Here is a 55,573-nt window from a genome sequence, read left to right as displayed (position 1 = left end):
CCCGATGGGTTAAGCCAAAACCATCTAAGTATCCCCATAAAAAGAAAAATGCCAGTCAGCTTAACTGACTGGCATTAGGCTATTTAGCCCACTTTTTTATTGGGCAGCTTATTTAAAGTTAGCAATACTTGTTTTTGTAGCAGTAACTGTGCGAATTGCATGCGCTTGGTTTGTAATACCAAATGCAATACCGTTTACGCTCCAGCCAGGGTTAGAGAAGTAATCGTACTGAGTAGCGCTACCGTAAACGTGCGGGTAAGCCATTATACTTGCAAACTCGTTTTGTACGCCGTGACCCATGCCATCTACATATACACCGCCAGACGTATCACCTTGTTTGCGTGAATGCGCTAAACCTTGGTTATGACCAAGTTCGTGTACAAATGTCGTTGCACCACAATCAATTGCAGTGATTGAGTACATACGGCTGCTCATTGAGCTGTATAGATTGCCATTAGTGCCTTGGCCAACCCATGCTAAACCACATGAAATAAGCCCATTGCCAGCACTTTGACCAGTACCTAATACGGCAATCATGTCGGCTTTCCAATCGCTGCGTAAACCATCTACGTAGCTGCTATTTGTAACCGAATCTAACCAATCCTCAGACGGCGTTACTGCATAGTCACCTAAGTTTTGTTTGCCAGCTAAGCGTAGTGTTATATCAACGCCATTTTGGCTATATACCTGATTACTAAAAGCAATTAGTTGATTTATTTTAGTGTCAATATTGCTAGTTGCAGCAGCTGATTGGTCGGTATATAAAATACCGATATCGATTGTTTCTGCTTGTGCAACACTTGCTGCACATAATGCCGCAGCCAGTGCGGTTGTTGTGATTACTTTTTTCATTATTGTATTTCCTTACTCTTGTTGTGGTTGGAACTTGTTTTTAACTTGGTTGATCTCATAAAAAGCAGACACACTAAAGCTGCCCTATAGTGCGGCTTTAGTTGTTTTTTATATTTTGATTATTGGTTAGCCATCAATTTTTGGTGCAAATATATCGATGCTTTTATCTGATTTGGGTTTTGGTGCGGTTACATCATGCTCTATGTGGCTTTTATATAAATCGCGTTTTGCTGCAATCCATCCGTACTTACCTTTACTTTCGAATACATAATTGCCAGAAGGCGCAGTAAATTGACCATATACGGCATCTTTACCTACCGTTAAAACGGTATTATGCATGCGGCCATCAACACCCACTATTTTGCCAAATATGCTCTTATCGCCATTTTCAGACTCAACCACATTAGTCACTTCTGCGGTGAATGTTTCGGCTGTTTGCGGAATAGCTAAATCAAAATTTTCGCCAGTCTCTAACGCCTGTAAAGAATTTAAATCAAACTCAATATAGGCCTCGTTATGTAAGTCGGTAGGTAAAACTTTTGCGTTTATAAGCACTTGCTTTGCTTTGTCGGATAGGCGATTTACGGCATCAAATTCTTCAAACGGTAAGCTGTTGTCAGGGGCAATAATAGGTTTAACGGTAATTGGATCTTTACTCATATCAATAGGTGCAGGGGGATGTGTATTGCGCGTTTTTTGTAAATCAATAGGAACAAAATCAATAGCAACAGGCGCGATAGGTTCGCCCGTTTCATCTGCATTAAAAAATAGCCCATAAACTGCAAATGCCGATAATGGTATAGCAATTAGTAAGACGACAGATCTCTTCATTTGTTTCTCTTTTAGTGTTTTTAGTTAACTGTTTGTTATGTTTTATATTATTAAATGGATTAGATCAAGATAATAAATGTAACCGAAAAGAATTAATTCTAAATTTCATAATTCCTTATAAAATATAAGGATATTTATTTTTGGTATGTTTTTCACTCTTTTTAGTGTTGGTTTTTTATAGGGTTTATGCGGCCTTTGGCGCGTTTGTGGGTACTTGTTTGTTTAGTTAAATACAATGGTTAAAAGTGACTTTTTGACGTTAATTACAATGAAAAATAAAAAGTGAATTTTTTTCACTCTTTGTAAACTAATCGCTAATTGCAATGCATTTATCGGGCACGTATGTTGTGTGCTGCATAAATGGCATTACGAGGGATTTATGAAGGTGTCTGATCAGTTGCTTAACCGAATTACAGCAGGGCTTGTGGCTGTAATTATTGGTTTTTCGAGTTCCATTGCATTGATTTATCAGGTGGTGATAACCCTTGGAGGCACGCCTGATTTAGTAGCTAGTTGGATTTTAATGCTTGGTTTAGTGATGGGCACAACGTCAATAGGTTTGTCGTACTATTACAAAGTGCCTGTTTTAATTGCGTGGTCTACCACGGGGGCTGCATTACTGATTTCAAGTGCACAAGGGTATAACTTAAACGAGGCTATTGGCGCGTTTATGCTCAGTGCATTGCTCGTTTTTTTGTCGGGGGTGACGGGCTGGTTTGAAAAAATAATGAACCGTATTCCAAGTGAGCTTGCGTGCGCCATGTTGGCCGGCGTACTTGTTACCTTTGGTATCGATGTGTTTAATTTTATGAACGACATGCCTTTAGTGATTGGCTTAATGGTTGTTATGTACTTTATTGGTAAACGCTTTTTTGCCCGTTTTGCTATGTTAAGTGTGCTTATTATAGGTGTACTACTCGCTTGGCAAATGGGCCATATTGATACCAGCGCACTGCACTGGAAAATGAGCGAATTTGCTTATATTGAACCCGTTTTTCACTTGCAAGCATGCATTAGCATAGGTTTACCACTTTATATAGTTACCATGACCTCGCAAAATTTACCGGGTATTGCTGTTTTAAAAGCGCATAAATATAAAGCGCCTATATCTGCATCTCTTAATGTGACTGGTTTTGTAAATATACTTACCGCCCCGTTTGGAGCTTATTCTATTAATTTAGCCGCTATTACTGCTGCTATTTGTATGAGTGATGAAGCGGATGAAAATCATGATAAACGTTATTGGGCGAGTATAGCGGCGGGCGCATTTTATATTTTAATGGCGCTGTGCGCGGCTACATTAGTTGGGTTGGTAGCAAGTTTACCGCAGGCACTTATTTTAGCTTTGGCGGGCATTGCGCTATTTGGCACCATTGCTAATAGTTTGCAGCAAGCCCTTAGTAGTACTAAATATACGGAGGCCGCAATTGTTACTTTTTTAGTAACTGCATCTAACTTAACATTACTCTCAGTGGGGTCTGCTTTTTGGGGAATTATAGCAGGTGTGCTTACGCTTCTTATCACCCAAAAAGACTAAAAGCTTTATTGTGTACAAAGAGCCGTTGGTGAGTATTTAAAACAAAATTATAGTTTATTTATATCATTAAAATAACTTAACTAAGCTTATAAAAAAGGCTGCAATTGCAGCCTTTAGTTTTATAAAACAAGATTTACCTAATCAAAAGTATGATGGCGAGTTACACTAAACCGATTAAGTATATGGTGCATAATATACACAACGCACAGACTTAATATTATAGCCACCGATACCGAGCTAAACCGGTACATTGCGCTATAAACAAGATCTTGGCCTGGTCCGAGTGAGTTCCCAAATAAAATACCAAACGTAGTCAACACACCAAAACCAATACCAGGTATGCCTCCGCCTAAAATATGAAAACGCGCAAAAAGAAACGAAAGTATCCATAAAATAGCCATCGGAAAAAGTAAAAAATCAGAGTGACTATACAAAAATAGTTGCGATAGTAACGCTGCATTACACCCTATAAGCGTTCCAATTGCTCGCTGCCAACCAGCCATACCTGCGGCTTTCCAGCATAATGAAAACAGAATAAGCACAGAAGCTGCCTGCGCAGATATTGAGTCTTGTAAATCAAGAACCTGAAAAACCACAAAAGAGAGCGTAGCCACGGTTGAGCATAACAATACCTCATGGCGAATACTTTCTTTTGCTTTAGCTGGCATTACTCGCCCGGGCCTTGCGGTTACATCAGGAAATAGGCCATGCATTAATGCTCCAATAACAACGGTTAAAAATATAGCCAAACCATTAGTTAAAATTAACGGATAAATACTACTTCCTTCATCAACATAGCTCGAAAAATGCAGCTGAATAGAAAGGCTTATCACGCCTAAAGCGCCAAATAAAAAGGCACTACCGCTACTCATTTGGTAAAATAAAAAGCAAAAAACACCAAACACTAATAATGTCATAACGACTGGTAAGTGAGAAAACAATCCCTGCATTATCAGCACTATAAGCGCGCTAAATGCAGCAGATGCTATAAATTGATTTATAAGCCCACGACTTAACGTAGGTACCATGCCCAATATCAACATAGGATAAACGGTAAAAAATATACCATTAGGCCAGTTCATTAATTTACTAATAGTAAAGCCAAGGGTGCATCCACCTGCAATGCGTAGTGCTTGGCGAAGGCCATTAGAGTCTAATTGTGGGCCTTGGCTAACAATTTGAGTCATAAAGTCTCCATTAATAAATGTAGTGTAACCAGCTAATAAACCTAATTTGTGCAGAGCCAAACCATTGCCCAATTGTCGATTCTGGTAATAATTGTACTGTTGCACGTGACCCGCTCGGCATGTTTGCTATTAAGTCTTGATGATTTACGAGCTTTAAATGAATGCGTTGACGCTGTGCATCGCGTACCCAACGATTGCTGGTTTCTGTTGTACTTAGTAAACCATTTGCACTAAGTTGACCGTTGCTAACACCTGCTTCAAATGTTTCTAGTATTGCGTCGTAAACTTCACCTGGGCGGCTATCAAATACTACGCGCGCTTGAGTGCCTTGCTTCATATTTGAGAGTGACTTTTCTCTAAAGTCGGCAACTAAATCGGCTTTTTTAGCGACAATAGCTAATAATGGGCTACCTGCAACAGCATACGCGCCGTCTAATAACTGTAAGTTAGCAACTACGCCGTCACTTAGTGCACGTACTTGCGTGTAGGATAAATTTAACTCAGCCTGCGCTAACTGGTTAGCAGCATGACGCATAGCTAAGTTTTTATTACCTGAGTCACCTCTAGCTAAAACTGCTTCAGCTAACTGCGCTTCTAGAGCCGCAACATTTGCTTTACTGGCTTCAAAGTTAGCACGAATGCTTTCAAGCTCTTGCTCCGATATAGACTTTTGAGTATAGAGTTTTTCGCCTCTGCTTTTTAATAGCTTTTGCTCATGCTGCTTAGCATTTGCAGCACTAATTTGTGCTTCAAGGGCTTTAACATTGGTATCAAGACGCTTATTTTGTAATTTGGCATCATCAAGCGCGAGTTGAGCTTGCTCTTTGGCTAAATTATATGGGCCTTCATCGATACTAAATAATATATCGCCCGCTTTAACTGGTTGGTTATTATTAACTTGCACACTAGTGACTCGGCCACTAATTTGCGGTGATATTTGCACAACAGGGTGGTATACACGTGCCTGTGGTGTCACAGGTAAAACCATATCGGCCACTAAATAGTAAATAAATACTAAGATAAACCCTATGAGAGAAAACCTTACATAGCGTGCAAACTTTTGATCCGGTGTCATTTTTAGCCTTACTTATTAACTTGAATACATTTAAGGGCGTTTTGCTCTATTTTGATCAAACCAAATGCAATGGCATCTAGCTGCTCAACAGATAAACCGCTGTATAACTGATTTTTTATATCGGAAATGGTCTCTTGCAATGAATGTAAAATGGCATCACTTTGCTCAGTAAAATAGAGTCTTTTACTGCGCTTATCATGTTTGTCTACACGGCGAACGATTAACGATTGCTCCTCTAATTGCTTAAGCGTGCGAGTCAGTGAAGGCATTTCTATCCCTAAGCTATTAGCAAGTTCAAGTTGTGTTAGTCCCTCACCACGCATATTTATATGCATTAGTGCAGTCCAGCGCGACTGAGTAAGCCCCAAAGGCTCAACAGCAATGGTTACTGCTTCGCGGCATAAGCGATGAACTCGGCCCATATTACCGATAACGGTTAAATCGAGCGTCTCGTGAAAAGGTTTTTGTGTAGGCATAGCCATCCCAACATAGTTAGCAAGCTAACTATTTTATCATTACTTAGCAAGCTAAGTAAATATGCGTAAGTGCGAGAAGTGGCAAAATATTTGCTAAACCTCACCTGTAAAAAAATGGTGAGGTTTAGGGAGTTTTAAAAGTTAAGTAAATTAGCTGGGGAGTATTGATCGGTAAGTACTTTTGTATCTGCAGGCCAATCTTGGCCGTCTTTAGTAAAGTGCATAAGTTGGCTAATCGCTTTTATATCTACACCGTATTTTACTAATTTAGGGGCGAGAGCATTAACACGCGTGTTAATTTGCGCTTCGCTCGGTATTGATTTAAGTCCCGCTAAAATAATACGGTTGCTGCGATTTTCGCGGCTTACATTTATAAAGTCGCCAAATACAGCGTGGTAAGTTGCCGACTCATGCTCATAAAGTTTACTACTTGAAAACGTATTTGCGGCAATAACGCCACCATCGGCTAATACGCTTTGTACTTCTTCAAAAAACTCTTTAGTGAGCAAATGCTCCGGAATATAGTCACCGTTAAACGCATCCAAAATAATCCAATCGTACTTTTGCTTTTTAATAGCGGCGCGCTTTATAAAAATACGGCCATCTTGCACGCTTGATGTCACTAAGTCGTTTTCTATAAAGTTAAAGTAATCGCGTGCAACTTTAGTTACTGCAGGATCTATTTCAACATTATGAATATTTGCAGTGGGGTATAGCTCATGAATAACATTAGAAAGCGTACCGCCACCTAATCCTATAATAAGTACACTTTTAGGGTTGTCGGTTACTAAAAGGCTCGCAAACGTCAATTTTGTGTAATTAAAAACAAGTTTGTCGGGATTGCTTTTATACATGCAACTTTGGCTTGTTTGGCTACTTTTAGTATTAAATTTAAGGCAACGTAAGTCGCTCGTTTCTTCAACAATAATATTGCGATAAAGCGAGCGTTCTTCATGAATAACCTTACTAAACGCAGAACCTGAAAACACAATTAATGGCAGTAGCAAATATTTAAGCATGAGCAAGCCCCTTATTATTAACCAAGGTATTAATAACAATCGCGACTAAACCCAGTGCCCCAAGTGTTAAAGCAAAGGCGCTAATAATTGTATTTACGTCAAACGCGAGCACAAAGTAAAACGAGGTAATAATAGTACCCAGGGCACTGCCAAGCGTACTTACAAAGTATAAACGCCCAGCCACTTGGCCGCTTTTATCGCTATCTGTTACCAGTAAGCGCACAGAGTAGGGCGAGATCATGCCTAAAATAACGGTAGGTATAAAAAATAAAGCAGTTGACGCTAAGAGTGAGCCGTAGCGGCTATCTTCAATATGGGTAAATATAAATTCCATTATAGGCTGCGAAAATAATGTAATAGGAACAACCATAATGCTGGCAATTAAAAATATTAAACCATATTTGGTAAGGGATGCATTTTTAGTGCTGAGTTTACCACCAAGTAAATACCCAAAAGATAAACTAAGCATAAACACAGTAATTATACTGCCCCAAATATGCACGCTACTGCCAAAAAAGGGGGCAAGAATCCTCCCACCTAAAAGCTCAATGCCCATTATGCAAAAGCCGCTGCAAAAAGCTAAAAAGTAAATTAACGCGTTTGTTTTTATGCTCATGTAATTATCGTTATGTAACTTAAGTAGAACACTATACTAACGTGATGCATACAAAGCTGCTAGGGTAATAATTAACCTAAGTTTAATTTAAAAAAGAAGTTTTGTTATAGCAATTTGTTAGTTAGTTGAATTCTGATCTATTTAGCTTGCCTAGGCCCTCGCGATTTAACACTTAAGACGCTTTTTCATTTAAATTAATTTTCTTAAGTTTTCTTTAAGTTTCACTCGTTAAGTTTAAACCCTGAAATATAAACAGGTTTAAATGAGCGAGCTTATGCAATTAGCCCACACTTCTACATCATTAGGTTTAACACAAAATAACAGTCAATTTATTAGTGCTCGTATTAATGATGTGCATCGAAAAAATCTCGAAAACACAGTGAAAGAAGGTTTTTTAGTTGCGTATAACGCTAAGCTTACCTCTTTTATGCCACTACTTTGCCAATACGTTACCGAGCAAGGAAAGTGCACGTTAGGGCTAAGGCAAGCAACTTCGCCATTGTTTATTGAGCAATATTTAGCATCACCCGTTGAAGATTTTTTAGATGAGAGCATTTCTCGCAATAAGATTTTTGAACTTGGTAATCTCTGCTCTACAAATCGAAGAGCAACACTTGCACATTTTATTATTGTTAACGAAGCTCTGCAAAGTGTGGGGGCAAAACATTTAGTGTTTTGTGCAACCAACAAAGTGCGTGCTTTATTGCGCTTACTTGGTGTTACGTGTACCGAAATTGCACTTGCGAGCAGTTTTGTAGTTGAGAACCCATTAAAGTGGGGCAGCTATTACGCCAACCAACCAACAGTATGCATTGTGAGCCTAGAGCAAGCTCACCAACAAGTATTAAATACCCCAATGCTTTATAGTTTGATGCAGCAAAACCACTCAAATATCAATTCTTTGGTAAACGCATTGGTGAATGTATGAACTACTATAATACTCATTCAGTATCGCCATTAATTATTGCCCATAATAAAGATCTAACACGTGAAATTAACGGTGATGAGTTTAACCAGCAAATACAAAAAGTAGTAAAAATACTACAAAGCTTTAACGGCAAATGTGTCGCTTATAAGCTCGATAATACGCCAGCTTGGCTTGTTATTGATGCCGCTACTGCGGTTTCTAATAAAGTGGCTGTGCCAATTGCTCACTTTTTTAGTGAACAACAAACTCAATATGTACTAGCGCAATGCGGCGCTAATGTATTTATGAGCGACACGCTAAACCCTTTATTTGGGGAGCCGACCGCATCAATCAATTTATTTGAGTGTTACACATTATATATTTACGAAATTGTTGCAGCTAAACCCGTCAGTTATTTTCCAGAAACTCAAAAAGTAACGTTTACATCAGGCTCTACTGGACAACCAAAAGGCGTGTGTTTATCTGCAAAGAGCCAAATGCAGGTAGCTCAATCTCTGTGCGATAAAATTAATATTAAAAAGCCTGTGCATTTATGTTTATTGCCGCTTGCTGTGTTACTTGAAAATATAGCCGGTGTATATGCGCCTTTAAAAAGTGGCGGTACAGTGCATTTAATGCCGTTAAATGAATTAGGCTTTATTGGAACTGCATTAAAACAGCCCGCACAACTTATTGCTGCTATTGATAAAGTTAAGCCAAATACGCTTATTTTAGTGCCAGAACTATTAGCATGCTTAGTTGCTTTTGCAGAAGATGGATGGCAACCGCCTAGTTCGTTACAGTTTCTTGCTGTGGGTGGTGCGCTTGTCAGCGAAATGCTAATAGTTAAAGCGCGTAGCTTAAACTTACCAGTGTACCAAGGTTATGGGCTTTCTGAGGCGGCATCTGTCGTTAGTTTAAATACACCCACAAACGATAACCTCCACAGTGCCGGCTCTGTGTTACCTCATATTCAAACTAAAATTGAAAATGGTCAGCTTTTTATAAAAGGCGATTTGTTTTTAGGTTACTTAAACCATCAACCTCACAACAAAAACCACTGGTATGCAACCGGCGATCTGGTCGATCAGCATCAAAACACCTTATTTATTAAAGGCCGATTAAAAAACCTAATTATTACCAGTATGGGGCGCAACATTAGTGCCGAGTGGCCTGAGTCACTATTACTAAGTCAAAGCGGTATTTTACAAGCGGTTGTATTTGGTGAGGGGCAACCTTTTCTGAGTGCCATTATTTACGCCGATACAAAGCTAAGTAACCCAGTGTTAGAGCAATACATTAACGCAATTAATAAACAACTACCCGACTATGCACGAATTCAAAAATGGCATCGTTTAACTGCCCCATTAAGTGTGCAACAAGGATTATTAACAACAAATAATCGTCCAAAACGAGATGCCATAAGTAAGCAGTACCATGCTGTGTTTGAGCAATTTTACCGACTTGGAGAAGTAATTAATGAGTGATTTTTTTAACACCCTTAAAGAGCAAACTAAACAAGAACAAAACTATCTGCTTGCAGCGCCTATTATCCAGCGTGTTTTTAAAGGCGAAGCATCACTTGAAGAATACGCCTCGTTTTTAGCACAAGCGTATCACCATGTTAAGCACACCGTGCCATTAATGATGTCAGTTGGTGCACGATTAACTGACGATCAAGAATGGCTGCGCGAAGCGGTCGCAGAATACATTGAAGAAGAAATAGGCCATCAAGAGTGGATACTTAACGATATTGCAGCCTGTAGTTTTAATAAAGAAGCAGTGAGGTGTAGCAAGCCGCAATACGCTACCGAAATGATGGTGTCGTATGCGTACGACTCCATTGCACGTAAAAATCCGTTGAGCTTTTTTGGCATGGTGCATGTGCTTGAAGGCACTTCTATAGCGCTTGCTGATGGCGCGGCTTCAAACATTGCAAATGCTGTGGACTTACCTAAAAAAGCATTTAGTTATTTAACCTCTCACGGCGCGCTTGATATAGAGCATGTAAAGTTTTTTGAAAACCTAATGAACCAAATAACAGATGAGGCGGATCAAGAAGCCATACTTCATGGTGCAAAGCGCTTTTATCGTTTATACGGCGATATATTTCGTGGACTCGATGATGAACCGTTTTTTAAAGCAAGTGCACAAGGCAAATCGGCATGAGCAGCTCTTTATGTGTGCTAACTGGTGCAACAGGCGGAATAGGGCAAGCAATTGCTAAAGCCCTATATGCAAAAGGGTGGACGTTACTGCTTGTAGGGCGTAATACGCAAGCTCTTGAAAAACTGAGCCGTGAATGCCCAGACAGTGAAACATTTACTGGCGATTTAACCGACGATACAACACGCATTAACTTAGCCATAAAAGCCAAGCAACTCGGTGGCGTTAAATTACTTATTAATAACGCTGGCGTAAATACGATGCAAAGCCTTGAGCACACAAGTAATGAGCAAATAGATAATATGCTGACTACTAATTTGTCGGTACCTATTAAATTATGCCAACTATTTTTAGGGCAGTTACAATATACCAAAGGCACCATTGTTAACGTGGGATCATCGTTTGGCAGTATTGGTTACCCGTTTCAAACACTTTATTGCGCCAGTAAATTTGGTTTACGTGGTTTTACAGAAGCGTTATCGCGTGAGTTGAATGGTTCAGGCGTTAAAGTGACCTATTTAGCACCAAGAGCAACAGATACCTCTATTAATAGCAGTAAAGCGCGGGCAATGAATAAAGAGCTCGGTAATAAAATGGACTCGCCAGAATTAGTTGCTCAAGAGTTATTAGCACTTATAAGTTCGAACCAAACAAGGCGCTTTATTGGTTTTCCTGAAAAATTATTTGCACGCATAAATGGCGCATTCCCAAGCGTTGTTGATAACGCTATTGCAAAACAACTTCCTAAAATCAAACGCTTTTTAAGTTAACAAACACATACAAGGGCAAAATTATGTATAAATTTACACTCGCATTATATTTAATATTAACGGCTGTATTTACGACCGCAGTACAGGCAGATGAAGCGCAAGACTTAACCTCAATTCAACAAAAGTGGGCAATTGCCAACTACGAACTTGAAGACGATGCGCAAATAGACGCGTTTACGCAACTAAGTGAGCAAAGCGCGTTATTTGTTAAAAACTACCCAAGCTCAGCACAAACACATATTTGGAATGGAATTGTGTTAGCTAGCTTTGCAGGTGCAAAAGGGGGCTTGGGTGCACTTGGTTTGGCAAAAGAGGCAAAAGTGTCACTTGAAAATGCACTCTCAATAGATGGCACTGCATTAAATGGCTCAGCTTACGCAAGCCTTGCAACGCTTTACAGTAAAGTACCTGGTTGGCCAATTGGTTTTGGTGATGACGACAAAGCTGAAAAATTATTTAAACAAGCGCTCGCTTTTAATCTCGAAGGCATTGATACTAATTACTTATACGGTGAATATTTGTATGACGAAGGCGATTATAAACAAGCTAAAGCACGACTACTTGTAGCACAAGCTGCGGGCATTCGTGATACTCGTGCAAAAGCAGATGAATATCGCCAACAAGCAATAAGCCAGCTATTGGTAAAAGTAGATAAAAAACTAAAAAGATAAACACATAATGCATTTATTACTCGTTGAGGATGATCATTTAGTGGCGCAAGGGCTTATTCGCTCTTTGCGTCAAGAGGGCTACAGTGTAGAGCATAGTGGCACAGTTAAGCATGCCTTAGAGTGCCTTTCTAGTGGTGAAATTGAGCTTGTTATTCTCGATTTAGGATTACCTGACGGCGATGGCTCGCAAGTTTTAAAGCATATTAAAGCGCAAAAAAAAGTAATACCGGTGGTTATTTTAACTGCTCGCAGCAGTATTGACGACAAAGTCCAAGGGCTTGACATGGGCGCTGACGATTACCTTGCAAAGCCGTTTGACCCCGCTGAGCTATTTGCCCGTTTACGTGTAGCAAGTCGGCGCATTAACCAAACACAATCAAGCTTATTGCGCTGTGGTGATGTAGTAATGGATACATCTGCTCATACAGTTACACAAAGTGGGCAGTCACTTACACTACCGCGGAAAGAATACATGCTTTTAAAAGCGCTGATGGAAAATCAGGGAAGGGTGCAATCAAAACAACAACTCGAAAATAAACTTTACCAATGGGGTGAAGAAGTTGGCTCTAATGCCATAGAGGTCCATATTCATCATCTTCGTAAAAAATTCCCTAGCGATTTTATTAAAACCTTACGTGGCATTGGCTACGTAGTTGGTAAGCGTTAGGGTGTGTTTATCTTTCGAGGTTGAAAATGTCTATTCGTAAACGCCTGACCTTAATTTTACTTTCAATGATGGTGCTAACTTGCTTTTTAGCATTAGTAAAAGGCTATCAAAAAAGCATGCACCACGGCGAAAACTTGCTTGATAATGAACTTAAAATAGTGGCTGGCGTTTTAATTGAGCAACCATTGGTACTAAGCACAGATGCAGTACAAGTAAGTAATAATAGCGCTCAGTTGTTGTATCAAATTTGGCAAAATAATAATTTACTTAGTGGCTCATCGAGTTTAACGAATAACCAAATTAGTTTTAGCGAGGGCTTTCAAACAGCCAATGTAGCAGGGCAGCGTATGCGGGTATTTGTGATGAGTAAAAACACCCGTAAAGTCATTGTTGCTGAACCTATGGCAAAGCGTTTTGAATTAGCTGAAGCCGTTATTTTATCTGCAATGTTACCTATGCTATGGGCAGTCCCTCTGCTTGCTATTTTTATTAGCTTTTTTGTTAAATACGCATTAGCCCCTCTTACCCGATTATCTAAGCAGTTGGCGTCTCGCCAAGCTAACGACTTTACGCCAATTAACTGGCAAGTAACTGACGAAGAAATTAAACCGGTTATTAATCGTTTAAACGACTTATTTAAACGCGTAGAAACCGCTTACTTACGAGAGCGCTTTTTTGCCTCAGATGCAGCTCACGAATTACGTACCCCGCTCAGTAGCTTAAAAATTAATGTACATAATTTGGCTAATAAACAAAGTAATCTGCAAGACCATCAAGAATTACAAGCCATGTCGCAGGGCATTAACCGCTTAAGTAATATTGTTGAACAAATGCTAATTTTAGGGCGCACCCAGCCTGAGCAATGGCAGAAGCAGTTTAGCGAGCAATCATTGCTAACCATTACCCAACAAGCCGTGTCGGAGCAATACGATAAAATAGACGAAAAAAACCAAACGATTAGCCTCGAAGGCGATGATTTTGTAATTAATGGTGATGAGTTTACATTAACGACCCTTATCTCTAACTTGCTCAGTAATGCGATTAAATACACACCTAGTAACGGTCAAATTATAATTAAATTAGCATCAAGTAATAATGACTATAGTTGGCAAATTGATGATTCTGGTGCGGGGATGACTGAAGAGCAAAAAGACCGAATATTTAATCGCTTTTATCGCGTAGGTGGCGATCAACATCCATCAGGCGAGCAAGGTGCCGGTTTAGGTATGGCGATTGTTCAACACATTATTGCTATTTATGACGCAAAAATTCATTTAGCGAATAGCTCTTTAGGTGGATTAACCGTTAAGGTTACTTTTACAGGAGTAAAAAGTGACTAAACGTTTATTCAATCAATGTCTTTGTTGTTTGCTATTTTTGTCGTTTAACGCGGCGAGTAAAGAGTACCTTATTATTTTAAAAGATCATTTGTTTTATCCCTCGCAAATAATTATTCCCGCAAATAAAAAAGTAAAACTATTGATAGAAAACCAAGACAGCACACCAGAAGAGTTTGATAGCTTTGATCTAAACAGAGAAAAAGTACTCTACCCAAATCGTAAAAGCATTATTTATATAGGACCGCTAAGTAAAGGGCATTACGAGTTTTTTGGTGAGTTTTCGCCAAATACAGCAAGGGGCGTTGTTATAGTTAGCGATGAAGGGGCGCAGCATGCTAATAACTAGTTTAGTCATGAGCCTTAACCAATTACTACCTGTGGCTATTTTATTAGTATTACTACAAGTAGTTAAAAAACAGAGCTCTTTGCGAATATATTCTGCTTTATTAATAGGCGCGGTAATGTCGTTTTTGTACATGCAAAGTGCGTCGTGGGTGAGCCAGTGGTTTGAACACCAAGGGTTAGAGTACTCACAAATAGGGCTATGTATCACTATATTTATTGCTGTATTGGTATTTGCACTAAAGCAAAAGTCAGCGGCATTTTATATCGCAGTTATAAGCACAATAACGCTCTATTTAAGCCATTATATTATTTACCTCACCAGTTTTTGGCAAAATAGTGATGCAGGGCAAAGCTTATTTATTGGCACTTTATTAGGTGTTGGAATTTGTTTAAGTTTTAGCGTATTGCTGTACTTTTTAATGAATGCAATTAAGCACCGTTTTGGTATGTACCCGCTTTTTACTTTGCTTGCTTTTAACAGCGCGGCTAAGTTATTAGTTGCATTGGATTTGGCAAGCCAAATAGATTTAATTACAAACACCTCAACAGTGTGGGATTTACGCTATGTATTAAGCGAAAACTCTGAGCTAGGCCGCGTACTGCGTGCTCTTGTTGGTTACGAGGCCACTCCTGATTTAATGAGTGTACTTATATATAGTACAAGCAGCGTGTTATTTTTATTACTTTGTTATGTTATTCCGGCTTCAATAACTAAGGAACGTGTATGAAAGCACTCAACCTATATTTAGCGCTTAGTTTTACCGCTCTTTGTTTGTTGGTATTCTCAATCCAAGCAAAGGCTGATGGTATTGTTGTTGATAAGGTATATCACCCCTATGTTTTGCCTTTTGAGCGTGAATTTGAGTGGCGATTAGTGTCGCACCAAACAGATAGTGGCAACATACTAGCGCAGCGTTTGGGTGGTGGCGGTGCTATTAACGATACAATGGCACTCGAAGGCTATTTAGTTGGTGAGCGAGACGATAACGGCGATTTTGGATTAGAAGCTTATGAGCTTGAGCTACGTTGGCAATTAATTGAACAAGGTAAATTATGGGCTGATTGGGGCGCGTTATTTGAGCTTGAAAAAAAACATAACGAAGATGTGTATGAGGCAACCTCGGGTTTTGTGATCGAAAAAGAATTTGGAAAAACAAGTCTTACGCTAAATGCTTTTTTGGTTTATGAGTGGGGGCAAGACATTAAAAACGAATGGGAAAGTGAGTTTAGAGCACAATATCGCTATCGATATCGCTCTGCTTTCCAGCCTTCTATAGAGGTTTACCTAGGTGAAGACTTTATTGGTATAGGGCCTGGCTTTATAGGTTTACAGCGCTTTGATGGGCAAAAGCAATTAAAATGGGAAGCGGGTTTCATCACTGAGATAAGCCAATCAGAAAAAAACCATAGTTTTAGGCTCGCATTAGAATTTGAATTTTAATAACCAATGATAGCTGTTTTGGTTGTTTATCATTCTGATTATAGATAGGTACTTGACATATTATTTAAACTCTATATAGTGGGCCGCAGCTAGAAAGAAAGCATGTAAGCTATAAATCTCCATTTCGATATAAGTAATACTTGTAGTACCGTCCTGAAGTTTTTAAAGTACCATCTCATTTTTTGCTACACCCGCTCTTATGAGCATATTTTTATTTTTATTTCAGGATATTACAATGTCTAACATCGTATCAGGTACAGTTAAGTGGTTTAACGAGTCTAAAGGTTTTGGTTTCATCGAGCAAGAAAATGGCCCAGACGTTTTCGCACATTTCTCAGCAATCAAAAGCGAAGGTTTCAAAACTTTAGCTGAAGGCCAACGTGTAGAGTTTACTCTTTCACAAGGTCAAAAAGGTCCACAAGCTGATAACATCACAGCTGTATAATTTTACTTTTTAAGTAAAATGAAAAAAAAGCGCTTAAGGCGCTTTTTTTGTGTCTGAAATTTGACTCAAACCAAGCAACGTCCATTATCAATGTAAATTAACTAAATGATATTGCTATTATTAAGCCCCTCCTAATATTTATTTTTCTATTCTTCTAAGTCATTGCGTGCGCTAATGCAAGTGAGTTTAAGCTTGTAATTTATACCGAACATTTCTCCCTTATAATTTCAAAACAACAAATTCAAAACGACAAAGACCAGCTTGTTAGTAGTACTTTCGATATTGTAAAAGATATTTGCACAGCTATTGATATAACCTGCGAGTTTAAATTGCTTCTTTGGAAGGGGGCTTATAACTTAGTTCATAAAGACCCTCACTTAGGCATTGTTTCAATAGCGAAAACACCGAACGTGAACCTCTATTTATTGGAATTGGTATTAGTATAAATAATCAAAAAGATGCAAAGCAGTTTTCTTTAAAATTGTAAGGGGTGATATATACGAATCATAGTAAATTAAATTGGTTTTAAAGCGGGTAAAAACTTACTAATGTTTGGAGGCGAAAACAATATATGGATTTGTTTTTAAAAAGAAAAATAGATCTAATTTTGGGCTCATAATGACAATAATGCATCAGCTGGAACCTTTGACTATAAAGTGGGGAAGGTGCTGAAAGGCTGTAAAAATTATATCTTTGTGCGCTTGCTAGCAATTGCATCGCATTTAATAAGTAAGTAGTTGTGCGTGTCATAAAGCGATTTAACAAAGAATATAAAAAGTTAAAAATGAAAGATGATTTTGCCGCCTATAAGCATACTTACCTTCAATGATTTATCTTTCATAAGGCAGCCCTTTATTTTGCTTTATTTTTAAAAATGCAGCTTGCAGTGCTTCTATTAAATGCATATCTGTTTTTTTATTCGCAGCTAAATAAGCATCAATTGTTAGCTCATCTATTTTATAAATAAACTTTAAGTGTGCTGGTTCAAGCTTTAAATAGTCGCTCATCTGCTGCATATATAATGGATCGTCTACTATTAAATCTACTTTTTTAGCTAATAGTAAAGAGTATGATTTTTGAATATCAGAGGTTAAAACAACTTCAAATCCAAGTTTCGTGAGGGTTTGTGTTGAAAAGTCATTGCGTTGCATTGCAATTTTATACACTTTTGCTTGTTCAGTATTATTTATAATAAGATCATCACGCTCTGATAGGCCGATAAAGCCTAGTTCAAAACGTCCGACAGGTCCTATCCAATAAAATTTATTTTCTCGCTCTACAGTGCGTGCAAGGCTGTATATAAAGGTGTTTTTTAACTCATCTGCAATTTTATAAGCACGTGCCCAAGGATACATTTGAATGTTAGGTGTGAGATCAGCCTCAGCAAATATATCTCTAATAAACTGAGTACCTTCACCTGCTACCTCGCCATTAATCAATACTTGGTTTGGTGGTGCTAACTCTGTAACAACAAGCAGGGCTTCCTTTGCTTGAACATACACAGAGCAAATTAAAAAAAGAGAATAAAGAATATATTTCACAATAGCGAATCGTCATTCGGTTAGCTTAAGTAATAATAAGTGTGGCTGAAAATATGAAAAACACAAAAATTATTTATGTGAACTTGTTACTAAGATATTGGTTTATTTGAGTTATGTATAACTATAAAGGGGGCTAGATAGATAAGTGGCTTGGGGTTTGAAGTAGTTGAGGCTAAAAATTAAGGCCTAAAACGATAAAAGGGCCTTGCGGCCCTTGGTGAAGTATCGTTCAAGTCAGATAGAGCTTTAACCCCTTAAAGCGCTATCCTCTTGTTTTGCAACACCGGTGTTCATCTCAATAAGTTTCTAAGCTAGCGAGAGGAAAAACCCAGCAATTGCTGCGCTCATAAGGTTAGCCATAGATCCTGCTAACACTGCTCTGAGCCCTAAGCGTGCGATATCCTTCCGCCGACTAGGCGCCATACCGCCTAACCCACCTAGTAAAATGGCTATCGATGATAAGTTAGCAAACCCACATAAAGCAAAAGTAACGATTGCTTGTGTGTGCGCGCTTAACGTATCGCGATAATTTATAAAGTCTAAGTAAGCAACAAACTCGTTTACTACTATCTTTTGACCAATAAAGCTGCCGGCTATAATCGCTTCATCCCATGGCACACCTAGTAACCATGCAACTGGAGCAAATACATAACCTAATATTTCTTGAAGCGTTAATGTTGGGTAATCAAACCACCCGCCAATACCGCCTAATAAACCGTTTAATAATGCAATTAGCGCTACAAAAGCAAGTAACATTGCACCTACATTAAGTGCTAAATGCATACCGTTTGCAGCACCTGATGCAGCTGCATCAATTACATTTACAGGTTTATCTTCGTCATCTAAATCTAAATCAGCTAAGTTATCTCTAGGCGTTTCAGTTTCTGGCACAATCATCTTGGCCATTAAGAAACCACCTGGTGCAGCCATAAAGCTCGCAGCAATAAGATACTTAAGATCTACGCCAATAATTACGTAACCGGCCATTACAGAGCCTGCTACAGTGGCTAAGCCACCTACCATTACTGCAAACAATTCCGATTTTGTCATCGTTGCTATAAATGGCTTAACTATTAACGGTGCTTCAGTTTGGCCTACAAAAATATTTGCAGTTGCTGAAAGCGATTCTGTGCGAGAGGTCTTCAATAATTTTTGTAAACCGCCGCCTAAAATCCTAATTATCCAATCCATAATGCCAAGGTGATATAACACAGCAACAAGCGCTGAGAAAAACACGATAACTGGCAAAACTTGAATTGCAAAAATAAAACCTAATGTGTCTTGTGAGGCGAGTGGACCAAATAAAAACCCAATACCATCATTAGCATAACCAATAACCGACGAGACGGCTGATGACATGCTAGTTAACACATTTTTTCCTGCTTCGAAAAACAGAACAAAACCGCCTATAACAATTTGCATCGCAAATGCTATACCAACGGTTCTTAAATTAATTGCCTTGCGATTAGTTGACGCAGCAAAGGCAATGCTTAGTAGCACACACATGCCTACTAAGCTCATAAATGTTGTCATACAAATGTTTCCCGTTGTTATTCTTGTAGTAAATATTTAATTTTACTTTTTATTATATCAATCGCAACGCGGTTCATGCCGCCTCGAGTCACAACTAAATCAGCATTATGCTTAGAAGGCTCAATGAATTGATAAAACATCGGTCTAACAGTTGCCTGATATTGCTCAACAACAGATTGTAATGTTCTGCCTCGTTGCTCCATATCACGTTGCATACGACGCATTAAACAAATATCTAAAGGTGTGTCTATAAACACCTTAATATCAAATTCTTTATTAAGCGCTTTATCACTCAATAGTAAAATACCTTCAACAATCAGTATTTTAGCAGCTGGCACTCGGCGTGTGGTTGCGCTACGCGTGTGCTGTGCATAATCATACGTTGGTACTTCTACTGAGTTACCACAACGAAGTTGCGTTAAATGCTCAAGCATTAATGCGTGTTCAAATGCATCTGGATGGTCGTAATTTGTTTGCGTACGATGAGCCATCGGCAAATGCGACTGATCCTTGTAATAAGCATCTTCTTCAATAATGGCGATAGCGCCTGGTTCAAGCTCATTAACCAATTCATTGTAAATTGTTTGGCTAAAAAGGGATTTTCCCGACGCTGATGCGCCTGCAATGGCTATAATAGTAGTTCGTGTCACTAAAGTTCTCATCCACACAGAAAGATATATTGTTGGTAGATCACAATAGCAAAAAAGACACGATTAATCTCTTTTGCTTCGCTCAAGGGTGCAAATTTATAATGTTTAGGTTTTATGAAACAGGACTTTTGTCCTGTACGGAAAATTCGATCAGCGGATAAAGTAACCACCTAGAATCAAAGTGAGGTCAAAATGGCAAGAGCAATTATTTTAATGGCAGATAGCCTAGGAATCGGTGCAGCACCAGATGCAGATAAATTCGGCGATCTTGGGGCTAATACATTCGCTCACTTACTAAAAGCATATTACGACGAAACAGGCAGTGCGCTGTCGCTTCCTAACCTATCAAAACTTGGGTTAGTGGATGCATGCGAAGCTGCCGGTGGCGAACCGTGTTTAATTTCAGACCGCCAAGCTCCTCAAGGTGCATGGGGTTACGCTAAAGAAATCTCTAGCGGAAAAGACACGCCATCAGGTCATTGGGAAATGGCAGGCGTACCGGTGTTATTTGATTGGGGATATTTCCCAAAAACACAGCCAAGTTTCCCACAAGAATTTATAGACGAGTTTATTGCTCGTACAGGTATTCCTGGTATTTTAGGCAATTGCCATGCATCAGGAACTACCATTTTAGAACAGCTAGGTGAAGAGCACGTAAAAACAGGTAAACCAATCTGTTACACCTCAGCTGATAGCGTGTTTCAAATAGCCGCGCATGAAGAGTCATTCGGCCTAGAGAAGCTTTATCAAGTTTGCGAAATCGCACGGGCGCTACTTGATGAAATGAATATAGGACGAGTGATTGCGCGGCCATTTTTGGGTTCAAATAGCCAAGACTTTGCTCGAACGGGTAATCGTCGTGACTATTCAGTACTTCCGCCTGCACCAACATTGCTAGATGTACTAGCAAAAGACGGCGGCGAAGTAATTAGTATTGGTAAAATTTCAGATATTTACGCGCATCAGGGCATAACCCAAAAGCATAAAGCACCTGGGCTTATGAACTTGCTAGAAAAAACCAGCGAAGTAATGGAAAGCGCGCCAGATCGTAGCTTAATCTTTACTAACCTAGTTGATTTTGATGAAAAATTTGGTCATCGTCGTAATCCAGTAGGATACGCAAAAGCATTAAAAGAATTTGATGACTATTTACCAACTATACTAAATCAGTTAAAAGCAGATGACGTATTAATGATCACTGCAGATCATGGCTGTGACCCAACCTTTCCAGGTTCTGAGCACACTCGTGAATACGTACCTGTTATTGCATACCAACCAGGTATGAGTAACACACCATTAGGTGAACGCAACAGCTTTGCAGATATAGGTCAAACACTGGCACAGTGGTTTAGCTTATCTGCGCTTGATTACGGCGACAGCTTTTTAAATGAGCTAAAAACGCCAAATAAAAAGGAAAACAATTAATGAGTACTCCGCATATCAGTGCAAACGTTGGTGATTTCGCCGAAACAGTATTAATGCCAGGCGATCCGCTACGTGCGCAATATATTGCTGAAAACTTTTTAGATGATGCAGTACAAGTTACAGGCGTTCGTAACATGTACGGTTTCACTGGTACTTACAAAGGTAAGCCAGTAAGTATCATGGGTTCAGGCATGGGCATTCCATCAATGTCTATTTATGCACGTGAGCTAATTGTAAGCTTTGGCGTTAAAAATATTATACGTATTGGTACGTGTGGCGGTATTGGCACAGATATCAAAATTCGTGACGTAATTTTTGCACAAGGTGCAAGCACAGATTCAAACGTAAACCGTGCACGCGTACGTGGCTACGATTTTGCTGCTATTGCTAACTTTGACCTACTTTTAAACGGCGTAAACGCTGCTAAAGAGCTAGGAATTAAAGCAAAAGTAGGTAACGTATTTACGACAGACACATTCTATCAAGCAGATGATTCGTTCTATAAAGACTTAGACAAGTTAGGCATGCTAGCAGTAGATATGGAAACAGCAGGCTTATACGGCGTTGCAGCTGAATACGGCGCAAACGCAATGGCATTATTTACAGTAAGTGACCACGTAATCACTGGCGAAGCAACACCTGCTGATGAGCGTCAAAGCACGTTTAACGAAATGGTTAAAATTGCATTAGAGTCAATAGCTTAAATAACACATAACAGTTCCTTGGTAACGTATTCACTAAGTTTTGGAGACACGCCCAAAGTGAAGTGAGACTAAACCTCCAAAGCCGCATTTTATGCGGCTTTTTTTATGCCTGAAGAAAATGGGTAGCAGCTTCTAATTACTTATACCAATTCGCTTAATTAAGTGATCTATTTTGAGGATGGAAAAACGTGTTGATAGCTAGGCAAAAAATTCGCTATTTAGTTGTTCTAAATGAGAATTTTTTAACGCAGGTAGCGACACGTTTAGCCCCTAAAAATGATTAAGTATTATTGCGGGTTGGTATTAATTCAACCATCTAAAAACTGCGTTTTTAAACGCCTGCAAGCAGCGCGTCTACAGGTAAATTAAACTGCTGAGTGTAAGTTTCTCAGGTAGGCGCTAAGCTTGCTCGCGCGACAAGCGAAGCTTCTAATTACTTAATCACCCATCCTAAAAACTACGTTTTTAAACGCCCGCAAGCAGCGCGTCTACAAGTGAATTTTAACCACCGCGTTAAGTTTTCCACGTAGGCGCTAAGCTTGCTCGCGCGCGAAGCACAGCTTCTAATTACTTAAGCTAACTACTCTAAAAGCGCAGCATCTCTAAACCTATTTGTGTATAACAGCCCTAAAAAAAATATGCACGCAGAGAAGAAAAAGAGGAGCAAATGAGAAGAGCAAAACCAATGCTGACTCGGCATTATAAAAGTACAAGCGTTGCTTTAAATGCTTGTAACCTGCGCGAATAGCAGTGTTTATACCAAGTTTAGAGTATGACTTGTTGCTCATGTTAGAAGCACAGTTTCTGATTGTTTTTATTATTTTAACTTCTAAGCTCTTCTCTAAAAGCGCAGCGTCTCTAAACCTCTTTGTGAATTAATCACTTTAGGTCTTAACTCTACGGTAGAGCAGAGTTTGTAGAGCGCAGTAAAGCTTCTAATTATACCAATCTGCTTATATATGGGGTCTATTTAACGTTAAGAAAATTAAGCTAGAACTAGGCAAAAACTTTTGTATCTAGTTGTTCTAAATAAAAAATTTTTAACGACGTTATAGTGCAATTTAATTCGTTAAATTGATCAAAAATTTATGCAGGTTGGTATTACCCAACAAACATAACCTTTAAAAACAAAAAAAGGGCCAAGGCCCTTTTTTATGATGTTGCGCCTAATCATACAGGCCAAATACTGAGTGCTTAAACAACTTCACCAGCTACTATCGTATTAAAGCTGTCGTTGTCATGTAAGCTTGCAAATGCGCTCTCATGTAATAGCTCATTACGTAAATTTGGAGAGTATTCAAGTGCCATTTTAATGTCGGCTAATGCATCAGCATGCTTATGTGTTAGCGCATAAGCACATGCTCGTTGCCAATAGGCATAACCATAGACACTATCTATATCAATGGCTTGATTACACAACTCAATGGCTTGTGCTGTTTCATTTATTTCTAATAACGCATCGGCCTTATAAGCAATGGCTTCAACATCCTCTGGTTTGCGTTTTAAAATCTCATCAAATATTTCAATTTTATTAGCAAAATCACTTTCTAAATTGGCGCGCATCCATAACGAATGAACCTCGTTGGTAACTGATATGCGCTCTTGGTTACTGAGTATTTCTTCTGAGCGTACGCGTAGTTTTTCTTCAAGAATTTTTAATCGGTCTTCATACTCGTCAGTAATTACACTTACACGTGTATTTACAATATCTTCTACTTTGTTTTTAACATCGCGTAGTGAGTTCCAGCCCACTAAAACCAAAATAGAAGCCGTAGCGGTAATTATAAAAAATACATTATTAATAGTATCGGTAGTGTATGTTAATGCGCGATCTGCAGTATCAAGCTGTGCATGAGTAACTTGCTTAGTTACATCCTCACGGAGTTTTTGTTGATCTTGCCTTACGGCTTTTAGCTCGTCGAGTATGTAGCGCTCCATTAGCGGTTTAAACATAGACTCTTTAAGTTGTTTGAGGGCTTGTTGCTCTTGTTGTGCTGTAGGGGCTGCTGGTTTTTGTTCAGCAGAATTTACTATGCCCGAAAAAAAAGTTAAACAAACAAAAAGTGTAGATAGGTAATAACGCATCGGTACGCCTAATTAAATTAATTACTGTAATAACTTTAACATGCAGGGCTGAATGGCACTAGGGCGCGTTGACTTTTCAGGATTAAAATTGACCTAATTTAGATAGGAGTAATAGTTGTAAGAATTTTTTAGCCTAGTGAGCTTAGCAATAACAGGTTAAAGCATGAGCATTTTGCTAATACTTAGTTGGTTTTAAGAAAAAATAGGCAAAAAAAACCAGCTCAATATGAGCTGGCAAAAACTGCTTAAAACAACAATATGTCGTAGGGATTCACAGGAGAACAACTTCATACTAACTGAATCTTTATGAACAAATACTTAATTCAATTCAATTAGTTAAAAATATAAGAATACTCAAAGTATTCGGTTTATAAAGTAAAGGTGCATTGGGCTTAAGTAATGCACCTTTATAATTATAACTATATAACTACAATTTCATGGTGAAGGGGGGTATTCCAATGTGCGCTTCAAATAAATTAAAGCCACTTTCAAACCCTTCACATACCATTACGCCGAAATTTTTCAATTCGATCACAGGTCTAGTAAAAAGGTTAAGGTTAATTCACTAATTTTTTTTATCTTACGTAATACCTTACACGAGCGTCATCAGATTTATTTTTACTATTATTTTGAATGTAATTACAAAGCTATTGTTAAATACATCATTAGCAAAAGGCCAATCAAAAATATAAATTGGAGCAATCGTTTTAAATAGTATGTTGAGGCTGGCGTAGCATAATTTATGCGCCTATATTAAGGATACGTAAGTGTTTAGGCAGGCACACTAAATAATAAGTAAGCCGATTAAATAAAAATAACCGTTACTTTTTAAAAAGTTATAAATACATAAACAACAATACTGATTGATTAAGTATTTTACTTTTCTATTATAAGGATTCCAGAATGAGCAACCCTAAAGCAGGCCAATGTCCGGTCATGCACGGCAGTAATACTAAAACGTCTAATCCCAATACTGATTGGTGGCCAAATGCCCTAAACTTAGACATTCTTCATCAGCACGACACCAAATCAAATCCATACAATAGCGACTTTAATTACGCTGAAGCATTTAAATCAATCGATCTTGACGCGCTAAAAACAGACGTAAAAAGCTTAATGACCGATAGCCAAGATTGGTGGCCAGCCGATTGGGGACATTACGGCGGTTTAATGATTCGTTTAGCATGGCACTCAGCGGGTTCATACCGTTTGGCCGATGGTAGAGGGGGCGGTGGTACAGGTAATCAACGTTTTGCGCCACTAAATTCATGGCCAGACAACGGTAACCTCGACAAAGCGCGCCGTTTACTTTGGCCAATAAAGAAAAAATACGGTAACAAGCTTTCATGGGCCGACTTAATTATTTTAGCGGGCAACATGGCATACGAATCAATGGGTTTAAAAACCTTTGGTTTTGCCGGCGGCCGAGAAGATATTTGGCACCCTGAAAAAGACGTTTACTGGGGAGCTGAAAAAGAATGGTTAGCGCCAAGTGACGGTCGTTACGAAAGTGTAGACAAACCAGATACCATGGAAAATCCATTAGCCGCAGTACAAATGGGCTTAATTTATGTAAACCCTGAAGGTGTAAATGGTATACCTGATCCGCTTAAAACAGCGGCCCAAATTCGCGAAACTTTTGCGCGTATGGCAATGGATGACGAAGAAACCGCTGCATTAACGGTAGGCGGGCACACAGTAGGTAAAGCACATGGTAATGGCAAAGCAGAAAACTTAGGCCCAGAGCCAGAAGCTGCTGACGTACACGAGCAAGGCCTTGGTTGGAATAACACTACAACCCGTGGTATTGGCCGCGATACAGTTACATCAGGTGTAGAGGGCGCATGGACTACGCACCCAACACAATGGGATAACGAATACTGTAAGCTTTTATTAACCTACGAATGGGAACTCACTAAAAGCCCAGCAGGCGCTCATCAGTGGGAGCCTATTAATATTAAAGAAGAAGACAAACCTGTCGATGTAGAAGATTCATCAATTCGTTTAAACCCAATGATGACAGATGCTGATATGGCCATGAAAGTGGACCCAACGTACCGTAAAATTATTGAGCGTTTTTATAACGACTTTGACTACTTTTCAGACGTGTTTGCACGTGCCTGGTTTAAACTAACTCACCGCGATTTAGGTCCTAAATCATGTTACTTAGGTGCTGACGTACCAAGCGAAGACTTAATTTGGCAAGATCCAATCCCAGCCGTTGATTACACATTAACAGACGACGAAATTAGCAATTTAAAAACGACATTATTAAATTGTGGTGTTAGTGCCGCTGATTTAATAAATACAGCTTGGGATAGCGCACGTACTTATCGTGGTTCTGATAAACGTGGCGGCGCAAATGGTGCACGCATTCGTTTAGCACCGCAAAAAGATTGGCAAGGTAATGAGCCAGAACGTTTAGCATCAGTACTTAGTGCGCTTGAAAAAGTGCAGGCTGGCTTGAGTAAACCTGTTAGCATCGCCGACTTAATTGTTTTAGGTGGTACAGCTGCTATCGAACAAGCAGCAAAACAAGCCGGTGTTGATGTAAACGTGCCGTTTGCTCCAGGACGTGGAGATGCAACAGATGAAATGACTGATGCAGAATCGTTTGATGTACTAGAACCAATCCACGATGGTTTTAGAAACTGGCTGAAAAAAGATTACGCAGTGTCAGCGGAGGAGTTATTACTAGAGCGCAGCCAACTAATGGGATTAAGTGCACCAGAAATGTCGGTACTTATTGGTGGGATGCGAGTACTAGGTACTAACTATGCTGGCAGCGAACACGGCGTATTTACAAATAGCGTAGGCTCATTAACCAACGACTTCTTTGTAAACTTAACTGACATGTCAAACCGTTGGGAGCCAACTCAAAAAGGTTTATACAATATAGTAGACCGTAAAAGTGGCACTACTAAATGGACTGCAACACGCGTTGATTTAGTATTTGGATCAAACTCTATATTGCGCGCACTTGCTGAGTTTTATGCACAAGACGACAACAAAGAGCGCTTTGTACATGACTTTGTAAACGCATGGGTAAAAGTAATGAACGCAGACAGATTCGATCTTAAATAATCTGTACGCTAAATAAAAACGGGGGAGTAATAATTTACTCCCCCGTTTTTGCATATAGTCCCGGTCAGTATTACTTATAAAATATTGTAATTTATCTAAGTCATATAAAAATTAGGCATTAAAAAAGGCGGCAAAAGCCACCTTTTTATAAAACAATAAAACTTATAGAAGTGCAAAAAGCTTTTGTAGTTGTGGCATGTATTCGCTCACAAGTTCAAGGTTGCTTTCGCTTACTAAAGACTCTGTAGACTCCTCAGCTGCGCTTGACGATTTACCAAACGAACCCATTAACGAACTAGCGCCTTTATCTTTAGCACTTTTCATGCTTTGAAAACCGCCCATTACTTTATTCGCTGTTTCTTGATTATCAGCAGATAAACCCGATTTAAGGTTTTCGATATAAGCCATTGATACTTCAGAACCTACAGTTACTAGTTGCTCTGGTGTAAAGCCGTAGCGGCCTGTAACACCCGCGAAGCTTTTGTATAGGTCTTGCTCTTTAATCATGCTTAGTGCGCTATTAGCTAGAGAGCTTTGTTCGTCAACACTTTGATCTGCAGAACCACCTAGCATACTTGCTAAGTCTAAGTCTTTTAAAGACTCTTGGCTGCTTGCCCAGCTCGTTACAGCTGGCAGTGCTTTCATATAGCTTTGAAGTTGACCTTCGTTAATATCTACTGCAAGGCTTGAGAAACTCATTGCTAATAAGCTAAGTGATACAAGTATTTTTTTCATTGAGCATTTCCTAGTATTAAAGTTGTGCCAATTAGAAACTAATAAGCAACACTTGCCAACACAAAATAATATATTGGCAGATTTTATAGTACAATTTATGAGAATTTATTTAAGTTCTAAGAATTTAGTTCATTCACCACAAGCTAATGTACTGATGATATAATACATTTTTGACAAATAGAGCTGAACACAATGTTAACAATTTCAAATACTGTCACTATCGATGAATGGGAACTAGAGCTAACGGCTATTCGTTCGCAAGGTGCCGGTGGTCAAAATGTTAACAAAGTAGCCAGTGCAATTCATTTACGCTTTGATATTAACCGCTCTAAATTACCTGATTTTTATAAAGAGCGCTTACTTGCCTTAAATGATACAAGAATTACCAAAGAAGGCGTTTTAATAATTAAAGCGCAAAGCCATCGTACTCAAGAGCTAAACCGAGAAGATGCCCTTAAGCGCTTAAAAGATTTAATACTTAGTGCTACCGTTGTTAATAAAGCGCGTCGTGCCACCAAGCCCAGCCGTAATTCACAGCGAAAGCGCATGGATAAAAAAACTAAACACGGGCAAAACAAAGCGCTACGCGGCAACATAAAGTTTTAGTTTTAAACGGTATTAATAAAGTATAGAAGGGACTTGATGCCTACATGCAGGCATCATTTTTACATCGTATTGTACGTATAAAAATATGAGTGAGGGGTAGCCTCACTTATATTTAATAACTATTAATACCTACTTAGCCATTTCTAAATCAGATTCTGCATTTGCCAACATTGCAAACTCTTCATCAGCGCTTTTAGCAACTAAGTGTTTTGAGCTATAGCCAAAGTAATATGCGGCGCCCACAATAAACAGCACCATAGTGTATAAAAATGCACGAGGGTCAAACGCATACACGCCCGTTAATGCTATAAGCGAAAGTACTAAAGCAATACTTGACGTAACTACGCCACCTGGAGTTTTGTACGGGCGAGGTAAATCAGGTTGTTTAACGCGAAGTAAAATATGACTCAGCGCCATTAATGCATACGAGAGCGTTGCACCTACTACTGCCATTGCAAGTATTAAGTCACCCTCACCACTGAGTGATACTAAAAAGCCAAATACTGCCGGTACAATCAACGCACGTGCTGGCACTTTGCGATTAGTCGTAATAGACAACGAACGTGGTAAATAACCGGCTCTAGATAAAGCAAACACTAAGCGACTATAACCATAAATAATAGAGAAAAACGAAGCAACTAAACCCGCAAGCCCTAATATATTTACAACGGTTGCTAAGCCCTCACTACCGGATGCATTTAATGCATCAACTAAAGGTACAGCACTTGCCCCCATTGCAGCAGCACCGCCAGCACCAGGTACTAAAACAACAACTAAAAAAGCAGTAAATAACAAAAAGATCATTGCACCAATAATGCCTTTTGGCACATCTCTAGCGGGATCTTTTGCTTCTTCAGCAGCAAGCGGTACACCTTCAACCGCTAAAAATAACCACATGGCAAACGGTAATGCAGCCCAAACCCCGTACCAACCTAAAGGTAAAAACTCACTGGCTCCCACTGCATCGGCTACGGGGACGTCAAATAAGCGCGATGCATCAAAATTTGTGATTAAAACAAAAGCCGTTGCAATAATAGCTAATACCGCTAAACCACTTATTACCATCATTACTTTAAGCGCTTCTCCTACGCCCGCTAAATGAATTCCCACAAATAGTAAGTAAAATAATGCATATACCCATGGGCCATTAAATCCGGTGAGGGCTTCAACTGCCGAGCCAATAAAAATAACAATAGCAGCGGGCGCTAAGGCGTATTCAATTAATACGGCAAGCCCGGTTAAATAGCCTCCCGCTGGCCCCATAGCTTGACGCGCAAAACTATAACCACCGCCTGCAGCAGGTATTGCAGCTGACATTTCAGCAAGCGATAGTACAAGCGCTAAATACATAACCGCCATTAATACTGCAGCAATGGCAAAACCACCCCAACCGGCTTCGGCGATACCAAAGTTCCAGCCTGCAAAGTCACCCGATATTACATACGACACACCCAAACCTGCGAGCAATAACCACCCCGCAGTACCCCGTTTTAACTGTCTTTTAGCAAGGTACTCTGTATTATTATTAGACATAACCTTTCTCCGTTGATGTTTAGTTTTTATTTTTTTATTTCATGTGTTTTTAATTCGCGGATTAAAATTACTCAGCAATTAAAAAGTTAGTGGTTGAAACCTGATGCTCAATTACATCATCTTGTGTGCGGTCTTTTAAATTAACCCCAGTTAGTTTTAGTTTTTTAGCTTCACGTAATAAGTACAGTGCGCGTCGCGCCGCTTCTGTATAAGGTAGGCCTGCAGGGCGAATATTCGATATGCAATTACGACATGCATCGTTAAGTCCTGTTTTGGGCTCCCATGTCAAATATAAGCCAAGGCTATCTGGCGAACTAAGTCCTGGGCGCTCTCCTATTAACACCATAACCACCTGCGCATTTAGCAACTCACCTATATCATCTCCAATCGCTACTCGCCCTTGCTCAACCAAAGTAATGGGAGCAATTTTAAATTGCTTGTCTGTTGTAAGGTGCGTTAATAGCTCTGTTATAAATGGGTATGCATTTTTTTGTACCGCCAACGACGAAAGTCCATCAACCACTACAATCGCTAAATCGTATTTAGCCTGCGCAGTGTGCTTTTGTTTATTCATATAGCTGAGAAGTACTTGCCTACCATTTTCATCAAGTTTGCGGCCTAAATCGGGTCGCTGAAGGTAAGTAACCCTGTCAACGGCTTGGCTGTGTAAATGCAGGGGAGGGGCAACCTCTTTTAGAGCATTAATACTGCCTAGTTGCTCAGTCATTTCGTTAATATCAAGCGGAAAACTCACCGCATCACGCGCTTGTGCATGAGATAGCTGAAAAGCCAGCATTTCTGAGGTTGGCAAACTTATACCAGCGCGACCAAGCCCAATACGGGCGTCGGTAAAACGCCGTAAATCACTCCAAGGGTTGTGCACTACATTACCGTTATTTTTATGCTCATTTACTGAGTTATCTAATGGAGTGGTCGGTTTTGAACGTGATTTCATGAGCCACCTCCAGCAATTGCACCCAGAGGTTTAGCAAAAGCGGGAGGCAAGGTATCTGAAAGTGTGATGTCGGTAGTGCTTTGCATAATTTTCATTTTGCTTAGCCATGCTTCAAACTCAGGGGCGGGTCTAGAGCCAAGAACTCGACGCACATATAATGCATCATGAAACGACGTAGTTTGGTAATTAAGCATAATATCGTCAGAGCCAGGTATTCCCATTACAAACGAGCAACCTGCAACACCTAATAGCGTTAGCAAATTATCCATATCGTTTTGATCGGCCTCTGCATGATTGGTGTAACACACGTCGCACCCCATCGGTATGCCTAGTAACTTAGCGCAAAAGTGATCCTCAAGTCCTGCTCGGGTAATTTCTTTACCATCAAACAAATATTCAGGGCCAATAAACCCCACCACGGTATTAACCAGTAACGGATCAAACTTACGAGCAACTGCATAAGCGCGAGCTTCACACGTTTGCTGATCAAGCCCATGATGCGCATTTGCTGAAAGCGAACTGCCTTGCCCAGTTTCAAAATACATCACATTATTGCCAACAGTGCCGCGCTTTAAACTCAAAGCGGCATCTTGCGCTTCAGCTAAAGTATTTAAATTAAAACCAAAACTTGAGTTAGTAGCCTCCGTGCCGCCAATCGACTGAAATACCAAATCAACCGGTGCGCCAGCTTCTATACATTCAATAGTGTTAGTAACATGTGTAAGCACACAGCTTTGCGTCGGTATGGCGTATTTTTGAATAACATCATCCATTAATGTCATTAATTTAATGGCCTGGGCAACGTTGTCGGTTGCTGGGTTTATACCTATTACGGCATCGCCATTACCGTATAGCAGCCCATCAAGCATGCATGCAGCAATACCGTTAATATCGTCAGTTGGATGATTTGGTTGTAAACGTGTAGATAAATGCCCAGGGAGGCCAATAGTGTTTCTAAAAGCACTTGTAACATGGCACTTTTTAGCAATTAATATGAGATCTTGATTGCGCATTATTTTGCTAACTGCAGCAGCCATTTCAGGCGTAATTCCTTGCCTTATACTTGCAAGTACAGCGGGTGTTGCAAAGTCGCTTAAAAGCCAATTACGAAAATCGCCTACAGTTAAATGTGCAATAGCCATAAAGGCATTGGCATCGTGCTCGTCAATAATTAAGCGTGTAATTTCGTCATCTTCGTAGGGAATAAGTACCTCATTTAAAAATGTTTTAAGAGGTACATCGGCCAATGTCATTTGAGCCACAGCACGTTCTTGTGCTGATTGTGCAATGACGCCCGCTAAGCGATCACCCGAACGCTGTGGCGTTGCTTTAGCCATTAACTGGGCTAAGTTCTTGAATTTATAAGTGTGTGTACCTAAAGTGTAACTGTACGCTTGCCCCATGATTTACTCCACATAACTAACATGATAAACCTTGGTATAGGTTTTGCTGCATCTTTAGCTATAAATCAATTTTCAATAGTTACAAGACAGCTTATTTTGTACCAAGTAACTATCGAATTTCGGCAAAAGATTATTTATTAATCCAATTCAATTGGTTACATACGCAAAGCGGTGTTAACTTAACCATAATAAAAGTGTAACGAAAAAGAGCATCCCCTATATGGCGCAGCAAAGTAGCTACAACGCACCACTAAAGAGCAAGGTGCAAACACACGATATAGACGAGCAAGCGCATAGCCTTACTCAATGGCAGCAAAAATACGATCAAATGAGCGACGGCAGCTTTTATGGTTTTATTGAAGAAACAGATTACGTCAATATTCATGTGTTTAAAGAATACACCGAGCGAGCGCTTCGTCAGCAATGTAACATCGCCCCCAATTCGGTTTGGCTTGGCATTCCTTGTCAGTCGCAGCAAAGTAAGATTAATGGTCTAAGTGTGGCAAGTAATCAATTTATGTGCCGCACAAGTGATAATGACTTTGAGCTGATAACCCCTGAGCAATTTAATATTTATGGTTTGGTAATCGATTGGAATTCAATTGAATATATGGCGCAGCTACAAGGCGTAACATTGAAAAACCTATCATCAGCACAATCAGCTCGCTTATCGGTAAGCAACTCATCATTGCAAACGGCAAGGCAAATAATTAATAGCATGGTTGTAGGCAAGGGCTTTGGACTTAAAACCGAATCACAGCAAGATATGCTAAACATGTTGGCACTACACTTATTACAAGCAGATAATCCACAACAAAATATTGCGCCAAGTTATAAACATCGAAAAGCCGTAGTAGATAAAGTAAAAGATTACGTGGCCACAAATCCACAAAACCCAATAACCATAACTGAGCTGTGCGAGCTTGCCTTTGTAAGTAGGCGCACACTTCAGTATAGTTTTGAGAGTGTTTTAGGAATTAACCCTTTGCGGTTTTTACGTTTAACACGTTTAAATAATGTAAGGCGGGAACTAAAAAAACCAAACCAAGATAAGCCAATTTCAGTAATAGCAGCCAATTGGGGATTTTGGCATGCGGGACAATTTGCTAAAGATTACACGCAACTATTTGGTGAAAACCCATCACAAACAGTTAAAAATTCAGCACAGCAGTTTAAACCACCGTGCTCTACAAACTTGTAGGTGCGAATTTACTTCGCGCTCATGTAACGTGGCTTTAATGCTCTAAAAGTGAAAGCGAGGTATAAAACCTCACCTACATCGTGCAAACACTAAACCCGTAGGTGCGAATTTATTTCGCGCTTATGTAATTTAGCTTTAATACTTTAAAAGTAAAAGCGAAGTATAAAACTTCACCTACATCGTGCAAACACTAAACCCGTAGGTGCGAATTTATTTCGCGCTCATGTAACGTGGCTTAAATGCTCTAAAAGTGAAAGCTAAGTATAAAACCTCACCTACATCAACACCGAACCCGTAGGTGCGAATTTATTTCGCGCTTATGTAACATGGCTTAAATGCTTTAAAAGTGAACGCGAGGTATAAAACCTCACCTACATCTTGCAAACACCAAACCCGTAGGTGCGAATTTATTTCGCGCTCATGTAACATGGCTTTAATGCTCTAAAAGTGAAAGCGAGGTATAAAACCTCACCTACACCGTGCAAATACCAAACCCGTAGGTGCGAATTTATTTCGCGCTTATGTAACGTGGCTTGTATGCTTTAAAAGTAAAAGCGAGGTATAAAACCTCGCTTACTATATTCAAAAGCCCTATTTGATCGGTGCTATTTAAGCCGCGATTAAATAGGACTCTTGTCCTGAATGCTTGTTGTTGCGTTTAAACGAACCTTTGCCTTTTTTAGCTTTAACCACTTGTGGTTTAAATAATTTAGAGGTGACCATCGCCGCTAGTGCATTGTGGTTTATAACGCCTCGTCCTGTGTCTACCGCGCTGTTGCTTGCGGTTTTTGCTTTAGATTTTTTAGTCATATATTTCCTATCAACTAATGGTTATTTTAAGTTAAATAATAAAAAGGCTTTTATATTAGCCTATTTAAGAGATGGCGATTGTAGGCTTAATTTTCAACCGCGCAAGTATTTTTAATGCCCAACAGGTACTTTTTTAGTAATAAAAAAGTATAAAAAAAGCGCAGTTAATAACTGCGCTTAATATTACTTTAGTTTGCTTTATAAATTAAAAACTAAAGCTTACTTTTGCATAGTACGTTCTGCCGTCAAAGCCGTAAGGTAATGCACGTACTGGGTATTTAAATGCGCCGTTGGTGATAAAGTTAAGTACTTCGTCGTCGCCTAGCTCGTCTGGCGTTTCGTCAAATACGTTATCGGCACCCACTGAAAGCGCAAACATGTCGTTAATTTGGTAGCTAACATTTAAATCAACTAACACAGCAGACTCAACCGTACTTGTTGGTTTAAACGATCCTGTTGGCGAAAGCTCACCTGGTAATGAAATATGGTCATTACCAAAGTATTTTACATCTGTTTCGCCAAAGTAGTTAAAGCGAATGGTTGATGTGTAGGCATCGCGTTCGTAGTCAAACGTAAGCGTTGCACGTTCACTAGGTTGTCCGTCGGTAAAAAAGCTACGTTGTAAATCATCAAAAGCAACCGCTTCAGGAATACCGTCTTCAGCATTTACGCCGTCAATTTTAGTATCGTTTAGGTTACCTGCAAAGGTTACTCCTAAATTGCCACCTTCAACTTCTGTAAGGTACGATGCAATAATATCAACGCCTTGCGTAGTAGAATCAACCGAGTTTGAGAAGTAGTTAGCTTGCACAGCTCCAGTTGCTTGTAGCGCTGCAACTGCTTCTGAGCTAAACGATACGTCGTCAGCGGTAAGTAAGCTGCCAAGCGTAATACGGTCTTCAATTTCTACACGGTAAAAATCAACCGTTAACGAAAGCTCGCTTGTTACATCGTAAACAAAACCTGCACTGTAGTTTGTTGAAGTTTCAAGCTCTAAGCTATTTACGCCTAACGCACTTGGGAAAGCGGTCCCTGTGTTTGCAGTGAACGATTGCGTTAATGTGCCGTCTGAGCCTAAGTTAGTTGTAAAGGCTGTATAACCACTTTGTTGAAGTGATGGTGCTCTAAAACCAGTAGATACCGCACCACGTACAGCAAAATCATCTGAAAATTCATAACGTGTTGCTAATTTACCAATTAAATCATCCCCAGCATCTGAGAAATCTTCATAACGTAGCGCACCACTGACGTTCCATGCATCGGTGATCATAGTTTCTACGTCTACATAAACTGCGTAGCTGTTACGGTCGCTGTCGTTAGCTGCTTCAGGGCGTAGGCCGTTATAAGCCTGAAAACCACACTGTGCAAATTGGTCCGGATCGTTTACTGATGGGTACGAGGTATCCATATTTGCTAGTCCACAGGCGTATGATGCTTCATCGCCAGGCACTATTTCGTAGTTTTCTTTACGATATTCAGCGCCTACTGTTACATATAAAGGTTCACCACGGCCAATATCTACAATACCGTTTACATCAAGGTTAAGCGTTGTTTGATCAAATCTAAAACCACCTGAGTAACCGCCACTAGGGCCTGAGTTTGCTGCAATATCGGCATCGCTTGCACTTGGGTTGTTAAATAAATACTCAGCCGCGTAAGAAGCGTTTAATGTATTGCGTGATGTAAAGTCGTATTGATTTTCACCATAAACAGCCGATACATCGTAATTCCAATCTGTGTTTATATCGCCTTTAAAACCAAGCGCGACTGAAATATCTTGTGCTTCGTTATATATGCGCGGTAAAAAACCATCGCTATATACTTGGGTTACGTTTTTAGACGCTTCGTTAAAATTACGGTAAAAACCATTACCCAGCGCCGTGCGCTCTGAGTAGCCACCAAACGAGTAAAGCTCGCCGTCGCCCATTGGTAATGCCATGTTGTAAAATAACGACGTAAATTCACTTTCTGAGTTACCTTGGCCCCAGCGTACGTCTTCACTTAACGTACCTGGTTCAACATTAAGCGACCCCCCCGTATCACGCTCGGCGCGGTTAGTGCCATCGGCATCACGGTACTCAAGCGATAGGTTAATAAAGCCGCCTTCGTTGCCTAATTCAAAACCACGGTTTAAACCTGCTGAAATAGTGTCGCCGTCACCTTCACTTGTGCCGCCGTATTGTACAAAACCCGTTGTAATACCGGTTGAGTTATTAAGAGATAAGTTAATTACGCCTGCAATAGCATCAGAGCCATATTGCGCCGCTGCGCCATCGCGTAATACTTCAACGCCTTTAAGGGCCGTTAGCGGAATGGCATTCATATCGGTACCCGCAGCGCCTGCGCCTACTGTACCGTTAAGGCCAAAAATTGATTGGTTATGGCGACGTTTACCATTTACTAATACAAGAGTTTGATCTGGCTGTAAGCCACGAAGTGTGGCGGGTCTAAATAAATCAGAACCGTCAGATACTTGTGTACGCGAAAAGTTAAATGAAGGCGCTGTCGCTTGCAGGCTTTGGCCAAGCTCGGTAAAGCCACCTTTGGTTAAATCATCTGCGTCAATTAAATCAATAGGAGAAGAAGACTCAGTAGAAGTACGGTTAGATACACGCGATCCTAATACAGATATTTGCTCAATGTTTTTAGCAGCTTGCACTGGTGCTTCTTCTGCGTTAACAATGCTTGGTGCGCTAAACGCGAAAGCAACGGCTACAGCAAGTGTGTTTAAACGGTATGTTGGCATAGTGACGACCCTGTTTTTTTGTGTTCTTATAATATGTGTGTGGTTATGGTGCTCATAACCTGTTGCAAACATCCTAGCAACATATGCAAACAAAAAGAAATGAAAAAAACTAAATATTTGGTCTAAGTATGCAAATAAATTTCAAGATAAGAAAAAACCACCTTTAATCGATTAAAATACACGCTACAAGGGCATTAAACTTCAAAAAAAAGATCTATTAACTTTTTATTTACATTGTGATTTTGTTCGTTAGTTTACGCTTTTAAAGGTAATAGGCAGCGGATGGTCGTACCTGTCCCTAATGTGCTGTTAACTTCTATTTTTCCGCCATGATCGCTCACCATAGCGTATACAAGTGTCATACCCATACCGGTACCTTCTCCAACTTCTTTTGTTGTATAAAAAGGGTCAAACATATGCGCTATTGTGTCTTCACTCATTCCACAGCCATTATCTTTTACCTCAATACAGATATTTGTGTTTAGTTCAAAAATATTGACCTCAATAATGCAGCCTTTTTCTAAATCAAGCTCGCATGCTTGCCAAGCATTCATTAAGAGATTTACAAAAATTTGATTAATTGATGATAAATTGCACCAAATAAGTGGTAGTGGTTCAAACCGCGTTTTTATCTCGCATAGTTTGAGTTTGTTACTTAATAACCTTAAAGCATTATTAGCACCCGTTGTTACATCGGTTAGTTGCTTATCTTGCGAGGAGGAGGGGTGGGCAAAGTTTAATAAGTCATGCACAATTTGTTTTATTCGTTTGAGTCCTTCAACGCTGTCGTTAACTTGTCCCTGCAAATTGTTATAAAGCCACGCATACGGATACTGTAAGTTGAGTATGTCGATTTCGTGTTTAAAACGGCTCTCTTTAATTTCGTTGTTTAAGTATTGCTCGTTAAGCTTTAGCAACGTGATAAGCAAAGGAGTAGAATTTTGTAAGCTTTCTATATTACTCATTGCATAGGCAAGCGGGGTATTTATTTCATGGGCTACGCCTGCACAAAGCGTTCCTAAGGTTGCCATTTTTTCGGTTTGCACAAACAGCATTTGCTGGTGTTCTAAATCGGCTACTTTTTTTTGTAATTCATTATTTATGGCAACTAAAACGGTGCTTTTATCTTTGAGTAATTGTTCTGCGGCCAAGCGCAGCTTTTGTTCGTTTAAAAAAGCACGTTCAAAATTACCATCTGATCCATTCATTCCTTTCATCCATATAGATAACTTTATACTTAACGTTTAGTCGTCTACATGCAAATTTGCAACTTTAGTGTGAGCATTTATCTACTTATAGATAATAACCACATTAGGTGACTCCTACTCTATATAAAAGGTAAGCATAAACAGGTCACGGATGTTTTTTTAAGCTATTATTTAGCCAGAAGTAATTTAAAGGCGGCGCAATGACTCAAGCAACACCAAACACACCAATGAATCAGGTTGATGTACTTTGTATTGATGATGACGAAATAGTACTACGTACGTTAACACGACTACTTGAAGTAAATGGCTTAACGGTTATTGTTTGCGATAATCCGCAAAACGCACTAACACTTTTTAAAAATCATGAATTTGGTTTAATTATTAGCGACATGCGGATGCCAGTAATGAACGGTGCCGAGTTTTTAGAAAAAGCGCGTGCGCTGGCACCCGACACTCAACGCATTTTATTAACCGGTTACGCCGATATACAAACAACCCTAGCGGCTGTTAACCAAGGGCAAATAAATGGTTATATTCAAAAACCATGGCAAAACGATTTATTACTTCGAAGCATTAAAGATAGCCTAGAAAAATTTGCGCTAAAAAAGCAAAACAAAAAATTAGAAACACAAGTTAAGGCACAAAACCAAGAACTACTTGAGCTAAACAACACGTTAGAGCAACGAGTAGAAAAACGCACCTTACAAATCAAACAAGTTTTAAAAAAGCTAGAAGACGCCAACGAGCGCGAAAAACAAGAGCACAAATCGACCGTTGAGCTGCTATATAATTTTGTAAACGCAAACCCTTACCTTGATGGCAACAAAGCACAAAATATTGCAAATACCTGCACACAAATAGCGCTTTACTTAAACCTGTCGCAAAAAAGCATTGATCTTGCCCCAATGGCGGGTTATTTAGCACAAATAGGTTTGCTTGCTATGGACCCTGAACTTTATAAAAAACCGCTAAATCGGTTAAATGAGCAACAACGCAAAACCTTTTATACTCATCCAAGTACTGCACAATTAATGCTAATGCCAGCAATACATTTACACGACTTATCGGATGCTATTTATTACCAGTTTGAACGTTTTAACGGAAATGGAATGCCCAAAGGCCTTGCTGGAAACGATATACCGATAGGGGCTATGGTATTAGGGTTAGCGCGCGATTACTGGGACGCGTTTGAGCAGAGCAATGCAAGCGATGAAAAGCAGCGCCATGAGGATGCACTCGAAAGTGTAAAACTTTATAGTGGTTCGTTTTACCACCCTAAAATAGTTCGTGCGCTTGAAGCAAGCCATGCAAAACTACACGAAGAAAAAAGTTCAGCAGGATCAGTACTAATTTGTAATGCCCATGAGCTTAAAGAGCAAATGATACTCGGCCATGCTCTGCACAGCCATTCGGGTATAATGTTGTTGCCTAAAGGTCATGTATTTAGCCGCAAATCAATAGAAAAACTGCAGCAACTAGAATCTAAAAAACCAGCCCCATTTAGAATTATGGTTAAAACTGCTAAATGATTGATCTAAACGGCAGTTTTTTTCGTTACAATGTGCATAAAATATATTATTGAATTTGCTTGAAGGAGCACTCTGTGTCGCGATTTTCTGCGGTTACTGACAACCCCCATGATGGGCGTTTTAACCAAAAAACGGGAATACTGCTTACTAACCTAGGTAGCCCTGATGCACCAACAGCTGCTGCGCTTCGTATATACTTACGTGAGTTTTTATCAGATCCACGCATTGTAGAAATACCACGCCTAGTATGGATGATAATTTTACATGGCATTATTTTGCGTGTGCGCCCTAAGCGTTCGGCTAAATTATACGAAAGTATATGGACCGAAAATGGCTCACCGCTTACTCACATCACTCGCCAACAAAGCGTAAAGCTAAATACCTTATTAAAAGAGCAAGGCTATACCAATACCGAAGTAGTAATGGCTATGCGCTATGGCAATCCTTCAATAGAGGCAGGCCTTGAGGAGCTTCGTGATAAAGGCTTAACGCGTATTATTATATTGCCAATGTACCCGCAATATTCTAGCCCAACCACGGGTTCAACGTTCGATGCTGTATCGAGCGTACTGCGTAAATGGCGCTGGGTGCCAGAGCTGCACTTTATTAATGGCTATCATAAAAACACCCGTTATATTGAGTCACTTGCTAATAGTATTAGTGAGGATTTAGAAGCGAATGGTATGCCACAAAAAATTGTTTTTTCGTATCACGGTATGCCTAAACTATTTTTAGAGCGAGGCGATCCGTACCATTGCCTATGTTTACAAACCACGCGTTTAGTTGTCGAAAAACTAGGCCTTGATAAAGACAAAGTAATTAGTACTTTTCAAAGTCGATTTGGTAAAGCCGAGTGGTTAAAGCCTTACACCGACGCAACGCTTGAAGCCCTGCCTGATGAGGGTATTACCGATGTAGCCATTATCAGTCCTGCTTTTAGCGCCGACTGCCTAGAAACACTTGAAGAGCTAGAAGGTGAAAACCGAGAAATATTCGAAAACGCAGGCGGCAAAAAATACCGTTACATAGCGGCACTAAACGACAGAGACGACCACATAGAAGCTGTGTTTGATGTTATAAAACCGATGTTGTAAATCTGATTATAAAAGCACATAGCTATAAATAGTTCGCATTAAGCGGTGTTAAAATTAACACCGCTTTTTTGTTTTAAGGGCTTTTAAAATATTTAGTTAATTAATTCACAAAGAGGTTAAGAGGCGCTGCGCTTTTTAAAGTAGTGATAAAACATAAAAATACTGTTTTTGGCTTTCTCATTTACTCCTCTTTTACTTCTCATTGTGCAAATAAAAGCTTTTAAAGGGCGAATTAATTCACAAAGAGCTTAAGAGGCGCTGCGCTTTTTAAAGTAGTGATAAAACATAAAATATACTGGTTTTTGTTTTTAGCTTTTCTCATTTACTCCTCTTTTACTTCTCATTGTGCAAATAAAAGCTTTTAAAGGGCTAATTAATTTACAAAGAGCTTAAGAGGCGCTGCGCTTTTAGAGTAGTGATACATATTGGCCGATCTGGTTTTTCTCAGTTATTACTGATTACCTTATCTTTGTGAAAGAAATTACTTATACTTTTAATAATAATTAAAATAAAAACGTATTGCGGAGGGGGAGAATACCTAAGCAACAGCAATTAAACGCTATCGCTTAAAGTATAAATCAATCGCTTTAGTGAGGAGCTCGTCGAGTTGTTCTTCAAATTCTTCAATATTAATATCAAAGTGCTTTAAGTAAGCTCGAGCCTGCACAAGGGATAAATTACGGCTGTTAACGCTATATTGTCGCTCGTCTATGGTTTTATCGTAACGAGGTAAAAATACAAATTGGCCATAAAATGGTGACTTAATATGTTTATTTGCAAAACGACAAAAATCTTCAACATGCTCAGCACCCTTAGGGCCAAGGCAACCGGGCTCGATGCGATACATTAAGCGAATTTTTTTGTCGTCATTTATTTGCATATAAAGCCTTTATCTAAAAAACAGTACGCGTACTATTTTTCCATCTTTAATTTGGTAACTCGAAATAAGTTCTGAACGTTTATCAACTACCTTTTCGTCAGTTGAGCAGGTTTCTGATAGTTCGTGATCAATCACTATATCACCGTGTACTATGCGCTTAATTGGTGATGAGTGAATACACTTTAACTTTTTAAACATTAGCCCATAACGTTCTATTAGTTTTTCTTTACCTTTAAATAATAGCTCATTAGGGAAAATATAAAACTCAACATCTTCGGCATACACACGAAGAAACTCTTCAATGTTACGCGCGTTATACGCTTTAACTAACTGCTCTACTACCGCAAGTGATTCGCGCGATTGCTTAGCTTTAGTTTGTTGCTTAACTGTCAGCGCTTCTTTTGCTTGCGTAACTGCTTTTTCAGCTTCGGCTACAGCCACTGCTTTTTCTATTTTATTTTTAGGCTTTTCAGTAGGTTTAATCTGCTCGTTACCCAATACCTTTGAATCGTCTGGTTTAGTCGCATCAATTGTTGGCTTTTTAAGCTCAGGTGCTTTGTATTCAAGCGTATTTACTTTGTCGTCAGCTTTGACTTGAGTTACTGATTGCTCATCTTCAACTTTTGGTTTTTCAACGTTTGCTTGAGCTTCAACTTGCTGCTCTTTTTGCTCAGGCTCGCTTTGTTCTGCGGCGTAAGTAATAAGCGCAACGGTGGTAATTAACGAGGCAAAAATAATAGATAACGGTTTCATAACTTTCCTAAAATGAACACTAAACACGTGTAATACCAATTACATTAAATAAGTGATCTATTATAGCGTCAAGAAAATAGCACAATAACAAGGCGAAAATTGTGACATATAGTTGTTCTATATGAATAACTTTTAACGCAGTTAGTGAGTTATTTAATGCGATAGAATGATCATATTTTTGATAATATTGGTATAAGGGTGCAACATAGCAAATTTTAACGTTATCGGATAGTTAATACCACCACTGTAGCCTACCAGTACTGCTCTACAGTAATGTTACCGGGTGCTTTGCGGCGGTTACGCGTAAAGTTTTTATCGAGAAGTAGCGCGGTGGTGTCTTTTACCATTTGTGGATTTCCGCAAATCATAAATTGCGCGTTACTAGGCTCAGGATTTAATTTTACATGTTCAAACAAGCCGTTGCTCTCAATAGCGTTAGTAATCCGGCCACTTAAGCCTTGTAATGGCTCTTCTCTACTTACAACAGGAATGTAGTTGAGTTGCTCGGGGTACACTCTTAATAACTCGTTAATAAGTGCCTGATAGCTTAAGTCGTTATTAAAACGTACACCATGCACTAAGTTTATGCTTTTGTATTTTTTCCATACATCGGGCTGTTGTAATATCGATAAAAAAGGGCCTATGGCAGTGCCAGTACCTAACATCCAAAGCTGATCGCTTTGTGGTATTTCATCAAGGGTAAAAAAGCCGGTTGCGTGTTGTTCTATAAGTACGGTTTCGCCAGGTTGTAATGTAGCTAAACGAGGAGAAAGCAAACCGTCAATAACGTTAATAAGGTAAAACTCAAGATCGGGGTTTTCAGGGGCATTTACATATGAATAAGCCCGAGCAATACGCTTGTCGCCATCCATTATAGAAAGCTTTGTAAATTGCCCTGCTTTAAACGGCTCTACATTAGCATTAACGGTTAAGCTAAAGAGCGTTTCGCTCCACCATGTTACGCTTTTTACTGTTGCTTCAACCCAATTAGACATAGTTACCTCTTGGTTTAGCCATTAAAGTTTTAAATAACTCACTCCATAAACATTAGCATTAAGTGACAAAGACTTACAGGAGAATATGACTAGATTTAAAGCTGTGATGTATGCAGAATTTACCAATAAAATAATGTGAATAATTAGCTCTGAGATAGGAGCCATTAATTGCATAAGGAAAAGCGAAGCAGCAGTAACTAAGAAAAATAAAGTCAAAAAAACAGTGCTTTTTTATTTTATCACTCACTTTAAAAGCGCTGCGTCTTATATCACCATTAGTGAATTATTTACTTGAAAAACTATTGCACTAGGAGAAGCCAAAGAGGAGTAAATGAGAAGAACCAAGCCAGAAACGAGTATTTTATCACTGACTCTAAAAGAGTAGCGTCTCTTAACCTCTTAGTGAATTATTTATTTAAGCCTTTATTAATTAATTTTATAGTTAAACTCAAATTCCACACATAAAAAAACGGCGCTAAATTTAGCACCGTTTTTATAAGCAATTAGAAAAAGTTTACGCTTTTTTCTCTTCACAACTTGCTAGGTATTCGTCAAACGTACCTTGGAAGTCGATTACTTTTTTATCTTTAATATCAATGATACGCGTAGCTAATGACGATACAAACTCACGGTCATGGCTTACAAAAATAAGCGTACCTTCAAAGTCTTTTAATGCATTGTTAAGCGCTTCAATGGCTTCCATATCCATGTGGTTAGTTGGTTCGTCCATTACAAGCACATTAACGTCTTGCATCATTAACTTACCAAATAACAGGCGGTTTTTTTCACCACCAGAACAGTTACGTGCTTTCTTGTTTGAATCGTCTGCTGTAAACAACAAACGGCCTAACATGCCACGAACCATTAAATCGTTGTGCTTAGCTGTACGCCATTGCGACATCCAATCAAACAACGTTAAATCGTTTTCAAAATCTTTAGTGCTGTCTTGCGGGCAATAACCAAAGGTCGCATTTTCAGACCATTTAATTTCGCCTTCATTACTTTTAAGCTCATCTACTAAACAGCGTAAAAATGTAGTTTTACCCACACCATTTTCGCCAATTACAGCAAGCTTAGCGCCAGCTTCTAATAGTAAATCACCACCAGTAAATAACATTTCGCCATCAAAACCATGGCCAATCTTGTTAACTTCAAGCGCTTGGCGATACATTTTTTTACCTTCGTCAAACGAAAGCGATGGGCTCATACGGCTTGAAGATTTAACTTCATCAAGCTTAATTTTATCCATTTTTTTAGCGCGCGAACTTGCTTGTTTAGCTTTTGATGCGTTAGCACCAAAACGGTTAACAAAGTCTTGTAGCTCGTCAATCTCAGCGCTCTTTTTAGCGTTTTCAGCTAAAAGTTGCTCGCGTTGTAGGCCCGCAGCATCTAAAAATTTCTCGTAGTTACCAGGGTAAATACGCAGCTCGCCGTAATCAATGTCGGCCATGTGTGTACATACCGAGTTTAAAAAGTGACGGTCATGGGAAATAATAATCATCGTACATTTACGTTTGTTAAGCTCGTTAGCAAGCCACGTAATTGTATGAATATCCAAGTTATTGGTAGGCTCATCGAGCAGCAATATATCAGGGTTTGCAAACAACGCCTGTGCTAAAAGCACGCGTAGTTTCCAACCTGGTGCTACGTTTGCCATTAATCCGTAATGAAATTCTTTATCGATACCCGCTTCAAGCAAAATTTCTTCTGCGCGGCTTTCTGCTGTGTAACCGTCCATTTCAGCAAATACGCTTTCAAGATCGGCTACTTTCATGCCGTCGTCTTCGCTCATTTCTGGTAACGAGTAAATACGTTCGCGCTCTTGCTTTACTTTCCAAAGCTCCACGTCGCCCATAATTACCGCGTCTACAACGCTGTATTGCTCAAAAGCAAACTGGTCTTGGCTTAGGTTACCTAATTTCAACCCTGGAGTAATAGATACATTACCCGCACTTGGAACAAGCGCACCGCTTAAAATTTTCATGAAAGTCGACTTGCCGCAGCCGTTAGCGCCAATTAAACCGTAACGGTTACCGTTACCAAATTTAGCTGAAATGTTTTCAAACAACGGCTCTGCGCCAAACTGCATCGTAATATTTGCGGTGGAGATCAAAAAGGGTAATCCTAGATTAGTACTGACAGGAGTACGCTGCAGCAATACGCCACAAACAAGAACCAGACAATAGGGTAAATTAGCTGGCGAATTATACAGATCAGCCACAACGAATGAAAGATAAAAGGCAGCTAATTTATAACCAAGCGAAAATAACGGCAATTCTCGTTTTTAAGCCACTATTTTTAGCGTGAGCGGTGGTACTTACTTACAGCGGGGAATGTAAGTAAGTACCACCGCCAGCAATATTAAATAAGTGTTGCAGTCAAAGAGCTAAGTTATTGCCCATGCTTTAATGCACAGGTTGATAAATTAACTTTATAGCGGCTGCATTTTTAGTAATTAATTGATTAACGGTCGCCACGTCATCAAGTGTTAGCGACTCCTTACTCAGCATAAAGTGCACATTGTTGACGTTAATCGGCGTAATAGACTTTACCTGCGTAATTGAGGGGTGTTTTTTTACAAAGTACTGCGCAACCACAGAGTCTTCAATAACATAGTCGATTCGTTTTTTATCTAGCATGCTAAATCGATTATTTGCTTGAGCAGTAAGCACTACCTGTGTTGAATACTTAGTTTTTAGTTGTTCAAGCTCGTTACCAAAAAAGCTTCCTCGGTTAATACCTGCTGTAAAATCTTGACTAAAAAGATCAGCCAAGCTGGTTACATCAGCTGAGTCTTTATGCTTATAAAGGTGCATAACTTCTTCGCGGTAGGGCAAACTAAAATGCGCATATTGAGCGCGTTGTTTTGTATAACTTGCCGCATAGGTTATATCTACCCGGCCATTTTTAAGCTCAGCTTGAACACGCGAAAAACTCGGAAAATAAGTCCATTTAATACAAAATTTTGAATCTTTAAAAATAGCTCTTACAGCATCTACTTCAGTACCTAAAAATGTATCACCTTGCTTAACAAGGTAAGGCGGCCAATTAGTTTCGTTAGTGCCCATCACTAATGTTTTTGAACACGCAAGGGCATTAAAGTGAGTAAATAGCAGTGTAGTAAATGTTAAAAATAAAGTTTTCATTACACTCCTAGTATTTAAACAGCGCATTAAGTGCTGTTTTGTTTTTGTTTATATGCTCATTAATTACTGCAAGCTCAGTAACCGACACCGTTTTTTTGCTAAACATTAAATAAATATCGTCTTTATTTACATACTCAATGTTGGTTACTAATTTTATATTTGAGCCTTTTTGGCCAAAATAAGCCCCCACCAATTCGTCTTCAATAGCAAAATCAATACGTTGTTTATTAAGCATTTCAAAGCGTTTGCTGGTTTCACTCGTGTATTCAATTTGTTTTTTATGCGTTGTTTTATATTGCTCAAACTCCTCGCCGTAATAGCTTCCAAAGTTAGCGCCAACACTAAAGCCTTGTTTAAAAATATCTTCGAGGCTTTTAACACTATGCTGATTATTTTTGTTTTCGTATAAGCGCATAACCTCAGTTCGGTAGTTATCGCTAAAGTGCACATATTTAGCGCGTTTATCGGTATAACTTGCAGCCCATCCTAAATCAACACGGCCGTATTTAAGCTCAATAAAAGCCCGCTTAGAATTTGGTAGTAACTTAACCTCAAAACAAAAAGGGGAGTCAGCAAATATAATGTTAAGTGCATCAACCTCCGAGCCTTGCAGCTTACCGTTAATGCCCATTACATAAGGCGGCCAAAAAGCATCGTGCGATGCCACGCTAAAGGTTCTTTCACAAGCAAATACATTAAATGGAGCCGTAAACAGCAAACATAAAAATACGGTAATTAATTTATTCATTACGCCTCATAGTTATTATTTCGCTCATTATTACAACAGTATAAGCCAGCTTTTGTATTTTAGCGGCACGGGTTTGTTTAAATTTGTAAATATTTCGTTAAAAATTAATTTTAGGATAAAACAACCAAACTAGCGTTGTTGGTAACCTTATCTATGGGTACACTAATAATAAATTAATACATAGCAGGGCACGTTATGTCGCCAACTAAAATTCGCAACAATGTTATAAAACTCAGTGAATTAAGCACTAAACAACCAAACTACTATCTTATACAAGGTTATTTAATGGGGTTAGGTGTATTACCCCAAATGCTCACCCCGAGTGAGTGGCAACCTGATTTATTTGGAGATATTAACCTTCAAAAAGAGAGCGAGCTAAAATACCTCGAAAGCTTAATGGCGCTGTATAATCAAAGCATGGATAAAGTAATTCAAAACGAATTAAAAATGCCAGCAAAATGCAGCCTATCCAAGCAAGACTACCGGGATTCGCTAAAGCCGAATATGCCCCTACCAAGTTACTGTAAAGGGGTTTTACAGGCGCTTAAACACATAAATAAACGTGCACTTAATGCACTACAAAAACAGGCTGTTGATAGCCTAAGTGGCGTTTTAAAAGCTTTTACTAGCGAAAAAGCAGCGGCAAAAGTATTTGGTGAATTTGCCCAATACAACGCCCAAGAATATAAACGTAATTATGTGTATTTTATGGCAGACGCTATTTTTGAACTTCGATTTAGTAACGACCTAACTTTAAGTGATGAAGATGAGGCACAATTTAACAACAGCTTTTTAGACGAAGAACCAAATGAATTAGATGAGCTTGATGAACTACTTGAACTGGTACTTGCCGACACAGAACTAAAAGCACTTGAGCCAATGCAGATGCTTTTAGAAATGATGGAAGGGCACATTACAAAGCAATTTATTAAAGACAACACAGGGCACTTTTGGGGATTGCACGAAACCCGCCCTTATATGATGCTGCGCGCGCATCGAGCAAGAATACACGCGCTGCATGGTTATACCCAAAAAGCGCAATCAGAACTCGAAGAGTTACTAAAGCTAAACCCAAACGATAATCAAGGTAATCGCTTTTTATTAATGAATTGCCTAATAATTAATAAAGAATGGGACAAGTTAGACGCTCTATTGGTTAAGTCCGACAGTGAAGAGCTACACGCAACAGCAAGCCGTGCGCTAAGTGCTTTTGTAAAACATGGCGATTCAAAACCAGCTAACAATTACAAAAAAAAGCTCCAACAGCAAAATAAGCACTTTAGCATAATACTTACAGGGCAAGAAAAATTAAAAGAACAACAGCCGCCATATTACAGCCCAGGCAGTAAAGAAGAGGTCGGTGTTTACCTTGATTCGTTAGGTAAGCAGGCGTGGATTTCGGTTCCCGCGAGTCTTTTTTGGCTAAGAAAAAAATAACAAAAAACGTTTAGCGTGATTTATATCGCGCTCAGTGCTCAACATAAGCACTTAATAATAACAGCGTATTAATTTAAAAATTTCTACTTATTAAGCCTATATTTAATGCGCTTGTTCCTGTAGATTAAACAAATAATGAATGCAGCATTAACAGTGTCTTAGCTGTTAAACGATTAGCCAAGGAGCGGTGAGTCTCGTGTCAAACACCACACTTACTTATTACAACCAAAATGCAAAAGCCTTTAGCGACTCAACACTTAACGTTGATATGTCGGCGCTTTATGCTGAGTTTTTACCGCATATTGCACAATATGGGCATATTTTAGATGCCGGTTGTGGCAGCGCGCGCGATGCCGCATTTTTTAAAGCGCAGGGTTTCACTGTAAGTGCGTTTGATGCAAGCCCAGAGCTGGCAGAGTTGGCAAGCAGTTATTTACAACAACCTGTAACAGTTAAAACATTCCAAGAGCTAAATAGTGTAAACCAATACGACGGCATTTGGTGCTGCGCTAGTTTATTGCACGTTCCAAAAGCTGAGTTACCGCAGGTGTTTTTAAACCTACAAAATGCGCTTAAACCCAATGGCGTTTTATATGTATCGTTTAAATATGGCGATACAGAGCGTGTGCACAATGGTCGTGAATTTACCGATTTAAACGAAACTGCTTTAACTGCATTAATTGATCAACGCACCGAGCTTAAAATAATAAAACAATGGCAAACAGTCGATCAACGGCCAGAGCGCGAAAGTGAAGTGTGGTTAAATGCTTTGTTGGCGCACTGTACAGCGAAATACTAGATGAATAGTTTTAACGAACATCAACAATTGCAAACTAGCCAACAACAGCTTATTACAGGCGATAATGATCCGTTATTACCCAATCTTGTACATGCAATAAATAATGCTACTGAGATTGAGATTACAGTTTCATTTATTCAGCCAAGTGGTTTAGCTTTATTGTTCGACCCACTAAGTGAAGCTTTACTTAGTGGCGCAACGCTTAAACTACTTACCTCAGATTACCTTGATATTACTCATCCTAATGCTTTGAGAGAACTTATGGCATTAGTAGATCGTGGAGCCGATGTGCGTATTTACCAAACGCACAGTAATCAAAGCTTTCATATGAAGTCGTATATTTTTGTCAAAACAAACGACCAAAAAGAGATTACTGATGGCTGTGCATTTATTGGCTCAAGTAATATTAGTGCCAGCGCATTGACCAAAGGGCATGAGTGGAATTTTAGACACGATTATACACAACCAAAAACAAGCCAAGCAGCGAAGCAATTTTTAAGCATACGCACGGCTTTTGAAGATATTTTTAATCACGAGTTTGTTACACATTTAAGCCATGAATGGATTAACAATTACATTACTAGGCGTAAAACACAGCAGTTTGTGCCGGTAAACCATGCCGATACAGCGGAACAAGTTGTTGAACAAAGCGAAGCTAAAACACCAAGGCCAGCTCAAATTGAAGCGCTTAATGCCTTAGTGCAAACGCGTACTGAGGGCTTTAAGCGTGGCTTAGTGGTTTTAGCAACGGGCATGGGTAAAACATGGTTAAGTGCATTTGATGTAAAACAGTTCAAAGCTAAACGTGTATTGTTCGTCGCGCATCGTGAAGAAATACTTTTGCAAGCACAGCGTACATTTTCTGAATTACTTACTTTATCAACTGGGTTTTATAATGGTAAACAGCGAGACAAAAACGCTGAGTGTTTATTTGCCTCTATTCAAACCATTGGTCGTAGTAATCACTTAAAGCAGTTTGCAGCAACAGACTTTGATTACATTATTGTTGACGAATTTCATCACGCGAGTGCACGGGTATATCGTCAGCTTTTAAATTACTTTGAACCACAGTTTCTATTAGGTTTAACCGCTACACCAGAGCGTACCGACCAAGCTGATATTTTAGGGTTATGTGACAATAACCTAGTATTTGAGCGTAACTTAACGCAAGGAATAGACCAAAAAACGTTAGTGCCATTTCATTACTACGGTATTTGGGATGAAAACGTAAACTATCAAGCTATTCCGTGGCGTAATGGCCGATTTGATCCAGCAGCACTTGAAAACAAATTTGCAACTCAAAAACGAGCTGAGCATGCACTTGCACAATGGCATCAATACAAACAGCAGCGCACATTGGGCTTTTGTATTTCTACCAAACATGCCGATTATATGGCAGCTGCATTTAATAAAGCGGGTGTAAAAGCATTGGCAGTGCATAGCCAATCAAAAGTGCGTCGTAATGATGCACTTAAACAATTAGAACAGCGTCAAGTTGAGGTTTTATTTACCGTTGATTTGTTTAACGAGGGTACTGATTTACCAAGCATTGATACCATATTAATGCTGCGCCCAAGCGACTCTAAAATACTCTTCTTACAGCAATTAGGTCGTGGTTTACGTACATTAGAAGGTAAAACCCATTTAGTGGTGCTCGATTTTATCGGTAACCACCATAGCTTTTTAAATAAACCTTATGCGCTACTACATGAAACCACGCCAAGTGGTGTAGTTAAAAAGCTTAAAAAACCAGACCTTGCTGATGGCTGCTTTATAAATATTGACTTAAAAGTTACCGACTTTTGGCAGCAGCTAGCCAAAATACAGCGCACCACAGCGTTAGAAGATATAACACAACTTGCCGAGCAACTTGGGCATTTACCTACATTAAGTGAGTTTTACTACCACTATGGCGATATAAAAAAGGTAAATAGTAATTTCGCTAGTTGGTTTGAGTTAATTGCTAAAACACAAAATATTGATGACGAAGCACAACAAAGTGCCAAGCAACTAGCACCGTTTTACGACTTTTTACAAAAAGGCATACAAACAACCAGTATGAACAAATGCTTCAAAGCAATAATGCTCGAGGCGTTTGTAAAGTTAAATGGATTTATAACCCCGCCAACGGTTTCACAACTTGCACAAATAAGTGCCAATGTACTGGCTCGTCATCCACTATTAAAACAAAATGATTTACAGCCAGCAGAACTTAATGCTGCCGCAGACTCAAATGTATGGGAAAGTTATTGGCGTAAAAACCCAATACATTTTTATTCTCAAACTAAGGAAAATAGTGAGCAGTGGTTTAGCTTAGAAAACGATACGCTAAAAGTAACTTTTAATGTACCAGAAGATAAAGTCGAATTATTAAATAACGCCGTTTTAGAGCTTGTTGAATATAAATTAGCGCAATACAGCCAGCGTCCAAAAGTAAAACAAAAACAAGAAACCGATAATGTAGCTCAACTGGAATTCAAACACTTTGATGATTTAGAAAAAGAGCAAGATAACGCATTAAAACTGCCGTACTTCCCTAATATTAAAATTGCCTGCGGACACTTTAAAACTGGGGATGAAAGTGATATGGAACTGATGGACGCGCCATTTGGCGCAGGCAAACTTGATCCAAACGTGCATTTTTTAGCACACGCATCGGGCAACTCAATGAATGGTGGTAAACACCCAATACTTGATGGAGATTTGCTGCTACTTGAACTTATAACACCCGATAAAGCGGGATCGCTTCGCGGCCAAATAGTAGCGATAGAGCGAGATGATATTAGCGGAGGCGGCCAGTACTTATTGCGCAAAATTAATAAACTTCCAAATGGGCAATATGAGCTAATTGCTCAAAACCCAGATTACGAGGTAATGATTGCTGATGAAAATATGCGAACGTTCGCACGGTTTAAACAAGTGGTAATGTAATCAATATTGTAGGCGGGAGCTTACCTCGCGCTTTTAAGTTGTAGGAACTGGCTTTAGCCGTGATTTTTACGTGATTTTGGGTAAGGGATTTAAAGACCTCTATTCGAGGTTATATCGCGTTGGCGATGGCAACCAAAGGGCGGCTGCCGCCGACCGCCCTTTGGAATCCCACGGCGCACCCGAGGATCACACTTTATCTTCAACTTACGTGAATGATGTGAACGTAATCAGCGTAGATAGGCCATCCGTGGCCAAGCTACGCTTTGTACAGCATCCATGCTGTAAATTACTCATCATTAAGTCAGTTTCAGGTGTGATCACGGGGAGTTGGAGTGTGCTGGTCGATTGGTGTTTATAAATGTAGGTTTTCTATTTTTGTTGGGTGTCAAAAATTAACACTAACTGAACGATTATTGCCCTAGTAGTAATTTACTGTTACCTTATTTGAAACATAATTAGAAAGGACTCTATAAAATGAAACTCAACCAAGTTTTATCAGTTGTTAACCAAGTAGAAAAATCTAAATTCATTTCATGCCTCGATCGTCTTTGTTCTGATGCCGCTAAAAACAATAAAAAACTAGCGAAAACAATCGATAATATCGACGGTCAAATTAAAAATGCCTCAGGTAGTGAAATTACTCAACTGTTCAATACCGTTCGCGACTTCTTCAAAATCTCTGTCCAAGAACAAATATTAATGAGTAGCGCTCAGCTTAACTTATTGGTGAATATTTTAAGTCGAGACGGGAATGGTGTAGCAAGAATTAGTTGGATAGAGTCACTTTATGAAAAAGAATGGGTTGAGTTATCTAGGCTATCAAAAGAGCTCAAAGAGTGTATCCAGCAAGGCGCAGCCGAAAGTGTTTTAGAGCGAAACCGAGCCTTAAAAATTTACCATGCTTGTATGAAAGAAGCATACTTTAATGATGAAAAAAATAATCGAGAAGCTAAAGTTACAGATGATGAGCGCAGTGTTCTCAACGTTCTGGCTAATGAACTTAATTTAACTACTGATGAATGCGCTGCTGTAGAGCATTTAGTTGATGTTATTCCTAAAAATGGAGTGCTAGATGCCTTAAATAGCCTCAGAGATATGGGGTTATTATTTATCAGCAAAAAGCGACAAGAAGTATTCATTCCTGATGAAATAGTTACGCTATTGAATGAGATCCAAGGAAAAGATTTAGCTGATAAATACGTGCTAAGAATACTTAGAACGCTAACAGATGCCGAACTTTCCAATGCCTTAAAAGCCCATGGTCGTAAAATTAGAGGCGTAAGCCGAACTGATAAAATTCAAACAATTATACATTCAGGAATTAGCGCAGCTAAATTATTATCCGACGATATTCATAACGTTGAAGATAACCAAAATCAACGCAAAGACAGATTAAAGCAGCTGATACAAGATTTAGAAATTGATACAGAAAAACTAGGCATTACTTTAGATGAGCGCATTGGTCTAATACTGTCATCATTATCAGGCGCTACAGAAAAAGAGTTTGATTCGCTAAGCGCAAGCGGCTTCAAACAGCTTTTAAAAACACTAGAAGAACACTTCCCAACCATGCAGGCTGTCCTTAAAGAAGCGTTTGAACTCGAAGCGAACGAAGTTATTGATACCGAAAAACTACGTGCTTTAAGTATTACGCCACACGATATTTTATATTTACTATCAAATGATGAAGTAAGAGAGGTTCGCGACAGTATGGGACTTTCTAAGCGTGGCAATGCACGTTTTGCTATCTTAGAAAGCTTTGCAAACGCGACAGATAAGCTAATAGAGAACTATGACGCATTAGCACGTCGCGATATTAATGCGTTGAGAGAAGTTGGCGCAGATGTAACAGAAGCTGATATTGGCGTTAAATTTGAAGAAGTTACAAAAGCCATTTTTGAACTACTAGAGCTTAATATTGATGAAGATCTCCGTAAAGATTTGAACACCACTAAAGATAAAGCCGATATCGTAATTTCACTCAGTGATAACGACATAATTATTGGTGAAGCAAAAACCTGTAAAAATGGAGATTTTGCTAAATATTCAACAACGTCACGCCAAGTAAAAGCTTATGTAACCCGTGCTGAAAACCAAGGTAAACGCGTAGCACAGGTATTAATAATTGCCCCTAGCTTTTCAGATGATTTCATCGAATCAGCCGAAATGGATACCGAAGTTAATATTTCATTGTTAGAAGCGCATGGGCTTAAATTAATACTTGATGCTTATAAGTCAAAGCGAAACCCAAGCTTTGCGCCTAAGTTACTAACTAAAGGCGGTTTGCTGAAAGCTGAATTAATAGCGAAAAATATTTAAGAAGTTATAGGAATCTCAAGTGCTGTAGTGGAGCTTAACACCTTTCTACGAGGTTTTAGCAGATTGCTAGCTGCAACCAGAGAGTGGCCGCCACTTATAGCCTTTAGGAATTAAGGCTATAAGTAGTAACTTAAATTGCTTCTACGCAATTGACTAACCAAAAATTACTTTTGATATGCTCGAAGGTAATAGGCTGATTTTTATAAAGCACTGAGAGGTTGAATTAATCTTTCTGTGAGCCTTCAAAATTGATGTTCATTTTTGTAGCTGAATAATAATCATTAGGCAATGTAAAAGTTACAGGCCCTTCTTTCGTAAATACACCAACTAAACTACCATTTTTTAGCATTAAACGACCAACCACATGCTTAGGCGAGC

General features: G+C 39.2%; 48 protein-coding genes (1 of these 48 running past the window's edge). 23 read left to right on the top strand and 25 right to left on the bottom strand.

The genetic code is table 11. From position 1 onward, the window contains the following. Positions 1–108: 108 nt before the first annotated feature. The gene (locus tag I6F54_RS13105; RefSeq protein ID WP_007583576.1) at positions 109–852 is read right to left on the bottom strand and encodes a zinc-dependent metalloprotease family protein; all 744 of its coding nucleotides are present in this window, start codon (positions 850–852) and stop codon (positions 109–111) included. 126 nt (positions 853–978) lie between these two features. Continuing rightward, a complete protein-coding gene (locus tag I6F54_RS13100) occupies positions 979–1,683 on the bottom strand; it encodes a hypothetical protein (RefSeq protein WP_165728809.1) in 705 nt (234 codons plus the stop codon). 379 nt (positions 1,684–2,062) lie between these two features. Here I6F54_RS13100 and I6F54_RS13095 point away from each other — a divergent pair, with 379 nt between their 5' ends. Then, positions 2,063–3,220: a benzoate/H(+) symporter BenE family transporter gene (locus I6F54_RS13095; protein WP_165728808.1), complete on the top strand. Its 1,158-nt coding sequence runs from the start codon at positions 2,063–2,065 to the stop codon at positions 3,218–3,220. Between the two features lie 137 nt (positions 3,221–3,357). On the opposite strand, the gene I6F54_RS13090 is transcribed toward I6F54_RS13095, so the two are convergent. From I6F54_RS13090 to I6F54_RS13070, 5 genes are all read right to left on the bottom strand, one after another. After that, positions 3,358–4,407, bottom strand: coding sequence for a DUF2955 domain-containing protein (locus tag I6F54_RS13090; protein WP_007583570.1), 1,050 nt, complete (start codon positions 4,405–4,407; stop codon positions 3,358–3,360). Positions 4,408–4,417: 10 nt separating this feature from the next. Further along, entirely contained in the window at positions 4,418–5,482 is a 1,065-nt protein-coding gene (locus tag I6F54_RS13085) for an HlyD family secretion protein (RefSeq protein WP_121953524.1), read from the bottom strand. A gap of 8 nt (positions 5,483–5,490) precedes the next feature. Beyond that, positions 5,491–5,958, bottom strand: a complete 468-nt coding sequence (locus I6F54_RS13080; protein WP_007583567.1) for a MarR family transcriptional regulator — start codon at positions 5,956–5,958, stop codon at positions 5,491–5,493. Between the two features lie 134 nt (positions 5,959–6,092). Next, a complete protein-coding gene (locus tag I6F54_RS13075; RefSeq protein WP_024592422.1) occupies positions 6,093–6,977 on the bottom strand; it encodes a spermidine synthase in 885 nt (294 codons plus the stop codon). Continuing rightward, positions 6,970–7,593, bottom strand: a complete 624-nt coding sequence (locus I6F54_RS13070) for a fused MFS/spermidine synthase (protein ID WP_007583564.1) — start codon at positions 7,591–7,593, stop codon at positions 6,970–6,972. The genes I6F54_RS13075 and I6F54_RS13070 overlap by 8 nt, the downstream gene beginning before the upstream one ends. Positions 7,594–7,867: 274 nt before the next feature. On the opposite strand from I6F54_RS13070, the gene I6F54_RS13065 reads away from it, so the two are divergent. The 11 genes from I6F54_RS13065 (at position 7,868) to I6F54_RS13015 (ending at position 16,345) form a co-directional block, all read left to right on the top strand. Further along, positions 7,868–8,521 (top strand): thermostable hemolysin, encoded by a 654-nt coding sequence (locus tag I6F54_RS13065; protein WP_166377574.1) that lies wholly within the window; start codon positions 7,868–7,870, stop codon positions 8,519–8,521. Next, entirely contained in the window at positions 8,518–9,987 is a 1,470-nt protein-coding gene (locus tag I6F54_RS13060) for an AMP-binding protein (RefSeq protein ID WP_197141698.1), read from the top strand. The genes I6F54_RS13065 and I6F54_RS13060 overlap by 4 nt, the downstream gene beginning before the upstream one ends. Next, positions 9,980–10,669 carry a TenA family transcriptional regulator gene (locus I6F54_RS13055; protein WP_197141696.1) on the top strand — a complete coding sequence of 230 codons (690 nt, stop codon included), beginning with the start codon at positions 9,980–9,982 and terminating at the stop codon, positions 10,667–10,669. The genes I6F54_RS13060 and I6F54_RS13055 overlap by 8 nt, the downstream gene beginning before the upstream one ends. Further along, positions 10,666–11,436, top strand: a complete 771-nt coding sequence (locus I6F54_RS13050; protein ID WP_165740509.1) for an SDR family oxidoreductase — start codon at positions 10,666–10,668, stop codon at positions 11,434–11,436. Before I6F54_RS13055 ends, I6F54_RS13050 begins: the two co-directional genes overlap by 4 nt. A gap of 23 nt (positions 11,437–11,459) precedes the next feature. Further along, complete coding sequence (locus tag I6F54_RS13045; protein ID WP_165740510.1) at positions 11,460–12,107, top strand: hypothetical protein; 648 nt, start codon at positions 11,460–11,462, stop codon at positions 12,105–12,107. Between the two features lie 7 nt (positions 12,108–12,114). Continuing rightward, positions 12,115–12,774 carry a response regulator gene (locus tag I6F54_RS13040; protein WP_165728803.1) on the top strand — a complete coding sequence of 220 codons (660 nt, stop codon included), beginning with the start codon at positions 12,115–12,117 and terminating at the stop codon, positions 12,772–12,774. A 26-nt stretch (positions 12,775–12,800) separates the two neighbouring features. Further along, the gene (locus I6F54_RS13035) at positions 12,801–14,114 is read left to right on the top strand and encodes an ATP-binding protein (protein WP_165728802.1); all 1,314 of its coding nucleotides are present in this window, start codon (positions 12,801–12,803) and stop codon (positions 14,112–14,114) included. Then, positions 14,107–14,460 carry a cupredoxin domain-containing protein gene (locus I6F54_RS13030; RefSeq protein ID WP_024591521.1) on the top strand — a complete coding sequence of 118 codons (354 nt, stop codon included), beginning with the start codon at positions 14,107–14,109 and terminating at the stop codon, positions 14,458–14,460. The genes I6F54_RS13035 and I6F54_RS13030 overlap by 8 nt, the downstream gene beginning before the upstream one ends. Further along, positions 14,447–15,187: an iron transporter gene (locus I6F54_RS13025; protein ID WP_197141694.1), complete on the top strand. Its 741-nt coding sequence runs from the start codon at positions 14,447–14,449 to the stop codon at positions 15,185–15,187. The genes I6F54_RS13030 and I6F54_RS13025 overlap by 14 nt, the downstream gene beginning before the upstream one ends. Then, positions 15,184–15,900, top strand: a complete 717-nt coding sequence (locus I6F54_RS13020) for a hypothetical protein (protein WP_165740513.1) — start codon at positions 15,184–15,186, stop codon at positions 15,898–15,900. The genes I6F54_RS13025 and I6F54_RS13020 overlap by 4 nt, the downstream gene beginning before the upstream one ends. A gap of 235 nt (positions 15,901–16,135) precedes the next feature. After that, positions 16,136–16,345 carry a cold-shock protein gene (locus I6F54_RS13015; RefSeq protein WP_002959120.1) on the top strand — a complete coding sequence of 70 codons (210 nt, stop codon included), beginning with the start codon at positions 16,136–16,138 and terminating at the stop codon, positions 16,343–16,345. An 830-nt stretch (positions 16,346–17,175) separates the two neighbouring features. Here the strand turns inward: I6F54_RS13015 and I6F54_RS13010 are convergent. The 3 genes from I6F54_RS13010 to udk all read right to left on the bottom strand — a co-directional run bounded on the left by I6F54_RS13010 (position 17,176) and on the right by udk (position 20,069). Continuing rightward, a complete protein-coding gene (locus tag I6F54_RS13010) occupies positions 17,176–17,886 on the bottom strand; it encodes a substrate-binding periplasmic protein (RefSeq protein ID WP_197141692.1) in 711 nt (236 codons plus the stop codon). Between the two features lie 306 nt (positions 17,887–18,192). Further along, positions 18,193–19,419, bottom strand: coding sequence for a NupC/NupG family nucleoside CNT transporter (locus I6F54_RS13005; RefSeq protein ID WP_007583535.1), 1,227 nt, complete (start codon positions 19,417–19,419; stop codon positions 18,193–18,195). 17 nt (positions 19,420–19,436) lie between these two features. Next, the gene (gene udk, locus I6F54_RS13000; RefSeq protein WP_007583533.1) at positions 19,437–20,069 is read right to left on the bottom strand and encodes a uridine kinase; all 633 of its coding nucleotides are present in this window, start codon (positions 20,067–20,069) and stop codon (positions 19,437–19,439) included. 192 nt (positions 20,070–20,261) lie between these two features. Here udk and I6F54_RS12995 point away from each other — a divergent pair, with 192 nt between their 5' ends. Next, on the top strand, positions 20,262–21,494 hold the full coding sequence (locus tag I6F54_RS12995) for a phosphopentomutase (protein WP_010555228.1): 1,233 nt from the start codon (positions 20,262–20,264) through the stop codon (positions 21,492–21,494). After that, positions 21,494–22,198 carry a purine-nucleoside phosphorylase gene (gene deoD, locus I6F54_RS12990; RefSeq protein ID WP_002959109.1) on the top strand — a complete coding sequence of 235 codons (705 nt, stop codon included), beginning with the start codon at positions 21,494–21,496 and terminating at the stop codon, positions 22,196–22,198. Before I6F54_RS12995 ends, deoD begins: the two co-directional genes overlap by 1 nt. A 1,194-nt stretch (positions 22,199–23,392) precedes the next feature. Here the strand turns inward: deoD and I6F54_RS12985 are convergent. Beyond that, the gene (locus I6F54_RS12985) at positions 23,393–24,283 is read right to left on the bottom strand and encodes a tetratricopeptide repeat protein (RefSeq protein ID WP_007583526.1); all 891 of its coding nucleotides are present in this window, start codon (positions 24,281–24,283) and stop codon (positions 23,393–23,395) included. 903 nt (positions 24,284–25,186) lie between these two features. On the opposite strand from I6F54_RS12985, the gene katG reads away from it, so the two are divergent. Continuing rightward, positions 25,187–27,367, top strand: a complete 2,181-nt coding sequence (katG, locus tag I6F54_RS12980) for a catalase/peroxidase HPI (RefSeq protein ID WP_197141690.1) — start codon at positions 25,187–25,189, stop codon at positions 27,365–27,367. Positions 27,368–27,529: 162 nt separating this feature from the next. Here katG and I6F54_RS12975 read toward each other — a convergent pair whose 3' ends face one another. After that, positions 27,530–28,102, bottom strand: a complete 573-nt coding sequence (locus I6F54_RS12975; protein ID WP_010555231.1) for a hypothetical protein — start codon at positions 28,100–28,102, stop codon at positions 27,530–27,532. A gap of 192 nt (positions 28,103–28,294) precedes the next feature. On the opposite strand from I6F54_RS12975, the gene arfB reads away from it, so the two are divergent. Further along, positions 28,295–28,708, top strand: coding sequence for an alternative ribosome rescue aminoacyl-tRNA hydrolase ArfB (arfB, locus tag I6F54_RS12970; protein WP_007583522.1), 414 nt, complete (start codon positions 28,295–28,297; stop codon positions 28,706–28,708). Positions 28,709–28,837: 129 nt separating this feature from the next. Here the strand turns inward: arfB and eat are convergent, their stop codons facing one another. From eat to I6F54_RS12955, 3 genes are all read right to left on the bottom strand, one after another. Then, positions 28,838–30,241 (bottom strand): ethanolamine permease, encoded by a 1,404-nt coding sequence (eat, locus tag I6F54_RS12965; protein WP_197141688.1) that lies wholly within the window; start codon positions 30,239–30,241, stop codon positions 28,838–28,840. A gap of 67 nt (positions 30,242–30,308) precedes the next feature. Then, the gene (eutC, locus tag I6F54_RS12960; RefSeq protein ID WP_197141686.1) at positions 30,309–31,196 is read right to left on the bottom strand and encodes an ethanolamine ammonia-lyase subunit EutC; all 888 of its coding nucleotides are present in this window, start codon (positions 31,194–31,196) and stop codon (positions 30,309–30,311) included. After that, complete coding sequence (locus tag I6F54_RS12955) at positions 31,193–32,599, bottom strand: ethanolamine ammonia-lyase subunit EutB (protein ID WP_024594012.1); 1,407 nt, start codon at positions 32,597–32,599, stop codon at positions 31,193–31,195. Before I6F54_RS12955 ends, eutC begins: the two co-directional genes overlap by 4 nt. Before the next feature lie 220 nt (positions 32,600–32,819). Here I6F54_RS12955 and I6F54_RS12950 point away from each other — a divergent pair, with 220 nt between their 5' ends. Further along, positions 32,820–33,800 carry a helix-turn-helix domain-containing protein gene (locus tag I6F54_RS12950; protein ID WP_165741312.1) on the top strand — a complete coding sequence of 327 codons (981 nt, stop codon included), beginning with the start codon at positions 32,820–32,822 and terminating at the stop codon, positions 33,798–33,800. Positions 33,801–34,409: 609 nt separating this feature from the next. Here I6F54_RS12950 and arfA read toward each other — a convergent pair. The 3 genes from arfA to I6F54_RS12935 all read right to left on the bottom strand — a co-directional run bounded on the left by arfA (position 34,410) and on the right by I6F54_RS12935 (position 38,564). Continuing rightward, positions 34,410–34,610: a ribosome alternative rescue factor ArfA gene (gene arfA / locus I6F54_RS12945; protein WP_024593211.1), complete on the bottom strand. Its 201-nt coding sequence runs from the start codon at positions 34,608–34,610 to the stop codon at positions 34,410–34,412. A 205-nt stretch (positions 34,611–34,815) separates the two neighbouring features. Further along, entirely contained in the window at positions 34,816–37,356 is a 2,541-nt protein-coding gene (locus I6F54_RS12940; protein ID WP_197141684.1) for a TonB-dependent receptor plug domain-containing protein, read from the bottom strand. 254 nt (positions 37,357–37,610) lie between these two features. Further along, positions 37,611–38,564, bottom strand: coding sequence for a sensor histidine kinase (locus tag I6F54_RS12935; protein ID WP_007583514.1), 954 nt, complete (start codon positions 38,562–38,564; stop codon positions 37,611–37,613). 200 nt (positions 38,565–38,764) lie between these two features. Here I6F54_RS12935 and I6F54_RS12930 point away from each other — a divergent pair, with 200 nt between their 5' ends. Both I6F54_RS12930 and hemH read left to right on the top strand, forming a co-directional pair. After that, a complete protein-coding gene (locus I6F54_RS12930; protein WP_197141682.1) occupies positions 38,765–40,093 on the top strand; it encodes an HD domain-containing phosphohydrolase in 1,329 nt (442 codons plus the stop codon). Positions 40,094–40,167: 74 nt separating this feature from the next. Further along, the gene (gene hemH, locus I6F54_RS12925) at positions 40,168–41,187 is read left to right on the top strand and encodes a ferrochelatase (RefSeq protein WP_007583511.1); all 1,020 of its coding nucleotides are present in this window, start codon (positions 40,168–40,170) and stop codon (positions 41,185–41,187) included. 559 nt (positions 41,188–41,746) lie between these two features. Here hemH and I6F54_RS12920 read toward each other — a convergent pair. From I6F54_RS12920 to I6F54_RS12895, 6 genes are all read right to left on the bottom strand, one after another. Beyond that, complete coding sequence (locus tag I6F54_RS12920; RefSeq protein WP_007583509.1) at positions 41,747–42,067, bottom strand: hypothetical protein; 321 nt, start codon at positions 42,065–42,067, stop codon at positions 41,747–41,749. A gap of 9 nt (positions 42,068–42,076) precedes the next feature. Next, positions 42,077–42,820, bottom strand: coding sequence for a nuclear transport factor 2 family protein (locus I6F54_RS12915; protein ID WP_165728790.1), 744 nt, complete (start codon positions 42,818–42,820; stop codon positions 42,077–42,079). A gap of 251 nt (positions 42,821–43,071) precedes the next feature. Continuing rightward, positions 43,072–43,815: a ferredoxin--NADP reductase gene (locus I6F54_RS12910; RefSeq protein WP_101164395.1), complete on the bottom strand. Its 744-nt coding sequence runs from the start codon at positions 43,813–43,815 to the stop codon at positions 43,072–43,074. A 514-nt stretch (positions 43,816–44,329) separates the two neighbouring features. Continuing rightward, positions 44,330–45,928: an ABC-F family ATPase gene (locus I6F54_RS12905; protein WP_197141680.1), complete on the bottom strand. Its 1,599-nt coding sequence runs from the start codon at positions 45,926–45,928 to the stop codon at positions 44,330–44,332. A 292-nt stretch (positions 45,929–46,220) separates the two neighbouring features. Then, complete coding sequence (locus I6F54_RS12900; RefSeq protein ID WP_197141678.1) at positions 46,221–46,961, bottom strand: substrate-binding periplasmic protein; 741 nt, start codon at positions 46,959–46,961, stop codon at positions 46,221–46,223. A 7-nt stretch (positions 46,962–46,968) separates the two neighbouring features. Next, positions 46,969–47,709 (bottom strand): substrate-binding periplasmic protein, encoded by a 741-nt coding sequence (locus I6F54_RS12895; RefSeq protein WP_197141675.1) that lies wholly within the window; start codon positions 47,707–47,709, stop codon positions 46,969–46,971. Between the two features lie 195 nt (positions 47,710–47,904). Here I6F54_RS12895 and I6F54_RS12890 point away from each other — a divergent pair, with 195 nt between their 5' ends. The 4 genes from I6F54_RS12890 (at position 47,905) to I6F54_RS12875 (ending at position 55,195) form a co-directional block, all read left to right on the top strand. Then, positions 47,905–49,146: a UPF0149 family protein gene (locus I6F54_RS12890; RefSeq protein ID WP_197141673.1), complete on the top strand. Its 1,242-nt coding sequence runs from the start codon at positions 47,905–47,907 to the stop codon at positions 49,144–49,146. A 196-nt stretch (positions 49,147–49,342) separates the two neighbouring features. After that, the gene (locus tag I6F54_RS12885; RefSeq protein WP_197141671.1) at positions 49,343–49,945 is read left to right on the top strand and encodes a class I SAM-dependent methyltransferase; all 603 of its coding nucleotides are present in this window, start codon (positions 49,343–49,345) and stop codon (positions 49,943–49,945) included. Further along, positions 49,946–52,876 carry a DEAD/DEAH box helicase family protein gene (locus I6F54_RS12880; RefSeq protein ID WP_197141670.1) on the top strand — a complete coding sequence of 977 codons (2,931 nt, stop codon included), beginning with the start codon at positions 49,946–49,948 and terminating at the stop codon, positions 52,874–52,876. It begins immediately after the preceding gene. Positions 52,877–53,350: 474 nt separating this feature from the next. After that, entirely contained in the window at positions 53,351–55,195 is a 1,845-nt protein-coding gene (locus I6F54_RS12875; protein WP_197141668.1) for a hypothetical protein, read from the top strand. Positions 55,196–55,418: 223 nt separating this feature from the next. Here I6F54_RS12875 and I6F54_RS12870 read toward each other — a convergent pair whose 3' ends face one another. Continuing rightward, on the bottom strand, positions 55,419–55,573 hold the final stretch of the coding sequence (locus I6F54_RS12870; RefSeq protein WP_197141666.1) for a hypothetical protein. 664 nt of this gene lie beyond the right edge of the window; 155 of the gene's 819 nt are visible here — the last part of the coding sequence; the start codon falls outside the window, past its right edge — the gene reads right to left on this strand; its stop codon occupies positions 55,419–55,421.

Source organism: Pseudoalteromonas sp. SWXJZ10B (assembly GCF_015864475.1).
GTDB lineage: Bacteria > Pseudomonadota > Gammaproteobacteria > Enterobacterales > Alteromonadaceae > Pseudoalteromonas > Pseudoalteromonas arctica.
The sequence above is the reverse complement of the archived record's forward strand: the minus strand, read 5'-3'. Positions and strand labels throughout refer to the sequence as shown.

Bases quoted from the DNA above. Each gene is read 5' to 3' on its own strand.
- I6F54_RS13105 (WP_007583576.1), bottom strand. From the start codon at position 852: ATGAAAAAAGTAATCACAACAACCGCACTGGCTGCGGCATTATGTGCA.
- I6F54_RS13100 (WP_165728809.1), bottom strand. From the start codon at position 1,683: ATGAAGAGATCTGTCGTCTTACTAATTGCTATACCATTATCGGCATTT.
- I6F54_RS13095 (WP_165728808.1), top strand. From the start codon at position 2,063: ATGAAGGTGTCTGATCAGTTGCTTAACCGAATTACAGCAGGGCTTGTG.
- I6F54_RS13090 (WP_007583570.1), bottom strand. From the start codon at position 4,407: ATGACTCAAATTGTTAGCCAAGGCCCACAATTAGACTCTAATGGCCTT.
- I6F54_RS13085 (WP_121953524.1), bottom strand. From the start codon at position 5,482: ATGACACCGGATCAAAAGTTTGCACGCTATGTAAGGTTTTCTCTCATA.
- I6F54_RS13080 (WP_007583567.1), bottom strand. From the start codon at position 5,958: ATGCCTACACAAAAACCTTTTCACGAGACGCTCGATTTAACCGTTATC.
- I6F54_RS13075 (WP_024592422.1), bottom strand. From the start codon at position 6,977: ATGCTTAAATATTTGCTACTGCCATTAATTGTGTTTTCAGGTTCTGCG.
- I6F54_RS13070 (WP_007583564.1), bottom strand. From the start codon at position 7,593: ATGAGCATAAAAACAAACGCGTTAATTTACTTTTTAGCTTTTTGCAGC.
- I6F54_RS13065 (WP_166377574.1), top strand. From the start codon at position 7,868: ATGCAATTAGCCCACACTTCTACATCATTAGGTTTAACACAAAATAAC.
- I6F54_RS13060 (WP_197141698.1), top strand. From the start codon at position 8,518: ATGAACTACTATAATACTCATTCAGTATCGCCATTAATTATTGCCCAT.
- I6F54_RS13055 (WP_197141696.1), top strand. From the start codon at position 9,980: ATGAGTGATTTTTTTAACACCCTTAAAGAGCAAACTAAACAAGAACAA.
- I6F54_RS13050 (WP_165740509.1), top strand. From the start codon at position 10,666: ATGAGCAGCTCTTTATGTGTGCTAACTGGTGCAACAGGCGGAATAGGG.
- I6F54_RS13045 (WP_165740510.1), top strand. From the start codon at position 11,460: ATGTATAAATTTACACTCGCATTATATTTAATATTAACGGCTGTATTT.
- I6F54_RS13040 (WP_165728803.1), top strand. From the start codon at position 12,115: ATGCATTTATTACTCGTTGAGGATGATCATTTAGTGGCGCAAGGGCTT.
- I6F54_RS13035 (WP_165728802.1), top strand. From the start codon at position 12,801: ATGTCTATTCGTAAACGCCTGACCTTAATTTTACTTTCAATGATGGTG.
- I6F54_RS13025 (WP_197141694.1), top strand. From the start codon at position 14,447: ATGCTAATAACTAGTTTAGTCATGAGCCTTAACCAATTACTACCTGTG.
- I6F54_RS13020 (WP_165740513.1), top strand. From the start codon at position 15,184: ATGAAAGCACTCAACCTATATTTAGCGCTTAGTTTTACCGCTCTTTGT.
- I6F54_RS13015 (WP_002959120.1), top strand. From the start codon at position 16,136: ATGTCTAACATCGTATCAGGTACAGTTAAGTGGTTTAACGAGTCTAAA.
- I6F54_RS13005 (WP_007583535.1), bottom strand. From the start codon at position 19,419: ATGACAACATTTATGAGCTTAGTAGGCATGTGTGTGCTACTAAGCATT.
- I6F54_RS12995 (WP_010555228.1), top strand. From the start codon at position 20,262: ATGGCAAGAGCAATTATTTTAATGGCAGATAGCCTAGGAATCGGTGCA.
- deoD (WP_002959109.1), top strand. From the start codon at position 21,494: ATGAGTACTCCGCATATCAGTGCAAACGTTGGTGATTTCGCCGAAACA.
- I6F54_RS12985 (WP_007583526.1), bottom strand. From the start codon at position 24,283: ATGCGTTATTACCTATCTACACTTTTTGTTTGTTTAACTTTTTTTTCG.
- katG (WP_197141690.1), top strand. From the start codon at position 25,187: ATGAGCAACCCTAAAGCAGGCCAATGTCCGGTCATGCACGGCAGTAAT.
- I6F54_RS12975 (WP_010555231.1), bottom strand. From the start codon at position 28,102: ATGAAAAAAATACTTGTATCACTTAGCTTATTAGCAATGAGTTTCTCA.
- arfB (WP_007583522.1), top strand. From the start codon at position 28,295: ATGTTAACAATTTCAAATACTGTCACTATCGATGAATGGGAACTAGAG.
- eat (WP_197141688.1), bottom strand. From the start codon at position 30,241: ATGTCTAATAATAATACAGAGTACCTTGCTAAAAGACAGTTAAAACGG.
- eutC (WP_197141686.1), bottom strand. From the start codon at position 31,196: ATGAAATCACGTTCAAAACCGACCACTCCATTAGATAACTCAGTAAAT.
- I6F54_RS12955 (WP_024594012.1), bottom strand. From the start codon at position 32,599: ATGGGGCAAGCGTACAGTTACACTTTAGGTACACACACTTATAAATTC.
- I6F54_RS12950 (WP_165741312.1), top strand. From the start codon at position 32,820: ATGGCGCAGCAAAGTAGCTACAACGCACCACTAAAGAGCAAGGTGCAA.
- arfA (WP_024593211.1), bottom strand. From the start codon at position 34,610: ATGACTAAAAAATCTAAAGCAAAAACCGCAAGCAACAGCGCGGTAGAC.
- I6F54_RS12940 (WP_197141684.1), bottom strand. From the start codon at position 37,356: ATGCCAACATACCGTTTAAACACACTTGCTGTAGCCGTTGCTTTCGCG.
- I6F54_RS12935 (WP_007583514.1), bottom strand. From the start codon at position 38,564: ATGAATGGATCAGATGGTAATTTTGAACGTGCTTTTTTAAACGAACAA.
- I6F54_RS12930 (WP_197141682.1), top strand. From the start codon at position 38,765: ATGACTCAAGCAACACCAAACACACCAATGAATCAGGTTGATGTACTT.
- I6F54_RS12920 (WP_007583509.1), bottom strand. From the start codon at position 42,067: ATGCAAATAAATGACGACAAAAAAATTCGCTTAATGTATCGCATCGAG.
- I6F54_RS12915 (WP_165728790.1), bottom strand. From the start codon at position 42,820: ATGAAACCGTTATCTATTATTTTTGCCTCGTTAATTACCACCGTTGCG.
- I6F54_RS12910 (WP_101164395.1), bottom strand. From the start codon at position 43,815: ATGTCTAATTGGGTTGAAGCAACAGTAAAAAGCGTAACATGGTGGAGC.
- I6F54_RS12900 (WP_197141678.1), bottom strand. From the start codon at position 46,961: ATGAAAACTTTATTTTTAACATTTACTACACTGCTATTTACTCACTTT.
- I6F54_RS12895 (WP_197141675.1), bottom strand. From the start codon at position 47,709: ATGAATAAATTAATTACCGTATTTTTATGTTTGCTGTTTACGGCTCCA.
- I6F54_RS12890 (WP_197141673.1), top strand. From the start codon at position 47,905: ATGTCGCCAACTAAAATTCGCAACAATGTTATAAAACTCAGTGAATTA.
- I6F54_RS12880 (WP_197141670.1), top strand. From the start codon at position 49,946: ATGAATAGTTTTAACGAACATCAACAATTGCAAACTAGCCAACAACAG.
- I6F54_RS12875 (WP_197141668.1), top strand. From the start codon at position 53,351: ATGAAACTCAACCAAGTTTTATCAGTTGTTAACCAAGTAGAAAAATCT.